This is a genomic window from Paenibacillus naphthalenovorans, assembly GCF_900099895.1.
GTDB lineage: Bacteria > Bacillota > Bacilli > Paenibacillales > NBRC-103111 > Paenibacillus_G > Paenibacillus_G naphthalenovorans.
The window spans coordinates 57672-115342 of record NZ_FNDY01000005.1 but is presented as its reverse complement, the minus strand read 5'-3'; the positions used below and the strand labels follow the sequence as shown (position 1 = coordinate 115342).

General features: G+C 50.2%; 55 protein-coding genes (2 of these 55 cut by a window edge). 47 read left to right on the top strand and 8 right to left on the bottom strand.

The annotated features are described in order from the left end of the window. The 7 genes from BLT35_RS07175 to BLT35_RS07145 all read left to right on the top strand — a co-directional run. A protein-coding gene (locus BLT35_RS07175) for a response regulator transcription factor (protein ID WP_074727396.1) crosses the window boundary here: on the top strand, positions 1 to 447 show its end. It extends 1206 nt beyond the left edge of the window; only the last 447 of its 1653 coding nucleotides appear in the window; its start codon lies off the left edge, out of view; it ends in the stop codon at positions 445 to 447. 193 nt (positions 448 to 640) lie between these two features. Then, on the top strand, positions 641 to 1960 hold the full coding sequence (locus tag BLT35_RS07170; RefSeq protein ID WP_062410617.1) for an ABC transporter substrate-binding protein: 1320 nt from the start codon (positions 641 to 643) through the stop codon (positions 1958 to 1960). 72 nt (positions 1961 to 2032) lie between these two features. Then, positions 2033 to 2905 (top strand): carbohydrate ABC transporter permease, encoded by an 873-nt coding sequence (locus BLT35_RS07165; protein WP_054817350.1) that lies wholly within the window; start codon positions 2033 to 2035, stop codon positions 2903 to 2905. Between the two features lie 10 nt (positions 2906 to 2915). Next, complete coding sequence (locus BLT35_RS07160) at positions 2916 to 3743, top strand: carbohydrate ABC transporter permease (RefSeq protein ID WP_062410618.1); 828 nt, start codon at positions 2916 to 2918, stop codon at positions 3741 to 3743. Beyond that, positions 3743 to 4705 carry a phosphoglycerate dehydrogenase gene (locus BLT35_RS07155; protein ID WP_074727395.1) on the top strand — a complete coding sequence of 321 codons (963 nt, stop codon included), beginning with the start codon at positions 3743 to 3745 and terminating at the stop codon, positions 4703 to 4705. The genes BLT35_RS07160 and BLT35_RS07155 overlap by 1 nt, the downstream gene beginning before the upstream one ends. Before the next feature lie 23 nt (positions 4706 to 4728). Further along, a complete protein-coding gene (gene rbsK, locus BLT35_RS07150; protein ID WP_074727394.1) occupies positions 4729 to 5643 on the top strand; it encodes a ribokinase in 915 nt (304 codons plus the stop codon). An 18-nt stretch (positions 5644 to 5661) separates the two neighbouring features. Then, entirely contained in the window at positions 5662 to 6570 is a 909-nt protein-coding gene (locus tag BLT35_RS07145) for a dihydrodipicolinate synthase family protein (RefSeq protein ID WP_074727393.1), read from the top strand. Between the two features lie 156 nt (positions 6571 to 6726). Here BLT35_RS07145 and BLT35_RS26805 read toward each other — a convergent pair whose 3' ends face one another. Then, positions 6727 to 6996 carry a hypothetical protein gene (locus BLT35_RS26805; RefSeq protein WP_175471943.1) on the bottom strand — a complete coding sequence of 90 codons (270 nt, stop codon included), beginning with the start codon at positions 6994 to 6996 and terminating at the stop codon, positions 6727 to 6729. Between the two features lie 172 nt (positions 6997 to 7168). Between BLT35_RS26805 and BLT35_RS07135 the strand changes: the two genes are divergently transcribed. The 14 genes from BLT35_RS07135 (at position 7169) to rpoN (ending at position 22362) form a co-directional block, all read left to right on the top strand. Next, entirely contained in the window at positions 7169 to 7900 is a 732-nt protein-coding gene (locus BLT35_RS07135) for an IclR family transcriptional regulator (protein ID WP_062410623.1), read from the top strand. Between the two features lie 57 nt (positions 7901 to 7957). Further along, complete coding sequence (locus tag BLT35_RS07130) at positions 7958 to 9349, top strand: hydantoin-5-propionate amidohydrolase (RefSeq protein WP_074727391.1); 1392 nt, start codon at positions 7958 to 7960, stop codon at positions 9347 to 9349. A 12-nt stretch (positions 9350 to 9361) separates the two neighbouring features. Further along, positions 9362 to 10486 carry a betaine/proline/choline family ABC transporter ATP-binding protein gene (locus BLT35_RS07125; protein ID WP_054817356.1) on the top strand — a complete coding sequence of 375 codons (1125 nt, stop codon included), beginning with the start codon at positions 9362 to 9364 and terminating at the stop codon, positions 10484 to 10486. A gap of 15 nt (positions 10487 to 10501) precedes the next feature. Then, a complete protein-coding gene (locus tag BLT35_RS07120) occupies positions 10502 to 11173 on the top strand; it encodes an ABC transporter permease (RefSeq protein ID WP_437438529.1) in 672 nt (223 codons plus the stop codon). A 42-nt stretch (positions 11174 to 11215) separates the two neighbouring features. Further along, entirely contained in the window at positions 11216 to 12148 is a 933-nt protein-coding gene (locus BLT35_RS07115; protein ID WP_062410627.1) for an ABC transporter substrate-binding protein, read from the top strand. 29 nt (positions 12149 to 12177) lie between these two features. Beyond that, complete coding sequence (locus BLT35_RS07110; RefSeq protein WP_062410628.1) at positions 12178 to 12918, top strand: cyclase family protein; 741 nt, start codon at positions 12178 to 12180, stop codon at positions 12916 to 12918. 7 nt (positions 12919 to 12925) lie between these two features. After that, the gene (locus tag BLT35_RS07105) at positions 12926 to 14290 is read left to right on the top strand and encodes a UbiD family decarboxylase (RefSeq protein ID WP_062410629.1); all 1365 of its coding nucleotides are present in this window, start codon (positions 12926 to 12928) and stop codon (positions 14288 to 14290) included. Positions 14291 to 14294: 4 nt separating this feature from the next. Continuing rightward, positions 14295 to 15848, top strand: a complete 1554-nt coding sequence (locus BLT35_RS07100) for an HAL/PAL/TAL family ammonia-lyase (protein WP_074727389.1) — start codon at positions 14295 to 14297, stop codon at positions 15846 to 15848. Positions 15849 to 15850: 2 nt separating this feature from the next. After that, positions 15851 to 16591, top strand: coding sequence for an SDR family NAD(P)-dependent oxidoreductase (locus tag BLT35_RS07095; RefSeq protein ID WP_054817365.1), 741 nt, complete (start codon positions 15851 to 15853; stop codon positions 16589 to 16591). Between the two features lie 28 nt (positions 16592 to 16619). Then, complete coding sequence (locus BLT35_RS07090) at positions 16620 to 17333, top strand: cyclase family protein (protein WP_062410632.1); 714 nt, start codon at positions 16620 to 16622, stop codon at positions 17331 to 17333. A gap of 108 nt (positions 17334 to 17441) precedes the next feature. Beyond that, on the top strand, positions 17442 to 18704 hold the full coding sequence (gene ertE / locus BLT35_RS07085) for an N-carbamyl-l-glutamate amidohydrolase ErtE (RefSeq protein ID WP_074727388.1): 1263 nt from the start codon (positions 17442 to 17444) through the stop codon (positions 18702 to 18704). A gap of 449 nt (positions 18705 to 19153) precedes the next feature. Continuing rightward, positions 19154 to 20014: a DUF421 domain-containing protein gene (locus BLT35_RS07080; RefSeq protein ID WP_074727387.1), complete on the top strand. Its 861-nt coding sequence runs from the start codon at positions 19154 to 19156 to the stop codon at positions 20012 to 20014. 83 nt (positions 20015 to 20097) lie between these two features. Beyond that, the gene (locus BLT35_RS07075) at positions 20098 to 20871 is read left to right on the top strand and encodes a transporter substrate-binding domain-containing protein (protein WP_235594215.1); all 774 of its coding nucleotides are present in this window, start codon (positions 20098 to 20100) and stop codon (positions 20869 to 20871) included. Positions 20872 to 21045: 174 nt separating this feature from the next. Further along, a complete protein-coding gene (gene rpoN, locus BLT35_RS07070) occupies positions 21046 to 22362 on the top strand; it encodes an RNA polymerase factor sigma-54 (RefSeq protein WP_074727386.1) in 1317 nt (438 codons plus the stop codon). On the opposite strand, the gene BLT35_RS07065 is transcribed toward rpoN, so the two are convergent. Continuing rightward, positions 22355 to 24043, bottom strand: coding sequence for a sigma 54-interacting transcriptional regulator (locus tag BLT35_RS07065; RefSeq protein WP_074727385.1), 1689 nt, complete (start codon positions 24041 to 24043; stop codon positions 22355 to 22357). The genes rpoN and BLT35_RS07065 overlap by 8 nt on opposite strands. 211 nt (positions 24044 to 24254) lie before the next feature. On the opposite strand from BLT35_RS07065, the gene BLT35_RS07060 reads away from it, so the two are divergent. The 11 genes from BLT35_RS07060 (at position 24255) to BLT35_RS07010 (ending at position 38662) form a co-directional block, all read left to right on the top strand. Beyond that, the gene (locus BLT35_RS07060; RefSeq protein ID WP_054817373.1) at positions 24255 to 25688 is read left to right on the top strand and encodes an aldehyde dehydrogenase family protein; all 1434 of its coding nucleotides are present in this window, start codon (positions 24255 to 24257) and stop codon (positions 25686 to 25688) included. 13 nt (positions 25689 to 25701) lie between these two features. Next, entirely contained in the window at positions 25702 to 26550 is an 849-nt protein-coding gene (ahlS, locus tag BLT35_RS07055; protein WP_054817374.1) for an AhlS family quorum-quenching N-acyl homoserine lactonase, read from the top strand. Between the two features lie 29 nt (positions 26551 to 26579). After that, positions 26580 to 27764, top strand: coding sequence for an iron-containing alcohol dehydrogenase (locus tag BLT35_RS07050; protein WP_054817375.1), 1185 nt, complete (start codon positions 26580 to 26582; stop codon positions 27762 to 27764). A 349-nt stretch (positions 27765 to 28113) separates the two neighbouring features. Then, positions 28114 to 28980, top strand: a complete 867-nt coding sequence (locus BLT35_RS07045; protein WP_062410637.1) for an AraC family transcriptional regulator — start codon at positions 28114 to 28116, stop codon at positions 28978 to 28980. Between the two features lie 64 nt (positions 28981 to 29044). Further along, positions 29045 to 30343: an ABC transporter substrate-binding protein gene (locus BLT35_RS07040; RefSeq protein WP_062410638.1), complete on the top strand. Its 1299-nt coding sequence runs from the start codon at positions 29045 to 29047 to the stop codon at positions 30341 to 30343. Between the two features lie 69 nt (positions 30344 to 30412). After that, a complete protein-coding gene (locus BLT35_RS07035) occupies positions 30413 to 31312 on the top strand; it encodes a carbohydrate ABC transporter permease (protein ID WP_062410639.1) in 900 nt (299 codons plus the stop codon). A gap of 1 nt (position 31313) precedes the next feature. Continuing rightward, positions 31314 to 32138, top strand: coding sequence for a carbohydrate ABC transporter permease (locus BLT35_RS07030; RefSeq protein ID WP_074727384.1), 825 nt, complete (start codon positions 31314 to 31316; stop codon positions 32136 to 32138). Positions 32139 to 32256: 118 nt separating this feature from the next. Further along, positions 32257 to 33753, top strand: coding sequence for a glycerol kinase GlpK (gene glpK, locus BLT35_RS07025; RefSeq protein ID WP_074727383.1), 1497 nt, complete (start codon positions 32257 to 32259; stop codon positions 33751 to 33753). A 220-nt stretch (positions 33754 to 33973) separates the two neighbouring features. Next, positions 33974 to 36460 (top strand): glycoside hydrolase family 31 protein, encoded by a 2487-nt coding sequence (locus tag BLT35_RS07020; RefSeq protein WP_054817377.1) that lies wholly within the window; start codon positions 33974 to 33976, stop codon positions 36458 to 36460. 35 nt (positions 36461 to 36495) lie between these two features. Continuing rightward, complete coding sequence (locus BLT35_RS07015; RefSeq protein ID WP_074727382.1) at positions 36496 to 38181, top strand: glycerol-3-phosphate dehydrogenase/oxidase; 1686 nt, start codon at positions 36496 to 36498, stop codon at positions 38179 to 38181. A 169-nt stretch (positions 38182 to 38350) separates the two neighbouring features. Continuing rightward, positions 38351 to 38662 (top strand): YnfA family protein, encoded by a 312-nt coding sequence (locus BLT35_RS07010; RefSeq protein WP_373864985.1) that lies wholly within the window; start codon positions 38351 to 38353, stop codon positions 38660 to 38662. On the opposite strand, the gene BLT35_RS07005 is transcribed toward BLT35_RS07010, so the two are convergent. From BLT35_RS07005 to BLT35_RS06995, 3 genes are read right to left on the bottom strand one after another with little or no spacing between them, the layout of a single operon-like run. Beyond that, positions 38637 to 39758 carry a GerAB/ArcD/ProY family transporter gene (locus BLT35_RS07005; protein ID WP_062410643.1) on the bottom strand — a complete coding sequence of 374 codons (1122 nt, stop codon included), beginning with the start codon at positions 39756 to 39758 and terminating at the stop codon, positions 38637 to 38639. The two genes, BLT35_RS07010 and BLT35_RS07005, sit on opposite strands and share 26 nt — an antisense overlap. A 1-nt stretch (position 39759) precedes the next feature. After that, positions 39760 to 40839 carry a Ger(x)C family spore germination protein gene (locus BLT35_RS07000; RefSeq protein ID WP_054817379.1) on the bottom strand — a complete coding sequence of 360 codons (1080 nt, stop codon included), beginning with the start codon at positions 40837 to 40839 and terminating at the stop codon, positions 39760 to 39762. 15 nt (positions 40840 to 40854) lie between these two features. Further along, complete coding sequence (locus BLT35_RS06995; RefSeq protein WP_074727381.1) at positions 40855 to 42384, bottom strand: spore germination protein; 1530 nt, start codon at positions 42382 to 42384, stop codon at positions 40855 to 40857. Between the two features lie 207 nt (positions 42385 to 42591). Here BLT35_RS06995 and BLT35_RS06990 point away from each other — a divergent pair, with 207 nt between their 5' ends. Further along, positions 42592 to 42852 carry a metal-sensitive transcriptional regulator gene (locus tag BLT35_RS06990; protein ID WP_054817380.1) on the top strand — a complete coding sequence of 87 codons (261 nt, stop codon included), beginning with the start codon at positions 42592 to 42594 and terminating at the stop codon, positions 42850 to 42852. Positions 42853 to 42995: 143 nt separating this feature from the next. Here BLT35_RS06990 and BLT35_RS06985 read toward each other — a convergent pair whose 3' ends face one another. Next, positions 42996 to 43547 (bottom strand): DJ-1/PfpI family protein, encoded by a 552-nt coding sequence (locus tag BLT35_RS06985; RefSeq protein ID WP_062410644.1) that lies wholly within the window; start codon positions 43545 to 43547, stop codon positions 42996 to 42998. Positions 43548 to 43723: 176 nt separating this feature from the next. On the opposite strand from BLT35_RS06985, the gene cdaS reads away from it, so the two are divergent. Beyond that, positions 43724 to 44338 (top strand): sporulation-specific diadenylate cyclase CdaS, encoded by a 615-nt coding sequence (gene cdaS, locus BLT35_RS06980; RefSeq protein ID WP_074727380.1) that lies wholly within the window; start codon positions 43724 to 43726, stop codon positions 44336 to 44338. 141 nt (positions 44339 to 44479) lie between these two features. On the opposite strand, the gene BLT35_RS06975 is transcribed toward cdaS, so the two are convergent. Beyond that, complete coding sequence (locus BLT35_RS06975) at positions 44480 to 46093, bottom strand: catalase (protein WP_254777525.1); 1614 nt, start codon at positions 46091 to 46093, stop codon at positions 44480 to 44482. 150 nt (positions 46094 to 46243) lie between these two features. Here BLT35_RS06975 and BLT35_RS06970 point away from each other — a divergent pair, with 150 nt between their 5' ends. The 5 genes from BLT35_RS06970 (at position 46244) to BLT35_RS06950 (ending at position 50624) form a co-directional block, all read left to right on the top strand. Beyond that, complete coding sequence (locus BLT35_RS06970) at positions 46244 to 47170, top strand: MBL fold metallo-hydrolase (protein ID WP_074727378.1); 927 nt, start codon at positions 46244 to 46246, stop codon at positions 47168 to 47170. Positions 47171 to 47308: 138 nt separating this feature from the next. Continuing rightward, positions 47309 to 48076: a DODA-type extradiol aromatic ring-opening family dioxygenase gene (locus BLT35_RS06965; protein WP_074727377.1), complete on the top strand. Its 768-nt coding sequence runs from the start codon at positions 47309 to 47311 to the stop codon at positions 48074 to 48076. 33 nt (positions 48077 to 48109) lie between these two features. Then, a complete protein-coding gene (locus BLT35_RS06960) occupies positions 48110 to 48523 on the top strand; it encodes a DoxX family protein (RefSeq protein WP_054817382.1) in 414 nt (137 codons plus the stop codon). A gap of 224 nt (positions 48524 to 48747) precedes the next feature. Continuing rightward, the gene (locus BLT35_RS06955; RefSeq protein ID WP_074727376.1) at positions 48748 to 49398 is read left to right on the top strand and encodes a DsbA family oxidoreductase; all 651 of its coding nucleotides are present in this window, start codon (positions 48748 to 48750) and stop codon (positions 49396 to 49398) included. A gap of 92 nt (positions 49399 to 49490) precedes the next feature. Further along, the gene (locus BLT35_RS06950) at positions 49491 to 50624 is read left to right on the top strand and encodes an NADH-dependent flavin oxidoreductase (RefSeq protein ID WP_074727375.1); all 1134 of its coding nucleotides are present in this window, start codon (positions 49491 to 49493) and stop codon (positions 50622 to 50624) included. A gap of 59 nt (positions 50625 to 50683) precedes the next feature. Here BLT35_RS06950 and BLT35_RS06945 read toward each other — a convergent pair whose 3' ends face one another. After that, positions 50684 to 51352 carry an SOS response-associated peptidase gene (locus BLT35_RS06945; RefSeq protein WP_074727374.1) on the bottom strand — a complete coding sequence of 223 codons (669 nt, stop codon included), beginning with the start codon at positions 51350 to 51352 and terminating at the stop codon, positions 50684 to 50686. A gap of 134 nt (positions 51353 to 51486) precedes the next feature. On the opposite strand from BLT35_RS06945, the gene fdhF reads away from it, so the two are divergent. The 8 genes from fdhF to BLT35_RS06910 all read left to right on the top strand — a co-directional run. After that, the gene (fdhF, locus tag BLT35_RS06940; protein WP_074727373.1) at positions 51487 to 54465 is read left to right on the top strand and encodes a formate dehydrogenase subunit alpha; all 2979 of its coding nucleotides are present in this window, start codon (positions 51487 to 51489) and stop codon (positions 54463 to 54465) included. After that, positions 54440 to 54922, top strand: coding sequence for a helical membrane plugin domain-containing protein (locus BLT35_RS06935; protein ID WP_074727372.1), 483 nt, complete (start codon positions 54440 to 54442; stop codon positions 54920 to 54922). Before fdhF ends, BLT35_RS06935 begins: the two co-directional genes overlap by 26 nt. A gap of 25 nt (positions 54923 to 54947) precedes the next feature. Then, positions 54948 to 55175: a heavy-metal-associated domain-containing protein gene (locus BLT35_RS06930; protein WP_054817386.1), complete on the top strand. Its 228-nt coding sequence runs from the start codon at positions 54948 to 54950 to the stop codon at positions 55173 to 55175. A gap of 47 nt (positions 55176 to 55222) precedes the next feature. Beyond that, a complete protein-coding gene (locus tag BLT35_RS26800) occupies positions 55223 to 55366 on the top strand; it encodes a hypothetical protein (protein ID WP_160327408.1) in 144 nt (47 codons plus the stop codon). 121 nt (positions 55367 to 55487) lie between these two features. Continuing rightward, positions 55488 to 56189 carry an MBL fold metallo-hydrolase gene (locus BLT35_RS06925; protein ID WP_062410654.1) on the top strand — a complete coding sequence of 234 codons (702 nt, stop codon included), beginning with the start codon at positions 55488 to 55490 and terminating at the stop codon, positions 56187 to 56189. A 36-nt stretch (positions 56190 to 56225) separates the two neighbouring features. After that, entirely contained in the window at positions 56226 to 56813 is a 588-nt protein-coding gene (locus BLT35_RS06920) for a TetR-like C-terminal domain-containing protein (protein WP_074727371.1), read from the top strand. An 85-nt stretch (positions 56814 to 56898) separates the two neighbouring features. After that, positions 56899 to 57201 carry a hypothetical protein gene (locus BLT35_RS06915; RefSeq protein ID WP_054817387.1) on the top strand — a complete coding sequence of 101 codons (303 nt, stop codon included), beginning with the start codon at positions 56899 to 56901 and terminating at the stop codon, positions 57199 to 57201. Between the two features lie 241 nt (positions 57202 to 57442). Further along, positions 57443 to 57671 carry the 5' portion of a hypothetical protein gene (locus tag BLT35_RS06910; RefSeq protein ID WP_054817388.1) on the top strand. The gene runs 182 nt beyond the window's last position, so 229 of the gene's 411 nt are visible here — the first part of the coding sequence; it begins with the start codon at positions 57443 to 57445; the stop codon falls past the right edge of the window.

Genomic DNA, 57671 nt, shown 5'->3' with positions numbered 1-57671 from the left:
GTGTTGTCCGATGCAGCGGGCTTGACGGCATGCCGTTCGATCGCGGCTTTGGAGAACTGGATGTTTCAATCGTTTCGGCGGCTGCAGCAGTGTATGGAGAATGAAACGAGGAACAACCGAGAGAATGCCGTCCGCAAAATCCAGCAGTTTGTCCAAAAGCATCTGGTGGAGGATGTTTCTTTACAGGCCATCGCCGATCATATGTATATGCATCCTGTGCATGTCTCCCGGATTTATAAGCTGGAGACCGGAGAAAATATAAGCGATTATGTCCTGCGCCTCAAGATGGAAATGGCCGCTTCTTTGCTTGCGGATAACACATTGAAAAACTATGAAATTGCTCTCAAGCTGGGCTATCAGAACCCCAACTATTTTATCAAAGTGTTTAAAAAGTACTATTCCTTAACTCCGCAGGAATTTCGTTTAAAGATTGAAGAAGGAAAATAACAGCCCTATGGATGCAGCCGCCTCGGAACGAGGTTTGGCTGCATTTTTGTGTCGGTGGCCATCGGCCCAAAACACGTTAATTTTGTATCACGAAAGTTAAATAGTTGTCATTTTATCGTAAGCGTGTACACATTACAATGAACATGAAAGCAAGCTGAAACGATTTTGCACCCTATTGAAGGAGGTCTTTTTCATGAAACCATGGGTAACCAAAGCAATGGCCGTCACTTTGATGGCATCGGTTGCCGCAGGCTGCAGTGGCGGGCCGTCGGCAGGCGAAGCGCCAAAACAGGAGAAGCCGACACAAACGTTAACGTTCTGGATGAAAAAACAATTGTTCGAGGATCAAAATAAATTGATCCTCGAACGGGCTAAACAATTTGGAGCCGAAAATCAGGTCAATGTCAATGTCGAACTCATCGCCTATGAAGATTTTTATCCCAAATGGTCCGCGGCCATCGAATCCAAAACGACTCCGGATGTATCCTTCTTCGGATATCAGGAAGTAGGGCAGTTTTATGCCAAGGGTGTTCTGGAGGATGTAAGCGATTTGGTGAAAAAGGTAGAAAGCGATAATGGCGAAATTCATGAAAGCATGAAGAAAGCGATCAGCTTCCAAGGCAAGCAGTACGCCGTTCCGTTTTGGACGGAATCGCAGGTGCTTTATTACCGCAAAGATCTGCTGAAAAATGCCGGCTTCGATGCGCCTCCGAAAACCTGGGATGAGTTTAGGGCAATGGCGAAGAAGCTTACGGATCCTGGTAAAGGCGTATACGGCGCGGGGCTGGGCTACGGAAAAGGGAACTCCGACGCTGAATTTTTGACAAGAGCGATTATCTGGTCCTATGGCGGCTCGCTGGATACGAAGGACGGCAAGACCGTCATCGTGAACAGTCCTGAAACGATTGCAGCCGCGAAGTTTATCAAAGAGATGTTCACCGTGGATAAGAGTACGCCTCCAAGCTCCATCGGTTGGGATGACAGCGGGAACAACAAGGCGTATTTAAGCGGTCAGGCCGCGATGATTTTCAACGTCGGAAGCGTACTCGGCACGATCAAGAAAGACAACCCTGAGCTTTACGAGAATACCGGCATTGCTCCTATTCCGGCCGGACCTAAGGGAAGCGTCATTCCGGGCATCAGCAACAACCTGGGCATTTTTAAAGATTCCAAAAATAAAGACCTGGCGAAGAAGTTTGTCGAGTACATGGTGAAAGAGGATTGGTACAAAACCTGGGTGGAAAAAGGCGCTCCGCTGACAGGACCGATCTATCCGGAATTGGCCAATGAGCCGGTGTGGCAGGAAGAGAAAAACAAAGGGTTTGTGGAATCCATCAAAAGCTTTGCGTTCCTGGGATTCCCCAGCGAGTACAATCCGAAGGCGGGAGAAGTATTCAACCTGCGTTACGTGAACGATACATTCCAGAAGCTGTTGCTCGATGCCAACTATACTCCGGAAACGGCAATCCAAGATTTGCATGCCAAAATTGAAGAAGTGTACAACAAACAATAATGTCCAAAGGCGGTTAAGGTATCAGAGGCATTCTCCTGATACCTTAACCTAACAAGTAAGGCGGGGTGCGGCTTGAAAACCAATATAGATCATAAACTTGCCTATGTGTTAGTGAGTCCGGTAGTGATTTACTTGCTTGCCATCATGGTTCTTCCGTTCGGATGGGCGGTCTATTTAAGCTTTACCAACAAAGTCGTGGGTGTACCTGCCACGTTTATCGGTTTGAATAACTACATTGAATTAGTCAAAGACTCGTTGTTTTGGAAAGCCGTATGGAACACCATCCTGTTTACTGCGGCAGCCGTCATCGCCAAAACGGTGTTCGGCATGATTATGGCCTTGGTATTGAATGAAAAAATCGTGTTTCGCAATCTATTTAGAGTTCTGTTATTTCTCCCTTGGACAATTCCGACCATCGTCTCGGTCTTTACATGGCAGTGGATATACTCCGACGTTGGAGGCGTACTGAATTTCTTATTACTAAAAACCGGCATCATCAGTCAACCGGTAGGCTGGCTGTCCACTCCGGATTTAGCGATGTTCTCCGTTATTCTGGTCAATGTCTGGCGGGGCATTCCGTTCATGGGCATTGCCATCCTTGCAGGTCTGCAGACCATATCCAAGGAAATGTACGAAGCGGCTATGCTGGACGGAGCTGGGGCGGTCAAACGCTTTTTCTATATGACCCTGCCTTCCATCAAAGAAGTCACGATACTGGCAGCCGTGATGACCACGATCTGGACGCTGAACGATTTTGAAATCATTTGGTTATTGACCCGCGGAGGTCCGGACAACGGCACTCAAGTATTGTCTACACTCAGCTATACGATAGGTTTTTTGAACATGAGCCTGGGTAAGGCGATTGCCATTGCGATCATGACCATGCCTCCGCTGATTATGCTCATCAACTATGTAACGAAGCGTTCGCTTTCATCGAAAGAGTAGGTGGTCCGCTATGGAAAGAAATTCATTAAGCAAGCAAATCATAGTTTACGCAACGTTGGCCGTTTTGTTGATTTTCGCCCTGTTTCCGCTGTATTGGATGATCAATACCTCCTTTAAATCACAAAGCGAGATCTACAATATGACCCCGACATTCTGGCCTCATCACTTCGGCTGGTCGGCCTATGTCAAATTAATGGAAAAAGAATTTCTCGTCAATATCAAGAACAGCCTGATCGTTTCCCTGGTTGTATCTTTTGCGTCTATTATCGTCAGCATGCTTGCGGCTTACGCCATAGCCAAGCTGAAATTCCGGGGCAGAAGCATGATGTCCAAAGGAATCTTGTATGCCTATTTGATGCCGAGAGCGGTATTGTTTATTCCGCTGTATATGCTGGTGTCCTCTATCGGATGGAACGATTCCATTTACGGCCTGATGCTCATCTACCCGACCATTACCGTGCCGTATGCGACATGGATGCTGATTTCGTATTTTAAATCCATTCCCGTGGAAATTGAAGAGGCGGCGATGATCGACGGCTGCACGAGGCTTCGAACCATGCTTAATATTATCTTTCCGCTGTCGGCTCCCGGTATTGCGGCTACGTTCATTTTCGCTTTCACCTTGTGCTGGAGCGAATACCTGTACGCACTGGTCGTGGTGACCAAGAGCGTCGACAAAACGATTACGTTGGGCTTGTCCGATATGATCGTGGGTGACGTATTTGCTTGGGGTCCTCTGATGGGCGGCTCCATCATTGCTTCCATTCCGGTCATTATCATGTATCTCTTTACATCCAAATATATGGTTAGCGGCATGACGGTAGGAGGAGTTAAATAATGACACAGGCGAAAAAAGTATTAGTGACGGCGACAAATTATTCGACGCTTTGTGCAGAAGCCAAGCAGCTGTTGGAAAGTCACGGCTGTGAAGTGATCGAAAACAAGCTGGGCCGGCCGCATACGTTCGAGGAGCTTAAGCCTCTTGTGGGCGATATCGATGCCGTGGTTGCCGGAGTCGATACATGGGACGAAGCGGTGTTCCAACTGGCCCCCAAGCTGAAGATCATCGCAAGATTCGGTGTCGGTGTAGATAATATTGATTTGGAGAAGGCCAAGCAATACGGAATCCGGGTCACCAATGTACCGGGAGGTAACGCCAACGCAGTGGCGGAGCTGGCCGTCGGTCTGATCCTGGGCGCGATGCGCAACATTCCGGGCCTGCATCAGTCGGCAAGAAGAGGATACTGGGACCGGTTTGTAGGGGCGGAATTGATAGGCCGCAAAATCGGACTGCTTGGCTTCGGAAATATCGCCCAGATGGTAGCCAAGAAGCTGCAGGGCTTTGATGTACAGCTGTATGCCTACGATAAGTATCCAAATGTGGAAAAAGCCAGGGCGCTCCATGTCACCTTAACCTCCTATGAAGAAATATTGCGCGAATCCGATGTGGTCAGCATGCATCTGCCCAGCCTGAAGGAAACGCATCATTTTATGAACCGCGAAACCTTCGGCATGATGAAGGACGGGTCCTATTTCGTCAACACGGCAAGAGGAGCCGTCGTCAGTGAAGAAGCGCTCGCCGAGGCGCTGAAATCCGGGAAGCTGGCCGGAGCGGCTATCGATGTATACGAGCAGGAGCCGGTATCCGCTGACAATCCGTTGTTTCAGCTGCCGAATCTCATCACGACGCCTCATACGGCAGCGGAAACCTATGAAACCTATCATAAAGTCAGCCTGACAACAGCACAGGCGATTCTTGATGTATTTCAAAATAAGGTACCGGAGAACATCGTCGTTTAAACAGAAACAAGCGGGGTGAGAAGATGAAGCCGAGTGTAGTCGTTGTGGGCAGCTTGAATCAGGATATTGTGGTTCAGGTAGAGGAACTGCCCCGGGAGGGCGAAACGCTGATGGGCATCGGCATGTCGGAGAGCCCCGGCGGGAAGGGAGCTAACCAGGGGGTTGCAATCGGAAAGCTGCAAGCCTGCGTGAGCATGATCGGCAAAGTGGGCTCCGATCCGCACGCCGCCAGCCTGATGAAATCGCTGCAGCAGGCAGGAGTAGATACCCGATATATCATGACGTCCAATCGTCCGACAGGGTTGGCCTTCGTCACGGTCGACCGGGCGGGAAGCAACCATATTGTGGTTATTCCCGGAGCCAATCATGAGCTGACGCCGGAGGATATCGACAGCCAACGTCAAGCCATCGAGAAATGCGAAATCGTCGTCTTGCAGCTGGAGATTCCCTTGAAAACGGTGGAATATACGCTTCGGTTAGCGAAGGAGCTGGGGAAAACGACGGTATTGAATCCGGCGCCGGCCCAAATGCTCCGTGACGAGATCCTGCGTTTTGTGGATTTTTTGATCCCCAATGAGCATGAACTGCAGAGCATGTCGGGTATGACGATAACGGACGCGTCTACTCTTCAAGCGGCGGCCCGGGTTTATTTAAGCAAGGGCGTTCGTGCGTTAATTGTTACGTTGGGCGGCAAGGGCTGCTGCTATATCGATCATGAAAGAGTACAGACCTATCCGGCCCGCAAAGTGAAGGCGCAGGATACCACCGCGGCCGGTGACAGCTTTATCGGAGGCTTTGTCGCGGGATATCTCAAGTATCATGATGTGGACCTAGCCATTGAACTGGCTCAAAAAGCAGCGGCGATAACGGTAACCAGGCATGGAGCGCAAAGCTCTCTTCCCACCTGGGAAGAAGTAGCCGCCTTTGACTTATCATAAAGAGGAGATGCAGGAATCATGAAACATTTATACGGTGTGACAACAGCTATGGTAACCCCATTTGACCGCAATGGGCAGGTAGACCTGGAAAAAGCGGCGGGCTTGACGGAGTTCCTGATCTCCAAAGGCGTGCATTGTTTATACCCTTTGGGTACAACGGGCGAAATGGTCAGACTGTCCGTATCCGAACGAAAAGCCGTGGCGGAAACCGTAGTCAAAACCGCTGCGGGCAGAGTGACCGTGTTTATCCACGTGGGAGCAGTAACCCTGGAAGATACGATAGAGCTTGCGCAGCACGCCCATTCCATCGGCGCTGACGGCATCGGCGTCGTAACCCCGATTTTCCTGGGCGCCAACGACAGGGAAATGGAACAATACTTTGCAAGCGTAGCTTCAAGCATTCCCGGGGATTTTCCAATGTATCTTTACAATATCCCTCAATGCGCCGCTAACGACTTGAAGACGGAAGTGGCCCAAAGAATAGCAGAACGATTCAAGAATGTGATCGGCATCAAATACAGCTATCCTGACTTTTTGAGAACGGCGGAATACCTTGGTATTAACGATGGGCATTTCTCGGTGATGCACGGCACGGACCGCTTGTTCCTGGCGTCTTTGGCTATGGGCTGCGACGGCACCGTATCCGGCGTATCATGCGTATATCCCGAGCCTTTCGTCGCCTTGTATCAGGCCTTCCAGGAGAAGGATCTGGAAAAGGCGAGACAGCTGCAAAAAGTAGCCGTAAAATATTGCGAGACGTTGAGAAACGGAAGCAATATGTCCTACTTTAAAGAAGCGCTCAAAATGAGAGGCGTGGACGTTGGTTATATGAGAGCGCCTCAATTGGACCTGACTCCGGAAGAAAAGATGCAATTGCAAAACCGGTTAAATGAATTAAATAACGAAACGCGTTATATCCAGGCGTGATTTTCGATTAGGTCCTCCGTTTTCGGAGGGCTTTTTTTTATATGCAGGGACGCCATAAGGCTGATTTCGGTTTTCCTTGGATCCGTGGTAATCGGTTTCAGTGCTTCTGGAATATATATCCATCATATGTAAAATCATCTTACCCGGGATGTAATATCATAGCCTGCATCGAACATAATCGTAAACGAAAATGACATAAGAATACAAATGCAATAATATCATTTTTTTCTCCAAATCGCGGGGACGACGCATCATGCGAAGGAAGCCGTCCTCGAATTGTCCTTGTGCGGCAATGCATTGATGCATTGCCGTTATCGATCGGGCCGGCACCGCAATGTTCGTGCAAACAACGTTTGGGACGTCGGGCCGCCGCATGGCGAGCATGGTCGAACCATCGATTCCGCCTGCCTTTTTCCTGATATGCAAGTAATTATATCGGAATTTAAGAAAAAATGTCAAGAAAATCTCGAAATGCTATTGACAACCTTCTGCTGCGTCAAATAATATAACGTCAACAGCAGTTTGAAAATGATAATCGAATATCACTATTTGATAATTATTCTATGAGGAAGTATGGCTCTACGTAAGGAGGATCGGTGTGAGCGCAGAGAAAACGTTGGACATTCTTGATTTGTTCAGTTTGGAAACTCGCGAGCTAAGCGTGGCCCGCATCGCGGAATTGCTGGATCAGCCCCAAAGCTCTGTGTACAGGCATCTAAGGACATTGAAGGAGAAGGGGTACATCGTTGAATCGAACACAGGGACCTACAGGCTCGGATACCGTTTTTTGGCGCTGGCCAAAATTGTAAGAGCCGATAATACCCTCTCATCCATTGTCCTGCCAGTTATGAGACATCTCACGAAAGAAACGGGAGAAACGTCAATCCTGACGATTGTATCCGAGTTGAATGTCGTTTGTTTGGAGACGATCGCTTCTCCGCAGCCGATTAAAGTATCCGCAGAACAGGGGCAGCTTTTGCCTTTGCATGCAGGCGCTTCATCCAAGCCGTTTCTGGCATTCATGCCGGAAAAAACGGTGGACGAGCTAGCCAAACGGGGAGACCTGCGCCAATTTACGGAACATACGATTACGGATGTGCAGCTGTTGAAAGCGGAGCTGGCGCAAATCCGCAAGCAGGGCTATGCGGTGTCCGATTCCGAGGTGGATGAAGGCGTTTATGCGATTGGGGCGCCCATCCGGGATTCGGAAGACCGGATCGCCGGGGTGCTAAGTATTGCGGGGCCAAGAGAGCGCTTCTTAAACAAAGAGGTGGGCAGCTTGGTGCAGCATGTGCTGACGGCCGTGGAGGAAGCGCAAAAATATTTATAGCCTCGGAGACCGCCGTCTAAATGGACGTTTGGAATAAGACACACAACAAGGGATTGTATGCCAATGCAACTATTCGATTTGGTTATAAGCGGACAGCTGGTCTTGGAGGATAAGGTGGTTGTCGGGGAAATCGGCGTGAAGAACGGAAAAATCGCTTGTATCGCAGAGGAAGGAGGCACGCTGGAAGGCAAGGAACACAAGCCGTTCGGCAAAGCCTATATTTTTCCCGGCTTTATCGATACCCACGTGCACTGCTTCAGCAATCCGGACGAAGGGTTTATCCGGACAAGCGCCTCCGCTGCGGCGGGTGGCGTAACGACGTTCCTCGATATGCCCTATGATCTCCCGCATCCGATCAATCATGTGGAGCGGTTCAAGCGCAAGACGGAGCAAGTGGAGAAGGAAGCGATCGTGGACATTTGCTTATGGGCGACGATATCCAAATTCGACGGAACGGATCAAATCGGTCGGCTTGCCGAAGCAGGCGCGGTCGCCTTTAAATTGTCCACGTTCGAGACGGACGCCTACCGATTCCCGAGGATTCCCGATCACGAAATGCTGAAGGCGATGAAGCTGATCGGAGAGACCGGGCTGCGTGCGGCTTTTCATTCCGAAAACAACGAAATCATCAGCGATCTTATGGAACGGTATCGGCAGGCGGGCAGCGTTTATCCGCGCGCTCATATGGAGACGCGTCCGCCTGTCACCGAATCGAGCGAAGTTTTGAAGCTGATGGAATTCGCATATTGGACGGGTGCGAAAATTCACATCGTGCATGTCAGTCATCCGCGCACCGTTGATTTGATTGAAAACTTTAGACAGAGCGGCCTGGACGTGACATGCGAAACGTGTTATCCGTATCTGCTGCTCGACGTAAACGATCTGGATCGGCTTGGGCCCAAGGCAAAGATGAATCCGCCGCTTCGCCATCCGGAGGATGTACAGGGGATGTGGAAGCATCTGCAGTCAGGACGAATTGATCTGCTGAGCTCGGATCATGCGCCATGGGGGAAGGAGAAGAAGGAAGCGGGCAACAACAACATCTTTATGGCTTCTTCAGGCCTGTCGGGCGTCGAGCTCCTTGTGCCGCTCATGTATGACGGCGCCGTGGCCAGCGGCAAGCTGACTCCGGTCGAATTCGCCAAGGTCATGGCGCAGCATCCGGCGGAGGTGTACCAAATCGCGGGGAAAGGAAAATTGGCTCAAGGCTATGATGCCGATTTTACGGTTATCGATCCGGACGCTTCATTCACGATCGACGAAACCAGGCTGCGTTCGATATCCAAGATGACGCCTTTTCACGGCAGAAGATTGCGGGGCAAAATCGTCTGCACTTTTGTCCGGGGCCGTGTTGTGTATGACGGCAGCGAAGTCGTCGCGGAGCCGGGATATGGAACCTTTGTCGCCGGTCATGTCCGGCAAAAGGCCCGAACCGGGACAACGATGTAAAGGAGGGCGTATATGATTCGTTTCGACAACGTGAACAAACGATACGGAGATATCCACGCGCTTAAAGATATCAGCTTTCAGGTCGAGAAAGCGGAATTGGTATCCTTGATCGGTCCGAGCGGCTGCGGCAAAACAACGATGCTGCGCATGATCAACCGGTTGATCGAGGCAAGCTCCGGCACCATTTATGTCCAGGGCCGGGATATTTCCAAGGTCGATCCCGTCGAACTGCGGCGGAGCATCGGCTATGTCATTCAGCAGATTGGCCTGCTTCCCCACCTGACCATCGGCAAAAACATCGGTCTGGTGCCGAAGCTGAAAGGCATGAAAGAGTCGCAATATGCTGCGCGCATCGATGAACTGCTCGATATAGTCGGCCTGGATTCGAAAGTGTTCCGAAACCGGTATCCTTCCGAGCTCAGCGGGGGGCAGCAGCAAAGAATCGGCGTGATTCGCGCATTGGCCGCCGAGCCTCCGATCGTATTAATGGACGAACCGTTCAGCGCATTGGACCCGATCAGCCGAGAACAGCTTCAGGACGAACTGGTCCGTTTGCAGAAATCGATCCATAAAACGATCGTATTCGTCACGCATGATATGGACGAAGCGCTTAAAATTTCCGACCGGATTGCGATCATGAATCAAGGCGAAATCGTGCAGTTTGACACGCCCGAAGCCATTCTGAGGCAGCCTGCCAACGATTTTGTCAGAGGGTTTATCGGGGAGAAACGGCTGGCCGCCGCCAAGAAAAGCGCAGAAACCGTACTGGACGTGATGGTTTCACAATCGTCCACGCTGACACCGGAACATCGGATCAAAGACGCTTTGGCGGTCGCGGAGGCATCCTCGCTGGATGCGGTTCTTGTCACTGACAAGGACGACCGTTTAGTCGGCTATGTTCCGGCGGCGGACTTGAGAAGCCATACAGGTGTCGGCGAGAGGCCGTTGGGTGAGATGACGAAACGCGGCATGCCGCAAATCGAATATTCATCGCACTGGAATGAGGCGGCGAAGCTGATCGTCGATTCGGACGGGCGTGCGGTGGCCGTGATGAGGAATGGCAAGCCCCTGGGGATTGTAACCGAGAGGTCAATTCTGAGACAAATGCTGCGTGAGCGGGCTTCCGCAGATGCGTAAGTGGAGGTGATGAGTGTGGACGATTTCTGGGTCAAGTTCGTTGACGTTATTGTAAATCGGCGGGATATGATCTTAACTTCGTTATGGCAGCATGTATACATATCGCTATCCGCCATGGCCATTGCGCTCCTCGTCGCGGTTCCGCTGGGCGTCTGCTTGACGAGGAAGAGAAAAATCGCCGATTCGGTCATTGCCTTCACGGGCATATTCCAAACGATTCCAAGCATCGCGCTGTTCGGTTTTCTGCTGCCGTTTGTCGGAATCGGGGTGAAGCCGACGATTATCGCGCTGGTACTTTACGCGCTGCTGCCGATCGTACGAAACGTATATACGGGCATTGTCGAGGTGGATCAGTCGGTAGTCGATGCCGGCCGGGGAATGGGAATGACCGATTGGCAAATTCTGCGGATCATCGAACTGCCGCTTGCGCTTCCCGTCATTATGGCCGGCATCCGCACCGCTACCATATCGACGATCGGCGTAACGACGATTGCCGCTTTTGTGGGAGCGGGCGGTCTGGGAGATATTATTTTCCGGGGCGTGTCCATGCTCCGGACGGAACTGATTTTAGCCGGCGCGATACCGGCTGCGCTGCTTGCGGTATTGGCCGATTTCCTGCTGAAGAGGCTGGAGATTAGAGTGATTCCCCGCGGGATGTCCAAGAGAAAGGGCCTGAACCGGCAATAATGCTATACCCGATAGAGACCAATCATATGGAGGAGAGTAACGATGAAAAAAATTGTATTGGCCGTTCTGATTTTTGCCGGTACCCTGTTGTCCGCCTGCGGATCTTCCGGGAACCAGCCTTCAAATGAGGCGGCGCCCGGAGAAAATGTGCAGCCGGCCCGCATTACCGTCGGCGGAAAGCCGTTCACCGAGCAGCTCATATTGGTTCAACTGATGGCTCAGCTGCTGGATGCGAAAACCGGGCATACGATCTCGACAGCAGAAGGCCTGGGGTCCTCGAATGTGCTGATGCAAGCGCTGAAGGACGACGATATCCAGGTTTACGCGGATTATACCGGAACAGGTTATATTAACATTTTGAAAAACGAGCTGAAGCCCGACGATACCCCGGAAACGGTCTATGAGAAGGCGAAGCAAGGATATGAGGAACAATTCGGATTCACCTGGCTTAATCCGATCAAATACTCCAATACCTTCACCCTGATTATGAAGCGGGAAAAAGCGGACGCACTCGGCGTGAAAACGTTCTCCGATCTGGTCCGGCATGCGCCGAATCTGGTGCTCGGCTCCGATGCCCAATTTTTCGAACGCGGTGACGGTTATAAAGGCATGGCGGAAAAGTACGGATTTGAATTTAAAGGCCGCAAGGAGATGGATATCGGCATCGCCTATCAGGCGCTCACCGAAGGCCAGATCGACGTGCTGGTCGGTTATTCCACGGATGGCCGGATTCCCGCACTCGAGCTTCAAATTCTCGAAGACGATAAAGGCTACTTTCCGCCGTATTACCCGGCTCCCATTCTGAAAATGGAGTTCCTGAAGAAGTACCCTGAGGTAGGCGAAACGCTTAATCTGCTGGCGGACAAGCTGGACGAGACGACGATGGCCGAGCTAAACGCCAAGGTAGATGTAAAGAAGGAAGAGCCGAAGGATGTGGCTGCAAACTTTTTGAAGCAGGCCGGACTTATCGAATAGCCATATACGAAAGCGAGGGACGAGTCGCCATGAAAATCATTGATCTTTCGTTAGTCATTGACGAGGAGACGAAATTTGCCGGTTTCCCAAGAAGTCTTGTCTACGGTGAAGAGGAATCGAGTACCAAAATTACAGAAGTGGCTTCGATCGCCAAAAATAAGGTTCAATCGCATAATTTTACGATGTGCACGCAGCATTTCACCCATTATGACGCACCTGCCCATTTCCTGGAGGGCGGCTTGCAAAATCACGAGGTGCCGCTGGATTCATTCATCGGCGAAGCGGTTCTCGTGGACATGCTGCACAAAGAACCCGGCTCCTATGTGACGAAAGAAGATTTGCTGCAGTCTGGCGCCGATATCCGAGAAGGCGACATCGTCGTGATCCGCACCGGCTGGACGGATCAGGCGTGGGGCACGTTCCGGTTCTGGGATGAGATGATCGGCTTGTCCACTTGTGCCGCAGAGTGGCTGAGGGACCAACGTATCAAATCGGTCGCGGGCGATTTTATGCTTTGCGATTCTCCGCTCCATCCCCCGGAAGGGCGTACGTGGAGCAGCGATGAATGGAGCCCGAATCACTTTACGTTTTTGAAAGAGAACATTGTGATGCTGGAATGGCTGACGAACTTGAAGGCCATTACAGAGAAACGGTTTCTGTTCGGCTGTGTACCGATCAAGCTGAAAGGTACGGACGGGGCTCCGTGCCGCGCCTTTGCCATTGAAGGCCTGCTGTCCCGGGAAAGCGTTCCTGATACCGAAAGGGCGTGAAAGAGGAATGGGATGGAAAGAGCAAGATATGCGCTCCGCTCTCCGCAAGCTGGAGAAATCGGGGCGTCTGACCACCGTACAAGGCGCCGTGCATCCAAAGTTTGAGCTTGCAGCGGTGCTTGCGCAGGCACCGGGAAGAAATGCGGTGATGTTCAACCGTGTAGAAGGCTATGAAACCCGTGTTGTCGGAAATCTCGTCGACCGGACTAATTTTTCCGTCAGCTGCGGAATTGAACCGACACTGGAGGCATCCCTGCAGCACATTTCCCGAGGCATCGAGCATCCGGTACCAGCCGCTCTGATCCATGACGCGCCGTGCCGGGAGGTCGTAATCACCGATAAGATCGATATCATGAGCATCATGCCCGTCGCCACTTTTTTTGAACGGGAGGCCGGTCCATATATTACGGCAGGCGTCATCGCAGCGAAAGATCCGGAAACCGGAAAGCGCAATGTGTCGATGAACCGGCTGCTTGTTCTCGGCCCGGATAAGCTGATGATCGGCATGTCTCCAAGCCATCACTTATATCAGCTGATGATCAAAGCCGAGAAGCTCGGCAAGCCGCTCGAAATTTCCGCAGCGATAGGCAATCACCCGGCCGTGCTGGTCGCAGCCAACGCTTATGTCGATCTTGGATTTGACGAATTCGAAATCGCCGGCGGCATGTTCGGTGAACCTTTCGAGCTGTCTCCCGGTGTTACGGTTAACGTTGAGGCGCCTGCAGGCGCGGAATTTGTGATCGAGGCGGAATTCGTTCCGGGCGAGCTGTACGAGGAAGGGCCGGTATCGGAATTTCACGGCATGTACGTAGACTATGGCAAAAGCCCGGTCCTGTGTGTGAAGGCGGTCACGCACCGCAAAGATGCGATCTATCAGACGATTCTTCCCGGTAAATACCATGAACATTTTCTGATCGGCGCGATGGCGATCGAGACGACGGTTCTGCATCACGTCCGCCGTGCTGTACCGAGGGCCAAAGCCGCCTACATTACAGAAGGCGGAATGGGGCGCTGTCATGCCGTCATTTCGATTGCCGAACCGAGACCCGGCGAAGGGCAAAAGGCGATGTTCGCCGCCTTCGCGCACTGCAATTTGGTTAAACAGGTCATTGTGGTTGACGACGACATTCCTATCGACGATCCGATTGCGGTCGAGTGGGCGATCGCGGCAAGAATGCGCGCGGAGCGGGATATGATCGTCATTCCGGGCGTACGCACGGACCGCGCGGAGGCGCTTGTTCATCATGGCACGGTAGCGAAGGTAGGGATCTTCGCGCTGCGTGAAGCGGAGTCGCCCCCTCTCGCCGAAATTCCACGGTCGGTGATGGAGCACGTACGTCAGAAATGGGATAGCTACCAGGTGCGGGGATAACGATATGCTGACCAACTCATTCAACAAGCAGACCAATGAAATTGTATTAAACGGCGAGCAGTTGACCGTGCAGGATGTCGTCCGGGCAGCCTGTCAAAACGTACGGGTAAGGTTTGGCGGCGAAGTGATGGAGCGCGCCGCAGCCGACCGCGAGGCTCTTCTGCGCATTGCCGGCCGAAATACGCCGATCTATGGCGTAACGACCGGGGTTGGCGCGAACCGGAACGTCGTCATTTCCCCGGAGGATATGGCGGCATATCAAAGAAGAATTCTTGTCAGCCACTGCGTCGGTATCGGCCCTTACTACCCGGAATCCGTCGTCCGGGCCATTTTGACCGTCCGGGCGAATGCGCTGGCTAAAGGCGGAAGCGGCGTCAATCCCGAGATACTGCACATGCATGCGGCGTTCTTAAATAAAGGCATCCATCCGTTGACCCCGTCGGGCGGCTCGATCGGCGCCGCCGATCTGGGCCCTCTCGCCGAAATGGGGCTGGCGTTTATTGGCGAAGGGGAGGTCATGTACAAAGGCGAGATCGTCCCTGCTGCGCAGGCGCTTCATGCCGCCGGGCTCGACCCCGTCGTACTGGGGCCGAAAGACGGGCTCATTCTGTGCAGCCATAACTCGGCTTCACTGGGTCATGCCGCGCTTCTGCTTCACCGATGCGCTTGTGTGCTCGATCTGGCCGATCTGTCGTCTTCTCTCTCGCTGGAGGGGTTTGGCGGCAACGTATCGCCGCTTGACGCCCGGATCGGGCGTTTCCGCCCGCACCCGGGCCAGCTATCCTGCGCGAACGACATCAGAGCCTATCTCGAAGGAAGCTATCTGTGGGAGGGCAAGGTGCAGCGGACCGTTCAGGATCCGATCAGCTTCCGCAGCGTAACGCAGGTTCACGGGGCTTGCCGCGACGTGTATGAGTTCGCGCTGCAGGGAATGAACATCGAGTTGAACAGCCTCGGCGACAACCCGTTCGTATTGACCGATGATGAGGAGGTCGTCTCTCACGGCAATTTTCACATCGCGACCATCGCGATGCGGTTTGATTTTCTGGGTATACAGCTTTCATCGCTCGCCGGCATGATTCAGAATCGCCTGCAGCGGCTGATGACGTCGGAATTCAGCGGACTGCCCAAATTTCTGGCGAGGCGCGAAGGCACAACGAACGGATTCAGCACGCTGCAAAAAACATACACAGCATTGGCCGCCGAAATACGGCATTTCGCCGATCCCGGCTCGCTGGATGCCCTGCCGGTGGCCAACGGCGTCGAGGATCATGCTACGATGGCTCCCTGGGTGATGCAGAAGACGGAGCGTATACTCGACAAGCTGGAATACATGATCGGCATCGAACTGATGGCAGCCGCCCAAGCGATCGACCTGCGCGGACATCCGCGCCTCGGCCGGGGAACGGAAGCCGCTTATGCGTGCATTCGCCGGTTCATTCCCCCGCTGGATGATGACCGGGTGCTCCGCCAGGACATCGAAAGCGCCAGACGTCTGGCAGCGGACGGCACCTTGCTGGAGGCGGTGATGAACGCGATTCAAAACAAGGAGGAGTAAAGATGCGGCTTCAGGGAAAAGTGGCTATCGTTACAGGCGGCCTGCAAGGTATCGGCAAAGCGACAGTTGAACTGTTTCTACAGGAAGGGGCCAGCGTGGTCGTGGCCGACTTGCCGAAGTCAGGGGGAGAATGGAATCCGGCGGCGGACAGCGAGCCGTCAAAATACGTTTACATCCAAACGGACGTTACGCAAGAAGAGAGCGTAAAGCGACTTGTTGCGCAAACGGTCGATCGGTTTGGCCGTCTGGACATTCTGTTCGCCAATGCTGGCATAGGCGAATCCGCCATGATCCATACGATGACTTATGCGGATTGGCAGCGGGTTATTGACGTCAACCTTAACTCGGTCTTTTTATCCAACAAGTACGGGATCGAAGCGATGCTTGCGGGGGGCGGCGGCTCCATTATCAATAATGCGTCGTTCCTCGGCTTTGTGGGACAGCAAGGCGTCATAGCGAACGCGGCCGCCAAAGGCGGTGTCATCAATTTGACGAGGACGCTCGGGGTCAATTATGCGAAGCAAGGCATTCGCGTCAATTCCATCTGCGCCGGTTACACGTTGACGCCGGTCATCACGGCCAAGCCGCAAGAGGTCATCGACGAATTTGTAAGCAAACATCCGATCGGCCGGCTAGCGGAACCGATCGAGATCGCCAAAGCGGTGTTATTCCTCGCCAGCGACGATTCATCTTTTGTCGTCGGCTCCAATCTAATGGTCGACGGGGGCTATACCGCTCAATAATTACATAAATTTAAGGAGCGTGCTGACAATGAAAGTGATCGACCTGACTCTGACGATCGATCCCGAAACGAAATATCCCGGATTCCCGCGCAGCAAAGTTTACGGAAAGCCCGAATCTGTCAACACCATTACACAAGTCGCGTCGGTGGAAGAAAACAAGGTTTCTTCCCATGATGTGCAGCTGTCGACTCAGCATTTCACGCATTACGATGCGCCCTCCCATTATATTATCGGCGGGTTGAACAACGATGAGGTGCCGCTCGATTGGCTCGTCGGCGAAGCCGTCGTGTTCGATATGATGCACAAACAGGCCGGCGAATGCGTAAGTGCAGCCGATTTGGAGGCGACGGGCGTTCAAATGAAGCGGGGCGATATCGTCGTTATCCGAACCGGATGGACGGATAAAATGTTCGGGACCTTCGAATTTTGGGATCAAATGATCTATTTGACGACCGATGCGGCAGAATGGCTGATGGAACGCGGGATCAAGACGCTCGTTCAGGATTTCATGACGTGCGATTCTCCGCTCCATCCTCCAGCCGGCCGCGAATGGGGACAGCCGAATTGGAGTCCGAATCACCTGACATTCCTGGGCAATAATGTTTGTCTTGTCGAATGGTGCACCAATTTGGGGGCGATTACCGAAGAACGGGTGCTGCTCGTATGCGCACCGATCAAGTTGAAAGGTACTGAAGGAGCGCCGTGCCGTGTGATGGCGATTGAGGGCATACTTCCCCAATAATTTGCGAACAGCCGAATGACAGGCCATGTTCTCGATCATTCGGACATCATGGATGTCCGTTTCGAACGATGAAAAGGGATCTGATGAAAAGGCGAAGGGGAGAGACGGATGAACGATGCTCTTTTAAAAGCGGATGCGGAGACGATTGAACGGGATATCGAGTCGCTTGCCGCGATGGTGGATTCTTCGAAGCCGGGGTGGACAAGAAGGCCTTTTACACCCTGGTATGAACAGGGGCGGCAGTGGTTGCGGGAACGGATGGTGGAGATCGGCATGCATGTCGAAATCGACGCTGCCTCCAACCTGATCGGCCGCTTGCCGGGCAGCGACCCGTCTCTGAAGCCGATCATGGTGGGATCGCATACCGATACGGTAACGGGCGGAGGTAGATTTGACGGCATCATCGGCGTACTGGCCGGTCTTGAAATCGTGCGCACCTTGAAGCGGGCCGGGATTGTCCTGCGCCATCCGCTGATGGTCGTCGATTTCACGGCGGAGGAGCCGAGTGAATTCGGCATCTCCACGATCGGCAGCAGGGGGATGGTCGGCAATCTGCCGGAAGAGATGCTGGAAAGAACCGATCCCTCCGGCCTGGTGCTGCGGGATGCGATCCGGCTGGCTGGCGGCGATCCGGATGCGCTGCCTTCCGCCGCCCTTGGACCGGGCGACATCGCGTTGTATTTGGAGCTCCATATCGAGCAGGGTCCCGTATTGGAGCAAACGGGCACCAAGCTTGGCGTGGTTACGGGGATTGTTGGCATCCATCGTTACCGGGTCACTGTCGAGGGCCGGCCCAATCATGCGGGTACGACGCCTATGACGATGAGAAGCGATGCGCTTACGGGCGCCGCCAGAATGATACTGGAATTGGAGGCAATATGCCGGGAACATGATGCGGAACCCGTTGTGGGCACGGTAGGCAAGCTCACGGTCGAGCCCAACGCCTCCAATGTCATTCCGGGACGCGTCGTGTTCGATTTAGAGGTCCGCTCGCTCAGCGTGGACATCATGGAAGAGCTGATTTGCGCTTTCAAGAGGAGAACGGAAGAGATCGCCTTGAATGGCGGCATCGCCATTTCCATGGACTGCTTATCCAAATCGGAGCCGATTCGCGTAGACGAAGACGTCCAGGCAATTATACGCAGCGGCTGCACAGCGACCGCATCATCGATTTCCCTGCCAAGCGGAGCTGGACACGATGCCAATCAAATCGCCAGAATCGCGCCGATCGGAATGGTATTCGTTCCAAGCAAGGATGGCAGAAGCCATTGTCCCGAGGAGTGGACCGATTATGCGGACGTGGCGCTCGGTGTCGAAGCGCTGACGCGAACGATTGTGCTGTACGACAACCTGCGAATGAAAAACGAATAAACCGAACTGAATAACCAAAAGCGTGATATCCAGGCATGATTTCCGATAAGGTCCTCCGTAATCCGGAGGGCTTTTTTACTATGCAGGGACGCCATAAGGCCGACAAAAAACTGCATTCTTACTTGAAGTAAGCTTGTTATATATGATAGAGCATGCGGGCCATGCTGCAGGGTCACAAAATGCCCCCCCCAAAGCTTCCCGTCATTTCTTGGGCAAAGGAGAATGGCACATGAATCGTTTGACTATTCCTAGAGTTATATAAAACCCGAAAACGGCTTTCAAGCTGCTTTCGGGTTTTTCTTTGGACTGTGAGCTATTATTGCCCGGCGTGCTGCCAAGCTTTCTTGCTTCCAATATTTATGACCGTTAAAAACAAACCTCATAGCAAATAATTTATTTGTTGATATATGAAGGATGATGAAAGATGAAATCCATGGAGGTTATGCAAAATGCCCGATTGGTTGGAAGTCGCTCTTCGAACCTTGTTCGCTGTTGTGATTCTCTTCTTAATGACCCGACTCTTGGGGAAAAGGCAAATTTCCCAGCTATCTTTTTTTGAATATATTACCGGCATTACGATCGGCAGCCTTGCCGCTTATATCTCAATGGATTTGGAATCCCATTGGTTATTGGGTTTTGTTTCGTTAATTGTCTGGGTACTGGTTTCCCTGGGCATTGAATTTCTGCAAATGAAAAGCAAAAAGGTACGCGACTTCATCGACAGCAAAGCGACTATACTTATAAAGGACGGTAAAATTCTCGAAGACAACGTAAAGAAAGAACGTCTTTCTTCCGATGAACTGCTCCAGCAGCTTCGAAAAAAGAATGTGTTCAAAACAGCCGACGTCGAATTTGCGGTCATTGAACCAAGCGGAGAAATCAACGTTCTTCTCAAAAAAGAGCACCAGCCCCTAACCCCCTCTCATTTAGGCATTACCGTCGGGCCGGAGCCGGAACCTCAGACGGTGATCATGGACGGCAAAATGATGGATGAACCGCTGGCTACCATCGGATTAAGCCGGGAATGGCTTTATACCGAGCTGGAGAAGATCGGCGTAACGATTGAGAATGTGTTTTTGGGTCAAGTCGATGCTTACGGGCAGTTGTATGTCGATTTATACGACGATAAGCTTCAGGTTCCGGAACCGCAGCAAAAGGCTTCGCTACTGGCTCAATTAAAGAAATGCGAAGCGGACCTCGAAATGTTCGGGCTCTCTACGGATAATGAAACGGTAAAGCAAATGTATGAGCAATGTTCCAATCAGCTTAAACAAATTATTACGGATGTAAGGCCGCTGCTTATTCGATAACGATTTGAAAAAGGCGAATACGCGGGGGTATAGGAATCCCTGAGGCGAGATAAAATATCCCTGAACAGTTAGGAGGGAGCAGCTTGAGTTACAGATGGCCGAAAATGTGGATGATTTTCAAACTTTTGATCTTGGTATTGCTTTTAACATCATGCGGAACAAATAAAACGCTGCAGGTAGGGATAGAAAATAACCTCAAACCGCTGAGTTATGTGGAGAATGAAGAAAAAAAGGGCTTTGAAGTTGAATTGTGGGATGCGATTGCCGAAGAAGCCGGATTTGAGTATAAGCTCCAACCGATGGGAATGGGGGAAATGCTGCAGGCGGTCGAATCCGGAAAACTCGATGTGGCGATTGCCGGGATCACCGTCAAAGGTGACAGGGTGAGAAAGCTGGACTTTGCTATCCCTTATTATGATACCGGTCTTGTCCTGGTTACTGCGGCGGATAATCAGGATATTCAGAGCACCAAGGATTTGGACAAAAAAGTGGTCGCTACGCGAATCGGAACAACCGGATATGAGTATATCGGCAGACAAAAGGGAATTAAAGAGGTTAAAGCTTACCCCGATATTGCCCAAGCCTATCAGGCATTAATCAATAAACAGGTAGATGCGGTCGTATTCGATGAGCCGAATGTGAAATATTTTATCCGGAACGGCGGTCAAGGGAAAGTAAAAACGGTGGGTAAAGTCCTTACTAATGAACAATATGGCATTGCGTTGACCAAAAAGAGCAACTATACCGGCCGAATCAGCAGAGCTTTAGAAACGCTGGCCAAAAACGGAACGTACGAGCGGATTTATATGAAATGGTTCAATGAAAAGCCGACATCTTTACCCGGCGATAAAGAATAAGTGACACCGCTCAAGGCTTTTGCCTCCCATTACCGCGAGCTTACAATCAAAAGCAGTTCGCCTCTGACAAGGCCAACTGCTTATTATATATTCATCAAGCATGTTGTCATCCTCCCTTATAAGGTAATACAATAGAAGAAACATCACAGAAAGCTTTGTAAAGGGGGGGACGTGATGCAGCTTCAGCCAGCCTTAACCCAACAACAGCAAATCCAGCTTCATATGACGCCGCAAATGCTTCAGTCGATGAATGTACTGCAAATGTCGTCGGCGGATTTGTTGAATTACCTGGAAGAACAAGCGGCGGAGAATCCTTTTCTTGAGGTTGCCTATGGTTTCGACTCCTATAAACAGAGAAAGGCCGGATCCAAAGGCCAAAATCAGCAAAGAGAAAAAACGCTTCTGGAACTAGTCGATCCGCGGCAGGAAACACTGGAAGCGGTGCTGCTCAGTCAGCTCCGCGTCAACGGGATTCCACCGGAGGATTATCCGCTGGCGGCTTTCCTGGTTGGCAATCTAAATGAGGACGGGTGGTTAAGCATCACGCTGGAGGAAGCCGGCCGTCAGCTTCGTGAGCCCATGGAAAAAATGCAAAGGGCGCTTGTCTGGGTACAGTCTCTGGAGCCTGCAGGGGTAGGCGCACGAACGCTGCAGGAGTGTTTGGCCATTCAAATCGGGAGGGATCCCAATGCCGACCCTTGGGCTGCGGTGATCGTCGGCGATTATTTGCAAGAGTTGGCGGAAGGCAAGCTTCGGCGGATTGCGGAGAACCTGGGTATTTCCGTAGAACAGGTAGAAGCCTCGCTGGCTTATATTCGTTCGCTTCAGCCACGGCCCGGCTCCGCTTACCATCACGAATCACAGAGTTATATCGAACCGGACGCTACGATTCTCAAAAGAAACGGCATCTATGTGACCATCATGAATGAAGCGAATTTTCCCCAGGTTTCGCTTCATCCGTTGTACGGGCAGCCCCATTTTGACAGCGGTTACAATCAGGAGGCCAAGGCGTTTTTGAAGCAGTATATCCAACCCGCCCAATGGCTGATTCGCAGCTTGGAGCAGCGGCGCCTGACGCTGCAGCGAGTCATTGAAGCGATCGTGGAAGAACAGGTTGATTTTTTGGAGGAAGGCATTGATGCCTTGAAGCCCATGGTCTTAAGGACGGTGGCCCAAAAAGTGGAGCTCCACGAGTCGACCGTCAGCAGAGCGGTTTCGCACAAATATATACACACGCCCCGCGGCACCTTTGCGTTAAAATATTTTTTTACGAACGGCTTGATGAACAGCGATGGCACGCTCACATCGGCTGCAGCCATTAAAGTAAAGATCGCTCGTTTAATTGAGCAGGAAAGCAAAGACAGTCCGCTGTCCGACCAGAACATCGCCGATAAGCTGGCTGAGCAGGGCGTACAGGTTTCCCGTAGAACGGTCATGAAATACAGGGAGGAAATGAATATTGTATCCTCCAGGTATCGCAGGGTTAATTGAGCTGCCATCGTTTAAGCTTCTTCACCAGCGTGGAGTGATCCACACCAAGAATCGCCGCGGCTTTTCTTAGCGATTTATGCTTTTCGAGGGCCTCCTGGATCATGCGTTTCTCAAATTCCTCCACCCGCTGCTTCAGGGTGCCGTGGGACCAGGGAAGGGTGGAATCATAGATATGCTGCGGCAAATGATGCGGCTCAATCAAGGTCGAGGGAACCGAAACGATCATATTTTCGATCAAATTGCGCATCTCCCGAACGTTCCCCGGCCAATGATAGGCATTTAAAATATGTTTGGTCTTTTCGGACAGCTGTTTTTCAATGCGAAACAACCGGCAGTAATAAGAAAAGTAGTGCTCAACCAGCACTTCGATATCTTCCGGCCGTTCGGCAAGGGAAGGAATGCGGATTTCCACCACCTGCAGCCGGTAATAGAGATCCTCCCGGAACTTTCCTTCTCTGATCCGTTCCCGGAGGTCGCGGTTGGTGGCGGAAATAATACGGATATCGAGATTTCTTGGCTTCGTGCCGCCAACTCTCTGCACTTGTTTTTCCTGCAGGACCCGCAGCAGCTTGACTTGAAGGGACAAGGGCATCTCGCCAATTTCATCGAACATGATGGTTCCCTGATCAGCCAGCTCCAGCAAACCGATTCTCCCGTCGCGGTTCGCCCCGGTGAATGCGCCCGCTTCGTACCCGAAAAGCTCCGCTTCCAACAGCTGTTCGGGGATGGCCGCGCAGTTTACTTTAATAAAAGGCTTATCTTTACGGTTGCTCAAATGATGAATAAGGTTGGCGACGACTTCCTTGCCCGCACCGGATGGGCCGGACAACAGAATGCTCGTGGGAAAAGGCGCCACATGGTGGATTTGCTCATAAATCTGCTCCATTTTGGCGCTGCGGAAAACGATCGCCTGTTCTTTCCCTTCAAATTCCAATGCGTATCGGTGCTGATGAATTTGCGAGATGCTCCTGGCCTTGTTCAGCTCATGCTTCAATTCGTTAAGCTGGGTAATATCCCTGACGCTGGTCACAACCATTTCAATTACCCCCGATTCATTGAACACGGGAGTTCCGGTAGCGATCACATCTTTTTTTCCCCCGATTTTCTGAATGACGGAAATACGCTTTTTCTGCTCAAGCACGAGCAGGGAGACCGACTGATCGAAATAACCTTCATGGGTCAGCTCCGCCATATGGCGACCAACGAGCTCCTCCCGGCGAAAGCCGGTAATTTCTTCATAGGCCGAATTGACTAATAAAGTAATTCCCTCTGTATTTACGACATAGATGCCATCCGTGGAGAATTCAATGACCATTTCCATTTGTTTTAATAAATTGCGGGAATGCTCCATTTCGGAAATATCCTGAATGACACCGATCGCACCGATCATCTCGCCTTCACGGTACAAAGGGGTGCGGTTTACCATACATACGCGGCCTGCAATGTTCATCTTCTCGCCGATGGAGCTGACACCGTTTTCAAGCACATGATGCATTTTGGAGTTGGGCAGCAATGATTTGATCGGCATCCCCTTCCACGCGATTCCTTCAATCTGCAGCATCTTTTCGGCGGAGGGGTTGATCATCATCACTTTGTTGTCCCGGTCAACGACGATCAATCCATTATGCATAGAGTTGAAAATATATTCTGCCAAATCGGCTGAAATCAGACGATGGTCCATGGAAAAAGCCTCCTGGTGAATATTTTCATACCTGGTGAAATTCTTCACCAATCTAATTTCGACACTTTCGGGCAAATTCCTGCTGATTTGGTGAAAAATTTCACCGATGATTTAAAATCAGGATCGGCAAAGTTGATTTTACAGGGATTTTTATAGTTGGCATGATTTTTGCTTATTAATCTATCGAACAATCGGAAAGGAGAAGAAGAAAATGGCAGCGGTAACAAAAGACCTCTGGATCAACGGCAAATTTGTTGCCACAGAAAGAACTTATCCCCTATATGCTCCTTATGACGGCCAACAGCTGGCCGCCATCGCGAAAGCTGATCCCGGCCATGTTCAGGAAGCCATAGCGGGCGCCCACAGGGCATTTCAGACGATGCGGGAGCTGCCGGCGCACCGCCGCGCGGAAATTTTATTTGAGGTGGTGCGGCAGTTAAAGGAAAGAAAAGAAGAGCTGGCCCGCATTTGTTCGTTGGAAGCCGGCAAACCGATTCGCACGGCAAGAGGGGAAATCGAACGCACCATTGCGACCTATCAATTCGCCGGAGAAGAGGCCAAGCGCATCTCGGGAGAAACGATCCCTATGGATGCGGCACCCGGAGGCGAGGATCGGGTAGGGTTTACCTGGAGAGAGCCGCTCGGTGTGGTCGTGGCGATCTCGCCGTTCAACTTTCCTTTCAATTTAGTGGCCCATAAGTTAGGTCCGGCTATTGCCGCAGGGAATACGGTGGTCTTAAAACCGGCCGAGCAAACTCCGCTGAGCGCATTGATCATGGGAGAGCTGTTCCACAATGCCGGATTGCCGGAAGGGGCGCTGCAAATCGTGACCGGCAGCGGAAGAGAGCTAAGCGAAGCGTTGATCAGCGATGAGCGGGTGAAGAAAATTACTTTCACCGGAAGCTCGGAGGTCGGCAGGCTGATTAAATCCAAAGCGGGCTTGAGAAAGACCACGATGGAGCTCGGGTCCAACTCGGCGCTCATTGTGGAACCGGACGTTCCGCTGGACAAAATCATTCCGAGATGTGTCGAGGGGGCTTTCGCGTATGCCGGCCAAGTCTGCATTTCACTGCAGCGCATCTTTGTTCATGAGAGCATTTACTCTGAATTTAGCGAGCGCTTTATTGAAAGAACCCAACAGCTCAACGTAGGGGACCCGTTGGACGAGAATACGGATCTTAGCGCCATGATCAACAGCAGGGAAGCGGACCGAATTGAGTCCTGGATTCGGGAAGCGGTGGATGCAGGCGCAAAAATCGGTTGTGGAGGTCGGAGGGACGGCTCGACGTTTTCTCCTACCGTACTGCTCGATGTAACGAGAGATATGTCGGTTTCGTGCAAGGAAGTTTTCGCCCCGATCGTTTCCATTGTGCCGTACCGCAGCCTGGATGAAGCTATTGAGCTGGTCAATGATTCCATGTACGGGCTCAATGTCGGCATCTATACGCAAAACATCGGCCATGCGTTTTATGCTTCGCGTAAAATCGAATCCGGCGGAGTGATCGTTAACGATATACCGACTTTTCGGGTGGATCATATGCCCTACGGCGGGGTCAAGGAAAGCGGCTATGGACGCGAAGGGATCAAATATGCGGTGCAGGAAATGACGGAACTGAAATTTGTTACCATCAAAACACAACTATAAGGGAGGAAGTATCATGGCGAACCTTATTAAAGCACAACCTAAGCTGTATGTGATGGACAACGGCCGTATGAGAATGGACAAAAACTGGATGATTGCCATGCATAACCCGGCAACCATCGACAATCCCAATGCGCCTGCGGAATTTATAGAATTTCCGATTTATACCGTTTTGATCGATCACCCGGAAGGGAAAATTTTGTTTGATACGGCTTGCAACCCGAATTCCATGGGACCTTCGGGGCGTTGGGCGGAGTCTACCCAAAAGGCGTTTCCTTGGACGGCCAGCGAAGAGTGTTATCTTCACAACCGCCTGGAGCAGTTGAAGGTGCGTCCGGAGGATATCAAATTCGTGGTTGCGTCCCATCTGCATCTCGATCATGCGGGATGTCTGGAAATGTTCACGAATGCTACGATTGTCGTTCATGAAGACGAGTTCAACGGCACGCTTCAAACGTATGCGCGCAATCAAAAAGGCGGCGCCTACGTCTGGGCAGATATTGACGCATGGATCAAAAGTAATTTGCAGTGGCGCACCGTGAAGCGCAATGAAGATAACTTGCCTCTCGCGGAAGGGATTCGCGTCATTAATCTGGGAAGCGGTCATGCCTGGGGCATGCTGGGCCTACATGTTCAAATGCCGGAGACGGGCGGCATCATCCTTGCCTCCGATGCGATTTATACGGCCGAAAGCTACGGGCCTCCGATCAAACCGCCGGGCATTATTTATGACTCTCTGGGTTACAGCCAATCGGTGGAGAAAATTCGGCGCCTCGCCCAAGAAACCGGATCACAGGTTTGGTTCGGACATGATGCCGCGCAGTTTGCCAAATTCCGCAAATCGACAGAAGGCTATTACGAATGATGCAAAAGAAGCAAAGGAGGCCGTAACCCATGGAACATTCCAGATTGGTATTTACACCGCTTATTTATACAGGATGGGGAGCTGCTGCCGAGCTTCTCCCGGAGGTGGAGAAATACAGTCCTGCTCGTATTCTCCTTGTCACCGACTCCGTTCTGGTGCAGATCGGGTTGGCGGAGCGAGTGATTGCCCCTTTGAAATCCAAGGGATATGAAGTCGAGGTGTATGCCGAAACCGTGCCCGAGCCGCCGTTGGAGGTCGGGGAAAAGCTGGTGGCCTACACGAAGAACGGCAAATTCGACATGGTGATCGGTATGGGCGGAGGCAGCGCTTTGGATTTGGCCAAGCTGGCTGCCGTGTTATCCGTGCATGAAGGACCGGTGGCCGATTACTTGAATTTGACCGGTACAAGGAAGGTGGAGAAGAAAGGGTTGCCCAAGATTCTGATTCCGACCACGTCCGGAACCGGCTCCGAGGTAACCAACATCTCCGTACTTTCCCTGGAAAGCACCAAAGATGTGGTGACTCACGATCATCTGCTGGCTGATGCGGCCATCGTCGATCCGGAGCTTACGGTTACGGTTCCTCCAAGGGTTACTGCGGCCACAGGCATAGATGCGCTTACGCATGCTGTCGAGGCCTATGTGTCGGTGAATGCCAATCCGGCCACGGACGGCTTGGCCCTGAAGGCGATTCGGCTCATCAGCCGCTCGCTAAGGAAAGCGGTTGCCAACGGCAGGGATAAGCAGGCCCGTATCGATATGAGCAGCGGAAGTTATCTGGCGGGGCTTGCTTTCTTCAATGCCGGGGTTGCGGGAGTACATGCGCTGGCGTATCCGATAGGCGGCCAATTTCATATCGCCCACGGGGAATCGAACGCCGTCCTGCTGCCGTACGTCATGGGATATATCCGCAAAAGCTGCACCAAACGAATGTCCGATATCCTCAACGCGCTGGGAGGAAACTCCGCTTATTTGTCGGAGGAAGAAGCGTCTTACCGCTGCGTGGAGGAGCTGGAGCGACTGGTCAAAGATGTGGGTATCCCGAACACATTAGGCGGGTTTAATATCCCGGAAAGCGCACTCGACAGCTTGACAGAGGACGGCGCAAAGCAAAAACGCCTGCTGGCCCGCAGTCCCCTGCCTTTGGAGAAGGAAGATATCCGGAAAATCTACCGGGCTGCTTTCGACGGAGTTATCGTCGAACCGGGAGCATAGCGCTATTGCGGATCATTCCGGAGGAGCAGCTTCCGGAAATCTTCCGATGGATGAGCGGGTTTGGAACGACATTCTACAGATTCTATAGATTAACGTCGGAAACCACTTTTATAATGGAGCGGCTTATAGCTTAAGCTGCTCCATTTTTTGTTATTTCATCCACGAGGGCATCGAAGTGGAAATGAAAACACTTCATTATATTTTCAGCAATTCTGATTAAATTAACAGCAATTTTTGTTATATGTTGTTGTCAAATATGTGATAATATTCAATTGTAAGCGTTCGAAATTTGTCGAAAGAAATTACGGTCTTGCACAATCTTGCTATCGAGAAAGGGGGAATGATTGGGTTGATGATTCATACTCCCACCAATCTTGCGCTCAAACGAAACGGGATTTATGTTCGCGCGGATGCAGACGATTGGCAGTATAACTGGCCTGTGCATACTCACGAAGGGTTTGAGATCTACTACTTTATTCGCGGGAATGCAAATTACGTGGTAGGGGAAGATATATATGAGCTTTTACCTGGAGATATGCTGCTTTTTAACGGGAGCACGATACACCGGGTCAATCCTCAAAAGGATGTTCCCTATCTGCGCAGCTATGTGAACTTTACCGAATCGTTCCTGCAAGGGCAAGTGCCGGAGCCGATGTTCAGGAAGCTGATGTCGTTATTCGATGCTCCTAGCGGTTTATTGATCCGGTGGAATGTGGAGGAGCGGGCGGAAATTGAAAACGTTTATCGCTCGATTTACCAGGAAAATGAAAGGGAAGCTTTCGGTTACGAGATCGTTTTGAGGACGTTGTTAATTCAATTATTGATCAAAATTTACCGCAAGTCCAAGCACCTGATTGAAATGCTGCCGTCACAGCAGCCATCGCATAGTCAGGCCAACGTGCGGCGGATTTTGCAATATATTAATCAAAATTTCACGGAAAACATCAATCTTGATGATCTTTCCGCAGCGCTTCACTTGAACAAATACTACATGTGTCACTGCTTCAAGGAAGTCACAGGGTACACCATCAATAATTACCTGATGAGCAAACGGATCGAAGAGGCCAAGAAATTATTGCGGACCACCGATGAACCGATCGGAGAAATATCGGAGAAACTGGGCTTTAATACCTCCGTCCATTTTAGCCGAGCGTTCAAACAATATGCGGGTGTGTCGCCTCAAAATTTCCGGAAGCTGAGCTCGACAACGACGTAGGTTTCACTACATTCCATGCTGTTTATAAAATGATAAGTTTAAAAAAGATAGGGAGAGGTCACACATGAAGAAACACTTTAAAGTCATATCGATTTTGATGGTTTTTGTTCTTCTGGCTTTAACGTCGATGGCTTGCGCCAAAAAAGATGATGCCGGTTCCGCGGGAGGAGCGGCAGGCGGGAAAAATGTAACGCTGGATTTCGTCTGGTTTTCCGATGGTAAAGAAGGCGAAGTCATGAAAAACATTATTAAAGATTATGAGACTAAAAATCCGAATGTTAAAATTAACTTGATTGAAATTGCTTACAAGGATTTGTCGACCAAGCTGAAGACGATGATTACCGGCGGCCAACCACCGGCACTGGCCCGGATCAGCACAACGGAAATCGGGGCATTCTCTAATCAGGCTTTGGATCTCGCCACTTATGTGGGCGGCGTTGACAAATTTACAGAGCAGTTCATTGATTCCATCAAGCCTTACTATGTAGTAAACAATAAGGTTATAGCCGCTCCGATGGATGTGACGGCTAACGGTTTGTTCTATAACAAAACCTTGTTTGATAAAGCTGGAGTAAAAGTACCGACTTCTCCGGATAATATCTGGACTTGGGATGAATTTCAAGCGGCGCTGAAGCAGGTTATGGAAAAAGGCGGAGCCAAATACGGCATGGTATGGGATTTCACGCCTCACCGCTGGTCTACGCTTCTGTACCAATTTGGCGGCAGCATGATCAGCCCCGACGGAACAAAGGCGACGATCAACGATGAAGCAGGTGTCCAAGCAGCTGAATATTTCAAGAAGCTTCATACCGACGGTACGATGCCGACATCCGTTTGGTTCGGCGGCGAAAATCCGAATAACCTGTTCCGTTCCGGTACGGTTGCAGCACATTTGGCCGGCAACTGGATGATCAGCAACTACAAAGATATTACCAATTTTGAGTGGGGCGTAACGTACATGCCTAAAGCGAAACAGCGTTCTTCCGTGCCGGGCGGTAAATTCGTAATGGCCTTCAATGGTTCGAAAGTTGAAAAGGAAGCCGCTGATTTCATCCAATACTTGTCTACAAAAGAAGTGAATTCGAAGTTTAACCAAGAGTCCTTGTTCATGAGTCCGCGTAAGGACAGCGCAAAGCTTGACTACGAATTTGGCAAGGAAATGTTTGAAATCTTCTCCGATGAATTGAACAACACCAGTGCGGCAGCAGCGGAAGATTGGTCCAAACAAACGATTGTGCCTAAATTCAGCAACGATTTGAAGAACAGTCTGGTGGAAGTCATTGCCGGTAAAACGACGGCGAAAGAGGCAATGGATAAAACGGCAAAAGCCATTGATAAAGCCATTGCCGAAGACAAGAAATAAGTGAATCATATGGCTGCCGCTGAAAGTTGGCGGCAGTCCTTTATTTTCTGATGAGAAGGGGGAAGGGTGATGGCTGCAGATGCGGCAATTTCGAAGCCGGGTAAACGACGGAAAAAAGGATTTCCATTAGCGCCCTATTTGTTCGTGCTTCCGAATTTTTTGATTTTCAGTGTGTTTATCATTATCCCAACCATCATGGGTTTTATTTATTCGTTTAATGAGTATGATGGCTTAAATCCGATGGAATTTATAGGATTTGAGAATTATGTGAACGTATTTACGAACGAGGAGTTCTGGTCGGCGCTCGGTAAAACGGCATTGTACGCCGTCATTGTGGTGCCGTTGATTTATTGCTTGTCTCTGGCCGTAGCCGTGCTGCTGGTTCAGGAGATTCGATTCAAGGGGTTATTCCGCGCTGTGTTCTATTGGCCGACCATGATCTCGTTTATTATTGTCGGATTAACGTGGAAATGGATTTTTGGTGATCTGGGTGTTCTCAACTACATTTTGACTCTGTTCGGGGCGGATACGATTCCGTTTTTGTCCTCTCCGTTTTACGCTAATTTGTCAGTTATTGTGGCTACCGTGTGGTCGCGTCTCGGTTTCTTCATGGTCATCTTCGTGGCCGGCTTACAAGCGATTCCCGGCGATTACTATGAGGCCGCACATCTGGATGGAGCCTCCAAGCTGCGTTCCTTTTGGAGCATTACACTCCCGCTGCTCAAGCCGACAAGCCTGCTGGTGATTATGATTTCCCTGATCGATGCATTTAAGTCCTATCCGCTGATGTTTGCTTTGACAGGTGGCGGTCCGGGAAGAGAGACGACCTTTATCGTGCAGTATATTTATGAAGTCGGCTTTATGAAACAAGAATTGGGAGTGGCAAGTGCGATGTCCGTTGTCCTGTTTGTCATTATTTCGCTGTTTACGGTTCTGCAATTCCGCCTTGCGAAGGGGGGCGCCGTATAACATGGAAATCAAGTCTTCGGCCAAATGGATCGTGTATGTGCTGCTGCTCGTACTCAGCCTGCTGTGGATATTCCCGGTCATCTGGATCTTGCTCTCGTCTTTAAAAACAACGACCGATTTGTACAGCTTTCCGCCAAAGTTTTTGCCCGAGCCGGTAACTTTTGAGCATTTTATCAACGCTTTTGAGAAAGGCAATTTCGGTGTCTATTTCTTAAACAGTGCGATCGTTACGGTCAGCTCCACGCTGCTGCTGTTGTTGATTAACTCGATGGCCGGCTTCGCTCTGGCAAAGTACCGGTTTAAAGGGGACACCTTGCTGTTAGTCGGATTTATTTCGACGCTGATGATCCCGCTGGAGGTCATCATGATTCCGATTTTCAAGGTGATCAGCTATTTGGGGCTTTACAACAATCTGCTTAGTATTATTATCCCTCCCGCAGCTACTCCGACAGGTGTATTTCTGATGCGGCAGTATTTGCTGACGGTACCTGACGAGCTGCTCGAAGCGGCGCGGATGGACGGAGCCAGTGAGTGGAAAATTTATTGGAGCATTATTCTTCCTATTGCCAAGCCTATATTGGCTGTACTGGCTATTTTCTCCTTCATGTGGCGTTGGGATGACTTCTTGTGGCCGTTGATCGGAATCAGCGATCCGTCCCTGTATACGATTCAATTGGCTCTTTCCAACTTTATTGGTGAGTTCAACGTGGATTGGGGCAGCCTGCTGGCCATGTCCGTAATCACAATGATTCCTGTATTAGTGGTGTTCATCATGTTCCAGCGCTACTTCGTCAAAGGAATGGTCACTTCGGGTATGAAAGGGTAAAGCTTGTTAGAAACCATCCGATTCCCTATAAGTAACAGTGACGCAAGCGGATGCTGTTACTTGAGGGAATTTTTTGTCCATATCGTTTGTTACAGGTCAGACCAATGGGGGAATCCTTATGGAAACATATATTCTATCTTTGGATCAAGGTACTACGAGTTCAAGAGCGATATTATTCAACGGCAAAAGTGAAATCATTCATTCAGCCCAGCAGGAAATTACACAGTTTTATCCCCAACCGGGGTGGGTGGAGCAGGATGCGGAGGAAATCTGGGAATCGGTCCGATCGGTGATAGCGACATGTTTAGCCCAATCCGGAATCCGGCCGAGTCAGATTTCAGCCATCGGCATCACGAATCAACGCGAAACAACGGTGGTATGGGACAAGCATACGGGCAAGCCGGTTTATCGCGCCATTGTTTGGCAGTCCCGGCAAACGGCGGATATTTGCGAGCAGCTGCATGCTGAGGGACTGGAAGAAATGGTCCGGAGTAAAACGGGGCTGCTGATCGATCCGTATTTCTCGGGCACGAAGCTGGCATGGATCTTGAATCGGACGCAAGACGCAAGACAAAGAGCGGAAAAAGGAGAGCTTCTGTTTGGCACGGTGGATTCCTGGCTGATTTGGAAGCTCACGGGGGGAAGTGTGCATGTCACGGATTATTCAAACGCTTCCCGAACGATGCTTTACAATATCCATAAGTTAGCCTGGGATGACGAACTGCTCAGCCTGCTTCGGATTCCTCGCGCCATGCTGCCGGAAGTCAGACCGTCCTCTTGCATCTACGGTTATACTGCGGATGATCTGTTTAAGGGACAGTCCATCCCGATTGCCGGGGCTGCAGGGGATCAGCAGGCGGCGCTTTTCGGGCAGGCCTGCTTTGAAGAGGGAATGGCGAAAAACACCTACGGTACGGGCTGCTTTATGCTGATGAATACCGGTGAAAAAGCGGTGACCTCCAGGCATGGCCTGCTGACAACAATCGCTTGGGGGATTGGCGGAAAAGTTCAATACGCTTTGGAAGGCAGTATCTTCGTAGCGGGGTCGGCCATTCAGTGGCTAAGGGACGGACTTCGTATGATCGCTGACGCAAAGGAGAGCGAAGAGTTCGCCGTGGCTGCTGGGTCGACCGATGGGGTGTACGTGGTACCGGCTTTTGTCGGATTAGGCACGCCCTACTGGGATAGCGACGTACGAGGGGCCGTCTTTGGGCTGACCCGGGGAACAACCAAGGAACATTTCATTCGTGCCACTTTGGAATCCCTCGCGTATCAAACCAAGGATGTGCTAACAGCCATGGAGGGCGACTCGGGCCTTTCGTTAAAAGCATTGCGCGTCGACGGCGGGGCGGTCAAAAATAATTTTCTGATGCAGTTTCAAAGCGACATGCTGGGTGTGCCGGTAGAACGTCCGGTCGTCAGCGAGACGACAGCCTTAGGCGCTGCTTATTTAGCGGGCCTTGCAATCGGGTACTGGAAAGACCAGTCAGAGATTAACGCGCAATGGAGTGTGGACCGTACGTTCCGCTCGACGATGGAGGAAGCTGAAAGAGAGAAGCTGTACGGCGGATGGAAGAAAGCGGTTCATGCTGCCAGGGCTTTTAAATTGTCATAAGCCGTCTGAAATCAGACAAGATCGGTAAAATATACAGCAATAATGGTAAAGCAATGTAAATTATAAATGATATCATAGAAGTAAGAATCCTGCTGCAAAGGGATTTTAACTTACTGAATACATTCAAGGTCTTGCTTATGATTGATGAATATTGTTTTCAAATGGGGAGCTATGATCGGGTTTATGTTTATTATCATCAGGAAGAAAGGCAGATGTTGTCATGAAAATAAGCCATAAAATTGTAAATATCGCCTCCGGCGCCAATGTGTTGGAGCTGGAGACCAATGCGGCCAAGTACAGAATCATGCTTATAAACGATGAGATCGTGAGAATCCGCTGTACGTTTGACGAGCAGTTTGCGGAGGAAGCTTCGTATGCGCTGGCCATGACCGCGTGGGAAGATAAAATGGATGACCTGCTGGAAGAAAGAACCCGGGTAGCGGCCCTTCCTATCCCTTATGAAGACTTAGGCACGCATTTGCTTTTGTCGACGTCCAATTTAAAGGTTCGTGTGTACAAAGAACCATTCGCCATTGAGATCACTGATCCGAACGGTCAGGTACTGCATTCCGATTTGAAAGAAAAATCCTATGTCAAGGACAGCCTGGGCAGACTTTATCATTATTCGTGCATGGATGATGACGATTATTTCTATGGCTTTGGGGAAAAATCGGGATATCTAAACAAAACGAAACGCAGAATGCGGATGCACAATGTGGATACGCTCGGTTACGATTCAGAACTGACGGACCCTTTATACAAGCATATTCCGTTTTACATTAAATTAAACGGGAAAAGCAAAATCGCTTCAGGCTTGTTCTATCACAACTCCCATGATTCAGTGTTTGATATGGGATGTGAACGCAGCGGCTATTGGAACAAGTACTCCTATTTCTGTGCGGACGGGGGAGAACTGGATGTCTTCTTCATCCTGGGTCCTCAAATCAAGGATGTCATCCGGAATTATACCGACTTGACGGGAAAGACGATGCTGCCTGCCAAATATTCTCTCGGGTATATGGGCTCCACGATGTATTATACGGAGCTGGAAAAGGATTCGGATAAGGCCATTCTGAAATTTTTGGAAAAATGCGAGCAGGAGGGCATTCCCTGCGACGGTTTCTTCTTGTCTTCCGGATATACAACCGGACAAGACGGGAAGCGGTATGTATTCAACTGGAACCGCGACAGGTTCCAAGATCCGAAGGGCTTTGTGGAGCAAATGGAGCGCAAAGGCGCTTCCCTAGCGCCTAACATCAAGCCGGGCATGCTGAAAACCCATCCTCTGTATGCCGAATTTGCCGAAGCCGGGGCCTATATCAAAGACGAGCAGGGGGAGCGGCCCGAGATCGACCGATACTGGGGAGGAGCGGCCTCATTCGTTGACTTTACGAATCCGAAAGGCAGGGAGCTTTGGAAGAAGCATCTGAAGGACGCTTATATTTCCTTGGGAATCACTTCGATCTGGAACGATAATAACGAATACGAAATAAATAATTTGGATGCGCAATGTCATTTTGAGGGCTCCGGTAAAGAAATCGGCGCATTACGGCCGATTATGCCAAACCTGATGGCATTGATGGCCAAGCAGGCCATAGCCGAGGTCGATCCCGACGTAAGGCCTTATATCGTGAATAGAGCCGGCTTTGCGGGGATACAGCGTTATGCCCAAACCTGGGCTGGAGACAACCATACGAGCTGGAAAAGCCTGAAGTTCAATATCCCGGTCATTCTTGGAATGGGCCTTTCCGGTGTCGCGAACCAAGGCTGCGATATCGGCGGCTTTTACGGACCCGCCCCGGAGCCGGAATTGTTCGTCAGATGGGTGCAGAACGGAATATTCCAGCCGCGGTTCTCCATCCACTCCTGTAACACGGATAATACCGTAACGGAGCCTTGGATGTATCCGGGCTACACCCAGTATATCCGGGATGCGATTCAGCTTAGATATCAACTGGTGCCTTACTTTTATTCGCTGTTGTTTGAAGCTTCTACAGTGGGATCTCCGGTGATGCGTCCTTTGGTCTATGAATTTCAGCAGGATGCGAAGGTGCTGGAGGAAAGCTTCGACTTCATGCTCGGCAGCTTCCTCCTGGTGGCCAATGTGCTGGAAAAGGGGGCGGAAACCAGAAGCGTTTACTTGCCGGAAGGAACGGATTGGTTTGACTGGTACACCAAAGAATGGTACCGCGGAGGACAGACGATTGAACAGAAGGTTACTTTGGGCTCGATTCCGATGTTCATCCGCAGCGGAGCGATTATCCCGATGGCGCCCGGACTCCGTAATATTCATAAGGACGTGATCGAAGAGCTTCGGCTGCTGATCGAACCGTCCGAGGAATCCAGCTTTGTGTATTATGAGGATGACGGAAAGACGAACAACTATCAAAAAGGCGATTATCTGAAAACAACCATCAGCATCCGGAACGGCAAAGAAACGAAAATCTCCTTTGTGAAAGAAGGGCGTTATGAGACGCCGCTCAAAACGGTCGTCGTCGACGTCATCTGTAAAGAAGTCGCTCCGGTTCAAGTGAAGCTCGCGGATACCAAACTCCCCATGTTTTTGGAACCGGCGGAATGGGAAGCGAGCGCGGCGGGCTGGTATTATGACATGGAACAAAAAACGGCAAGAATTAAGCATGAGTATGTGAAAGACGATTACGATTTGATCATTAATTTTGATGTGAAAGATCTGATTTCGATTTAACCATACGGATCGATTCAATAGAGGAGATAACGGCCATGGAAAATTCGTTTTCTGGCGTGCAAAGAGAAGCGCTGTTTCAAAAATTAGCTCATCAGACCTTTGACCTGCTGGTTATCGGCGGAGGCATTACGGGGTCTGGCATTGCTTTGGATGCGGTCGCCCGCGGGATGAAGACCGTGCTTGTCGAAATGCAGGATTATGCCGCCGGCACTTCGAGCCGGTCGACGAAGCTTGTTCACGGGGGACTGCGCTACCTCAAACAGCTGGAAGTCAAGATGGTGGCGGAAGTCGGTAAAGAGCGGGCTGTCGTATATGAGAACGGGCCTCATGTGACAACCCCGGAATGGATGATGCTGCCGCTGCATCAAGGGGGCACCTTCGGTAAATTCAGCACTTCACTCGGGTTAAGAGTATATGATTACCTGGCCGGCGTAAAAAGAAGCGAGCGCCGCACCATGTTAAACGCCGAAGAAACCGCGCAAAGAGAGCCCTTGGTGAAGCGGGAGGGGCTAAAAGGCAGCGGGGTTTACGTGGAGTATCGGACGGATGATGCAAGACTGACGATAGAGGTGCTGAAAGAAGCGGTTCACCGGGGGGCCTCGGCAGTCAATTATGCGGAGGTCGTAGGCTTCCTCTATACCGAGGGCAAAGTATCCGGTGTTCAAGTGAAGGATCGCATCGGGGGCGGAATCATCGAGATCTACGCCAAAAAGATCGTCAATGCCGCCGGACCATGGGTGGATACCCTCCGGGAGAAGGATAGATCCAAAGATAAGAAGCGTCTCCAGTTAACCAAAGGGATCCACCTGGTCATAGACCAGCGCCGCTTCCCGCTCCGGCAGGCCATATATTTCGACACCCCGGACGGCCGAATGATCTTTGCGATCCCCCGTGACGGCAAAACCTACGTTGGAACGACGGATACGGTATATCAAGGGGATATGGAGCACCCGCGGATGACTTCGGCAGATCGCCAATATGTCATAGACGCGATCAATTATATGTTTCCTTCCGTGAATATCACGGCCAAGGATATTGAATCCAGCTGGACCGGCCTTCGCCCCTTGATCTATGAGGAAGGGAAAAGCGCATCGGAAATATCCCGGAAAGACGAAGTGTGGCAATCCCCATCCGGTTTAATTACCATCGCGGGCGGTAAATTAACGGGATACCGGAAAATGGCGGAGATGGTTGTCGATCTGGTCGTTGATTTGTTCAAACAAGAGCACGGCGCATCTTTCCCCTCCAGCAGTACCAAAAACATGCCGATTTCGGGAGGGCAAGTCGGAGGGTCGGACCGTTTTGCGGCGTATTGCCAAAGGAAGGTCAGAGAGGGATTGGTTGTCGGCTTTACGCTGGAGCAATCGGAGCGGCTGGTCCGCAGATACGGCTCGAATATCGACCGGTTGTATACACTGGCTGCACAGCATGCTAAACAAGCTGCGGCATATCGGCTGCCGTTGGATGTGTTCACGATGCTGGAGTACGCGATTGAAGAGGAAATGGCGGTCAAGCCTGTAGACTTCTTTATCAGACGTACCGGCGCATTATTGTTTGATATCGCCTGGGTAAAGCGGCATAAAGCTTCGGTTATAGCCTATATGGCTGAAAAGCTGGGCTGGAGCGAGGAGCTGCAAAAGCAATATACGGAAGAGCTGGAGAAGCATTTGCATGATGCTGTCGTTCCGGTAGATGAAGAGGCAGGCTTGCGGCAGGCATGAAACCAATCCCGTTCCACGTTGAAGTGGAGCGGGATTTTTTCATGTATTTGTATTCCTTCCATCTTGTCCGTTATATTGTTAGTATAATTTGATCAAAGATCAACCCGCTCAGGCTGCCTCTCTAAAGAGTTCCTTAGGATAGGAGTGTTATCTGTTGATTAGCGCGATCATGCTGTTCGTTCTTGCCGGATTGGCCGAAATTGGCGGAGGCTATCTGGTATGGCTGTGGCTGAGGGAGTCCAAGCCGCTTTGGTATGGCATCGTGGGGAGCATCGTGCTTATTGCGTATGGCATCATTCCCACGCTGCAGAGCTTTCCGAGCTTCGGCCGGGTTTATGCCGCTTATGGCGGGGTGTTTGTCGTGCTTGCCGTTGTCTGGGGATGGTGGATAGACAAGAAGACCCCTGACCTCTACGACTGGATCGGAGCCATCGTTTGCATCGCGGGTGTCTCTATTATGCTTTGGGCGCCTCGTCAGTGACCGTCCCCGGCTTTATCCATTTTTGTCTAATGTGGACGGCAACAAAGAGCAGCGGGATATATACATAGATAAAATAAAACCCGATTTCGCTGTACACGGCGGTAAATCGTCTAATGAGATTGCGGTCCTCTATTATATTGGTTAACAAGCCGAAACCCACTAAAAAAATCAACAGCAGGATACGCTGCTTGCACTGCACCATTTTTCTCACACCGCGGCAGGCCGACCATAAATGGAGGGTAATGGTGGGCAATACGACCAGAAGCCATAAGGAGACTACAATATATTCAAATCTTTCGATGATGGGCACTTGCGCAATCTTGAGCAGGGTTAATGTCGGCCATAAGGTATGCTTCAGCTGTCCCTCACTAAAGTAAACAAAGGTAACAATGGTCACCAAAAGGTACAGCAATATGCTGAATAAAGTTCCGTAATGGGCCCATTTTTGCGATTTTTCGGCATTTTTTATAAAGGGGTAGAACATAAATAAGGTTTCAAAGCCCTGAAACTGAAACAGCATGGACTTGGAAGATTCGAATATTTCTTTCGCCGAGTGATGGAATAAGGGGAGCAGGTTGTTAAAATGCGCAAATTCCAAAGGAGAAAATATGAGTGGAAACAGAAAAAGGAAAGGCAGTACGGCACCCCAAAAACATAACCCGGTAATCACGCGGAATCCGCTTGAAACGATGTAATAGATGAGCAGCAGAATAATAATGCTGATTTGCCATGTACTCATCAGGGGAAACATCCAAACCTGGATCACTTCAATGTACGAGCGGAATACAACAAATGCCGCAAAAAGATAGTACAGCATGATACAGAGATTAAACATTCCCCCGATCCATTGGCCAAAGCAAAATGAGTTGATATGAATGACATCGCGATTACCGGTTCCGAGAATGCGATACATCATCCAAATGACGGCTTGAATGCTTAATCCGCAGATGATGACGGACATCCAGGCATCGTAACCGGCACTCTTCGCTATGGTTCGTTGAAACGTAAGCATCCCTACATCAACCTGGCTCGAATAAATCAGAAAAAAGACGAAAAAAGGAGATACTACAAACCGTTTGTCAATGAATGGTTTCACCTTATTCCCCCGCACCCGTTTGAATAATATTCACCTTCGTATTCACTTCCGTTTTCAGTTGAGGATAAATCTCATCCTGAAATCTTTTGTAATCCCAATTTCGCGATTTTGTCCGGACTAAATCTCCAAGCCCGAGCGGATCCGTCCTATGCTTTTGGAACAGTGAAATTAAATTCCGGATGTCATCGTTAAAATGTTTGCCTATGAGCTTTTCCAGATCCCGAAGATTTTTGGTTCCGGTTAGAAGCGTTCCCGGGGGAACATCCTTGATTTCGGTGTCCATGGTTAAATCAATGGCTATTTTCGGTATGGGATCGGTCTGCACAATCGTAAAATGAACTTTTGCACTCAAATTTTTCAACTGCATCACCCCTTTATTCTTAATGTCGATTTGATAGCTCGCGTTTTTGGCACCATCCAATAACGTTTTTAAGATAAAGGACTGCCTTAAACTGATAGGCCGGATAAATTTTCCTTTCCTGAATAGAGCCAGCCCGTCGATTTTGATTTGATTCTTCTCCATGATGAAATAGGGTAAATAAGGATCCATTCCTTCCGCATATAATCTGGCCAAAAAGACGTGAAGGTTGGTTGCGGGCAAATTTCCTTTTTGTATATTGTGGACTATTTTATTGCTTAGATGGAAAGGAACATTCTCTTCTTTACTCCTTAATAAAAAGTCATCGGCAAGGTGTTCTGCAACGCCGATTTGTATCCGGCTGCCTGCTACGGGATCCCGGCTGTAGCTATATAGCACTTTATCGATTCCTCGCTTCGCAAACGTGCTTCCAAACAAAATCATGCGTAATTGGCCTATTTCGATCGGAAACGCAGATTTTGAATTTAGCCTGGGGAGGATATCATGATACGAATTCGATTCGGTCTCATATATCTTGAGCCGGCTCTTGCCCTTTTCCTCGAAAATAGGATAGATCACGGTCCCTTTAATTTTGTCATCAACTACATCGTATCCGATCCCTTGTATAACCTGAATTTTATCGACGATCCTTTGACTGGTGCACCCGGTTAGAAAAATCATGCAGCTCATCATCAAGAGAAAATAAGGGTTTATTTTTATCATAGGGAACCACTCCGGTTATTCATCAAACTCATTTTTATTTTGTTGTTCGCGGCTTGGATGATATCTCCAAATGGACCGCGTTCGTAAATGGGCCGGTCTTTTGGCAATCACCATTAAAGAAGAGCGGATGATGCTGTCTTTGAAATCGGTTGGCCGGAAGGGATATAAAGGAACAGTATAGGGTGAGCCTAATGATTCCAACCGTGAGAGATGGACGAGCAAAAAACTGATTCCTATCGCGATCCCTAATCCGCCCCATATCGAAGCAAATATAATTAAGGGAAAACGCAGAAAGCGTATGGTGTTCGACATTTTAAAAATAGGCGTAGTAAAGGAAGCCAGGGCGGATAAAGCCACGATAATCAGCAGTACATTGCTTGTCAGGGCAGCCTCGACGGAGGCCTGCCCTATAACGATACCGCCTACGATACCGAGTGTTTGTCCTACTTTTGCAGGTAACCGGGCTCCGGCTTCACGTAAAAGCTCAATCGTAATTTCCAAAAAGAAGACCTCTAACACAGGCGGAAAAGGAACGTTATGACGCGAAAAGTTAAGGGGACCCAGCAAAACCCTTGGAATCATTTCATAATGGTAGGTTAGAACGGCGATATAGATGGAGCTGGCAAAGATGGAGAACAAAGCCCCGAAAATACGTATTACGCGAAAAAAAGAAGCAAGTAACCAAGGTAAATAGTAATCTTCAGGTGAGATAAAAAAATCCAGCAGTGTGGCAGGGGCCGTGATGGCATATGGCGATCCGTTGCTGAGCACAGCCACCTGTCCGGTAATGAGTGACCAGACCGCTCTGTCGACACGTTCCGTGGTCAAAGCCAGCGGAAAGGGCGTCAAGCTATTGTCGGATATAATTTGATGAAGCTGGGAGGAATCAAAAACAACATCATAATCAATATTTTGCAGTCGTTCGGTCATCGTTTGCACATGGTGTTCATTCGTCACGCCTTCAATATAAATGATGATCACTTTCGTATGGGACATCGATCCGATATTCATTTCTTTGATGATGAGTTGGGATGAATTGATGTGCTGTCTTAATAAATGAATATTAATCTCAATATTTTCGACAAAGCCGATCTTGGGCCCTACGACACTGAATTCATTTTCAGCTTCGTTCTGATCACGAAGCCCGGTATTTTCATGAAATAATTGGATCATGGCGCATCTGCGGTCAGATGCTTTGAGCTGCAGCATCCCGTATCCCTGAAGAAGCTTGGACTCGATCATCTCTGTATCCTCTGTAATCACAATATCTTCAATAGGAATGATATTCGTGATATCGTCAATCCGGTGAATATCGCTTTGCTGCAAAGCCAGCTCCCGGAACACTTTCAACACACGTTCCTGCAGTTTTTGATGATCAACAAGAGTTCGGTAATAAGAGATAATCAAATATCCTTTTTCGTTCGTCAGAGAAAATTGTCTGAAATCGCTTGATCGTTTAAGCAGGGTTAATAAGTCGTCCATACTTTGGGGGGTTGCCGGTTGCTGCTTATGCTTATTGTTTTGAAGCCATTTTTTGAAAAACATTTCACCACTCCCAAGGTAAAAAATCAATGATTATCTATAGGATGATGAACTTGGAATTTAATTATGTATGCTCAGCCTTATAATTAAGCTTCTGCTTCATATGCTCCTCCAGGGTACAGGTATGTTGAGAGTCCAAGTATTTATCGGGAGACGAGTTCCGCCAATTCGGGTATAATGAACCTATATGGGTATGGGAGGATGACGGTCATGAATTACGATGATGACATTAAAAGACGCCTGCGCCGGGTGGAAGGACAGGTTCGCGGTGTGTTGAAGATGATAGAAGAAGAGAAAAATTGCAAGGATGTCGTCAGTCAATTGTCGGCGGTGCGCAGTGCGGTGGATAAAGCGATGGCTTATATCGTAGCAGTCAATCTGGAACAATGCATTCTTGAAGAAAAGGAATCCGGCAGAGACACCGGCAAGCTGGTTCAAGAGGCCGTGGAACTGCTGATCAAGAGCAGGTAACGTCTTACGCCGCAGTCCAAACCAAAATTCTGCCGGTCAAACGGAAAAACCTTTGTTTGAATCCCCCATCATACGAATCCATTACGGCAGGCCACCCTGTCTGCAAAGCAAGCTTTACTCGAAGGATGGCCCGCTTTCGTTTTTTATCTCAGCAGCTTAATAAACTCCCGCATGAAGCCGGGCAGGTCGGGCCAAGCGCGGCCTGAAACCAGATTTCGGTGCGTATGTAATCCTTCATCAATATAAGTCGCCCCGCATACCGTCACATCAGGCTTGCAATTTGTAAACGCAGTGTATTCCCGGCCTTTCATTACATCCGGAATGACCGTAAGAATCTGCGCCGCATGGCAGATCGCGCCCACAGGTTTATCCTGCTCAAAAAAGTGGCGGACAATCTTCGGCAGCGCTTCATTCATACGGATATATTCCGGAGCGCGTCCTCCCGGAATGATCAAGCCGTCATATTGCGCGGGATTCACATCTGCAAAAGCCGTATCGGATTGAATGCCGTAAGCGGGTTTTTCCACGAACGTTTCCATATCGTCAATAAAATCGTGGCTTACGGTATGCAGCTTTTTGACAGAAGGGGAAGCGATCGTGACATCAAATCCTTCTTCGAGGCAGCGGTAATACGGATAAAATATTTCGAGAGCTTCTACCGCATCTCCGGAAACAATCAGCACTTTTTTGCTCAAAACATAACCTCCATTCGTTATACACCCAGAAATAGAAGCAAATGTACCTGCTTCAATACCTCTTATCATGCTTGTAAATGTAAAAACCTATGCGCGTTTTTTGTGTATAGCAGCGGTGAACCTGGGGATTATAGGTTTATAACAACTCCGCAGAAAACAAAGGATAAGTGACAATAATGGAAAAAGACTGTGATTTTTCTTCTCTGAAATTGGAGCTCAAAGAAAAAATTCAAACCCTTATAGGCAAAATGCAGCAAACGTTAAATGGATTGGACGAAGAAGAGACCTGCATTTTAAACGAGTTCGGACAAATAGGCGGAGAAATCAACAGGATTGAATCGCTTGCCGCATCCTTTTATTTGAAATGTTATATATCTTCTTATACCGACAAGTACTCCGAAATATCGTATTCCGTCCGGAATCTCTCTCAACGGCGGCATGGTGCCCTTATTGTAATCCAACGGGAGGATGCGCTTGAACGGCTGATTACACCGGGTGTTTCCATTGATGCAAACTTAACCTGCTCTTTATTGGAATCTGTCTTTGTGCCGGGAGGGCCTTTGCATGACGGAGCCGTTCTGGTGCAGGGGAATAAAATTGCCTCCGCGGCAAATGTGCTCCCATTAACGAATCTGGTGACAGACCGGAAGCTTGGCACCAGGCATCGGGCCGCACTGGGGCTGACGGAACGAAGTGATGCGTTTGTCATCGTCGTTTCTGAAGAGACCGGGAAGGCGTCTTTCAGCATTGAAGGAAATATGTATGCTTTTGCCACGGAATCATTGGATTAAGAAATTCGCATAGGTATTATTTTTTATCATAAAAGATTCAGGCGATCGATACTTCGGTGCTTCACTGGAGGCGGTCGCCTGTTTGTTTACATCGCAATCCAAATGTAAAAGAACACCTTTCGGTGTCCTTTGTCCTGACAGTCAATATCCATCCGTACGTTGTCCCAATTCTTCCGCCAGTTCCATGGACGTTCTGGCGGTGTCGGAGCCCATATGAGACGGGTCGGCTTTTGCCTTCGCAAGCCCTTCCGCAACCCGGCTGCCATATTCGGGATCGGCAAGGGTGAAATGCTCGATCATCTTTTGTTGGATCTGAGGATTACACACCTTCAAGGCGTCGACCAGGTTGCTGATTAATTCATCGCGTTCCCATGGCTCGAATTTACGATACGTTTCTCCCGCTTGTTTAAAGTCATTGGCCCGTTCGATTCTTTGCCGGACCAGCTTCGCGTTATAGGCAGGCTGATGTTCTTTGCCCCGTCTGGTTACCTCCTGCAAGCCGCCCAGGGAGGAAGGCTCATAATTGACGTGGGGAGACTGTCCGGGTGCCCGATCGACGAAATACGTCATTTGACCGTCGCGCTGATTGGTGGCTACCCGCTTTTTGGGCGCATTGATAGGAAGCTGCAAATAATTGGTGCCCACCCGATAGCGCTGCGTATCGGAATAGGAGAAGGTGCGTCCTTGAAGCAGCTTGTCATCGGAGAAATCAAGTCCGTCGACCAATACGCCCGTGCCGAAAGCCGCCTGCTCCACTTCGGCAAAATAATTTTCCGGATTTTTATTGAGCATCATTTTACCGACCGGCAGAAAAGGAAATTGTTCACGGTCCCATAGTTTGGTCGGATCCAGAGGATCATAATCGAGCTCGGGATGCTCGTCATCGCTCATCATTTGAACGTACAGCTCCCATTCCGGATAATCGCCGCGCTCGATCGCTTCATAAAGGTCTTGCGTAGCATGACTGTAATTTTTCGCTTGGATGGCCTCGGCTTCCTTTTGGGTCAGATTGCGGATGCCAAGCTTGGGTTCCCAGTGATATTTAATTAAAACCGCTTGCCCTTCCGCATTGACCCATTTGTAGGTGTTGACGCCGGAGCCCTGCATCTCTCTGTAATTCGCAGGTATCCCCCACGGAGAGAAGACGAAAGTAATCATATGGGTCGCCTCCGGCGAATTCGAGACAAAGTCAAACATCCTTTCCGGATTTGAAATTTCGCTGACGGGGTCAGGACGGAAGGCATGTATCATATCCGGAAACTTCAACGGATCGCGGATGAAAAATATTTTCAGGTTATTGCCGACCAAATCCCAGTTTCCATCCTCCGTATAGAACTTTACGGCAAAACCGCGCGGGTCGCGGAGCGTTTCGGGCGAATGCCTTCCATGTATGACCGTGGAGAACCTGACGAATACGGGCGTCCGCTTCCCGGCTTCCTGAAAAAGCTTCGCGCGGGTGTATTTGGCGATCGGCTCATCTCCTACCTTGCCGTAGGCTTCAAAATAGCCATGGGCGCCTGCTCCGCGCGCATGAACGACTCTTTCCGGAACCTTTTCGCGGTCAAAATGGGATATTTTTTCAAGCAGGTGGTAGTTCTCCAGAGTTACGGGACCACGGCTGCCTACGGTTCGTACGTTTTGATTATCGGCTATGGGATGGCCTTGGCGGTTTGTTAAAGTCATCTCATTCTCATTCGTACCCAACCTTTGATCGGCAGGCCCGCCCGTGCCCTCTATATTTGTTCCGCTGGTCATATTTCCATCCATCAAATCCAACCTCCATTGTGATCGTTGTACAGAACCATGTTTTGCCTTTGAAGCTGTTTTTATGCATTTAAGTTTTTCGTTCCGAACCGATATAATGAGAATAGTCACACATCCTTTACAGACGGAGACAGGGGAAATATGAAAAAAACCAGATATCAAAATTATGACGGCGTACAAAATACACATACATTTTCTGATATGGTCCGATGGTACAAAGAGAGAAAAGCCAAAATAAAAGATTTATCCACACTCATTCCTCAGGCGGAACATAAGGACATAAAGAGAATACAAGAAAACCGGACTTCATTTTCTATTACCTGGATAGGGCACTCCACCTTTTTGATTCAAATGCAGGGACTGAATATTTTAACGGATCCGGTATGGGCCAAGCGGATGGGCTTTGGCAGCAGATTGACAGAGCCGGGCATTCCGATCGGACAGCTTCCGGAAATCGACATCGTTTTAATATCCCACGGCCACTACGACCATCTGGATTTTGGCTCGATCAGGAAGCTCAAAGGATCGCCTGCATTTTATGTTCCGATAGGATTGAAACGGGCCTTTACCCGCAGAGGGTACCGTAACGTCATTGAAGCGAATTGGTGGGACCGGTTTACGCATAACGGGGTAAGCCTCTCTTTTGTACCTGCACAGCATTGGACAAGAAGAACGCTGTCCGACATCAATACGTCTCATTGGGGAGGATGGATTGTAGAGCATCCGAAGACGAACCAATCGGTTTACTTCGTAGGGGATACCGGCTACTTCAGAGGGTTTAAGGATATAGCCGACCGTTATGAGCTGGATATTGTCTTAATGCCTATCGGAGCCTACGAACCGGAGTGGTTTATGTCTATTTCCCATATCAATCCGGAGGATGCGGTCAAAGCCTTCCTGGAACTGAAGGGCAAGACGTGTATTCCGATGCATTACGGGGCGTACCGGCTTGCGGACGATACAGGACCGGAAGCTTTGGAACGGCTGTTTAAAGAATGGGACCGGCTGCGGTTAAATAAGGATAGGTTAAAAGTGATGGCATTGGGCGAGTCATATTGGATCACTTAGCATCATGCAGATAACCCCGCTTCTTTGGAGGCGGGGTTACGCTTTAAAAATTAATTACTTGACACAAATTTATTATTAATATATATTAGCTTACATAAAGTAACTATATAAATTATACGTAAGGAGGGAGGTTGAGTTATGGTTCCGGCTTTATTTTTAGCGCACGGGTCGCCGATGCTCGCCATAGAAGATACGGTCTACAGCGGCTTTCTGAATACCTTGTCCCGGCAGGTGCAGCCCAAGGCGATCGTGATTTTTACCGCGCATTGGGAAAGCGAGGTTCTCACCATTTCGTCCCTGGACGGCACATACGACACCATTTACGATTTCGGCGGATTTCCCGATGCGCTGTATCAGATTAAATACCCGGCCAAAGGTTCTACAACCATCGCCTCAAAGGTCGAAGAGCGGTTCCAACAACAGGGAATCCCGGTGAAAAAGGATACGTCAAGAGGGCTGGATCACGGTTCATGGACTTTATTATATCGCATGTATCCAAAAGCCGATATTCCGGTGGTGCAAATTTCCGTTCATCCCTATCTGTCGCCGGACAAACAATTCCGGATTGGCGAATGCCTCCGGGAGCTGGGAGAAGAAGACATTCTGGTGATCGGCAGCGGGGTAACCGTTCATAATTTAAGGATGATTCATTGGGGTCAATCGGCTCCTGAGCCCTGGGCTATTGCGTTTGATGACTGGCTGATAGATAAGGTTGAAAAAAGAGACCTGGAGTCGCTTTTCAACTATGAAAAGCTTGCTCCGTATGCCCGTCAGGCTGTGCCCAGACCGGAGCATTTCGTTCCGTTTTTTATTGCGATGGGCAGTGGAAATCCGCAAAACACACCGAAGGTCATTCATCGAAGCTATGACCATGGAACATTAAGTTATTTAAGCTATCAATTTTGATGAAACGTCTATTTCTTGGGGGAGTATGAATCAATGAGTACAAAACATGAAGCGGGTTCGCTTATTTTGAGATTGGTACTGGGGATTTCTTTTCTGGTTCACGGATGGATCAAGTTTCAGAGCGGTATCGATAACATCGCCGGATGGTTCCAAAGTATCGGCCTGCCCGGATTTGCCGCTTATGCCGTGGCCGTCATTGAACTGGTTGGCGGTATAGCGCTTATTGTTGGAATCGGGACCCGTATCGTATCGGTATTGTTTGCTCTGATTATGGTAGGGGCCATCCTATTGGTGAAATTGGCGGCAGGCTTTGCCGGGAATGGCCAAATGCCCGGCTATGAATTGGATTTGGCTTTTCTGGCCATGGCGATTTATCTCGCATTGAACGGAAGCCGTTTATACTCGTTGGGAAGCCTGTTCGGCTCAAATCCAAAGAATGCTGCTTAAAAATCGTAATCATACAGATGGAGGTTCTTGCCCATGGGCGGGGCCTTTTCTTTTTTAGTGAGATCGCGGTCTCCCGTCCATCTGTTTGACATTGGCTTCAATAAGGTATATGATTTACCATGAACTAATTAAAAATTAGTAACCTATTTTTAATATGAATATGGGGAGGATATGGCTTTTTGGTGCTCTAGTGCTCTAATGCGGATGTGAAGGGGGGGAATCCTATGACTCTTAAAATCAAAGTCTATTCCGATTACGTATGTCCGTTTTGTTATATAGCGGAGGTTCCGTTGGAAGAGGCCGTCAAAGGCAAGGATGTAGAGATCGAATGGATGCCTTTTGAGCTCCGTCCCTATCCAAACCCTACGCTTCGGCCGGAAGACGAATATTTACCCAGCGTTTGGAACCAGTCTGTGTATCCCATGGCGGCCCAATACAGTTTGCAAATGGTATTACCCAAGGTTTCGCCGCAGCCGTATACCCATTTGGCGTTTGAAGGGTATCAATATGCCAAGGAGCATGGGAAGGGCAATGCCTACACGCATCGGATGTTCAAGGCCTTTTTCCAAGAGGAGCGGGATATCGGTAAAATCGATGTGCTGACCTCATTGGCCGGTGAGCTGGGGCTGAATGAGCAGGAATTCCGCCAGGCTTTAGAAACCCGCAAATATCGGGAAATTCACCGGAAGGCCTTGGAGCATGCGGTTCAAGAGGCGCAAATTACAGCCGTTCCTACGATGGTGATTGGAGAAACGATCCTTCAAGGGGTCCGTTCCAAAGCATCGCTCGAAAAGGTTATTGAAGAAGAGCTTGCGAAGAAGCCGAAGCTGCTGGATTTTGCCGAAGGCATGGCCTGCGGAATCGATGGCTGTTAATCCGCGCCCGATGGCAGGCCGGAATAGCATTCAAACCGGCAGCAAAGAATAGCAATGCATTTTGTCTTAAGACGAAAAAGGAGGCCCTATAGATGAAAGAACAGTTTAAGCCGTTATTCGAATCCTTTACTCTCAGAAGCGGAGTTCAATTGAAAAATCGCGTGGTTCTTGCTCCGATGACCAATTTCTCCTCCAATCCTGACGGTACGGTCACGGACGATGAAATAAAGTATTACATCCGCAGATCCTCGGGAGTTGGTATGGTCATTACGGCATGTACGTATGTAACGGCCAACGGCAAAGGGTTTCCGGGAGAATTCGGTGCGGACACCGACGAGATGATCCCCAGCTTACGCCGCCTGGCCACTGCAATCAAAGAGCAAGGCGCCAAAGCCGTACTGCAAATCTTCCACGGCGGCCGGGCATGTCCGCCGGAATTAGTGCCTAACGGCGATATCGTCAGCGCAAGCGACGTAGCCATGAACCAGGAAGGCGCCAAAGCCCCCAGACCGCTTACGGATTCGGAAGTGGAGTCGATTGTCAAGGCCTTTGGAGAAACCACGAGAAGAGCGATTGAAGCCGGATTTGACGGCGTAGAGATCCATGGAGCGAACGGTTATTTGATTCAGCAATTTTTCTCACCGCATACGAACCGCCGGACCGACCGCTGGGGCGGCAGCGTTGAGCAGCGCTTGAGCTTCCCTCTGGCCGTTGTGAAGGAAGTCAAGAAAGCCGTGGCTTTGCATGCCAAGGAGCCGTTCATTGTAGGCTACCGTTTTTCACCGGAAGAAGAGGAGACGCCTGGTATTACGATGGCGGAAACCTTGGTATTAGTGGATGCTCTGGCGGATCAGGAGCTTGACTATCTCCACGTTTCTCTGATGGATTTCTGGTCAAAGCCAAGACGTGGAGTAGAGGATACAAGATCCCGTATCGAAATCATCAAAGAACGCGCAGGAGATCGGGTGCCTGTGATTGGGGTAGGCTCGATCCATACCGCGGCTGATGCGGCGAAGGCTTTGAGCGTCGTTCCTCTGGTCGCACTCGGACGTGAATTAATCGTAGAACCGGATTGGGTAGAAAAAGTGGAGCAGGGCCGCGAAAGCGAAATCGCGACGACCCTGACAAAGGACGATCAGCAGCGTTTGGTCATTCCCGACCCGCTTTGGCAAGCGATTATAAACACACCGGGATGGTTCCCTGTCGTTGAATCTTCCTCTAAATAAAAATAGACCCGCAAGCTGCCGGCTTGCGGGTCTATTTTTTTACCTGATATGAGGTTCTCTTAAGGAGCAAGCTGCTGTATGCATTCGGGAACATCGTTCTTGGCATTTCCTACCAAAGAAGGAACAGGATAGGCCTTCATTTCCTCTGCAGGAAAAGGTTTGAGAAGAGGCATAAGCGCCTCCGGGTCGTGTATATTCCTGTTTAACCAAACGGCCTCATCCTGCGGGCTTAAAATCACCGGCATCCGGTGATGAATGCCGGCAACCAGCGAATTCGCCGTTGTCGTAATAATGGTACAGCTATTGATCTTCTGCCCGTCGGGCGCAATCCATGTTTCGTACAGGCCGGCCATGCTAAAGAGCTTTCCCGATTTCAGCATGATTCTCATCGGCTGCTTGCCCGCCTCCGTCTTTTTCCACTCAAAAAAGCTGTCTGCAGGAATCAGGCATCTTTTTCTTGCAAACGGAACTTTAAATGCCGGCTTGTCCTTCAAGGTTTCGGTGCGGGCATTGGCGAGCGCCGTTTTATCGTCTTTGGACCAAGAGGGAATGAGCCCCCACTTCAACGGTCCTATCCGGTTATGGACCCCGTCGTTGATGACGGCTAAAACCGTCTGGGAAGGACTGATGTTGAACCGGGGTTGATGCCGGACCGAACCGGATAAGCTGGAGTAAAAATGGACCATCAATTCATCCAACGTAACGGTAAGCGTATATCTGCCGCACATAAAGCCTCCGTCATACCACAGTGGTTTTCTGTCTATTATACTACAGCCCCCTGTTCTTTTTGAAATGGAGTTTAGATTTTCTATAATTCGGAAACCATATGGGCAATAGGAGAGCTATAAGAGGTGGTGTGTATATGAAGGACCCGACATTTGCTATTCGGATTAATGACCAGGAATATACCTGTACCCCGAATCAAACGATTTTGGAGGTAGCCAAAGCGAACGAGGATTACATCCCGCACGTCTGTTATCATCCCAACTTGGGTGCGATTCAATCGTGCGATACGTGTATGGTGGAAGTAGACGGTGAATTAAAACGGGCCTGTGCCACTCCGGCTGTACCCGGGTTAAAGGTCTACAGCAAGTCCAAGCGGGCCAAGGACGCCCAAATGGAGGCCATGCAGCGGATTTTGGAAAATCATGAGCTGTACTGTACCGTTTGTGACAATAACAACGGGAACTGCACCGTACATAATACGGCGGAATATTTGCAGGTCGAGCATCAAAAATACGAATTTTCGCCGAAACCTTACCCTCCGGACAACTCGCACCCTTTTTATCGCTATGAGCCGGATCAATGCATCCTTTGCGGCCGGTGCGTTGAAGCGTGCCAGGATCTGCAAGTGAATGAAACGTTAACGATTGACTGGAGTCTGGAAAAACCGCGGGTCCTGTGGGATAACGGGGTTCCTATCGATCAGTCCTCCTGTGTGTCGTGCGGACACTGCGTAACCGTATGCCCGTGCAATGCGTTAATGGAAAAATCCATGCTGGGTGAAGCGGGGTATTTGACGGGGCTCCCGAATACTCTCCTTTTGCCGATGATTGATTTGACCAAAAATGTGGAACCGGGGTATCAGGAGATCTTTGCCATCTCGGAAGTCGAAGCGGCGATGAGGACATCCCGCATCAAGCGGACCAAGACCGTTTGTACCTATTGCGGGGTCGGGTGCAGCTTTGAAGTGTGGACCAAAGACCGGAAAATTCTCAAAATCGAGCCGCAGGCGGAAGCCCCGGTCAACGGAATTTCGACATGCATCAAAGGCAAGTTCGGCTGGGATTTTGTCAACAGCGAAGAGAGATTAACGAAGCCGTTAATTCGCAAAGGGGATACGTTTGTCGAGGCGACATGGGATGAGGCTCTGACCTTGATTGCCGGCAAAATGAAAGAAATGAAGGAAACGTATGGCCCCGATTCGATCGGCTATATTGCTTCCTCGAAATGCAGCAATGAGGAGAATTTCATCTTTCAAAAGTTTGCCCGGGCTGTGATGGGAACGAACAACGTAGATAACTGCTCGCGTTATTGTCAGTCTCCGGCTACGGCGGGGCTGATGCGTACAGTGGGAATCGGCGGCGATTCCGGAACCATTGTGGATATTGCCAGTGCGGAATTGGTGTTGGTGGTCGGAGCGAACCCGGCGGAATCTCATCCTGTACTGGCTACGCGGGTCAAACGGGCTCATAAGCTCCACGGCCAGAAATTGGTGGTCGTCGATCTTAGAAAGCATGAATTGGGGGAGAGAGCGGACCTTTTTCTTCGCCCCAAACCGGGCAGCGATTTAATTTGGCTGTCTGCTGTGACCAGGTACATTCTGGAGCAAGGATGGGAAGATAAAGAATTCCTCAACCAACGGGTGAACGGTTTCGAGGAATACATAAAATCCCTGGACCTATACACGCTGGATTATGCAGAAGAGCAAACCGGACTAACCAAAGACGAGATCGTTCGAATCGCAACCATGATTCATGAGTCCAAAGCGACGTGTATTTTATGGGCCATGGGGATTACCCAGCATATGGGGGCGACGGATACCAGCACGGCGATATCCAACCTGCTGCTAATTACAGGAAATTATGGGCGCCCAGGTACAGGGGCCTATCCTCTGCGGGGACATAACAATGTTCAGGGGGCTTGTGATTTCGGGACGATGCCGGCATGGTTTCCGGGCTATGAGGCTGTACAAAACGACACCGTCCGGGCCCGGTATGAGCGGGCATGGGGCGTGAAGCTTCCGGAAAAACCGGGTATGAACAACCACCAGATGGTCGAAGGGATTCATGACGGCAAGCTGAAGGCCTTGTATTTGTTCGGGGAAGATATGGCGCTTGTCGATTCCAACTCGAATCACGTGCAGGCCGCATTCGAAAAGCTGGAATTTTTCGTGGTTCAGGATATTTTCTTTTCCAAAACCGCCCAGTTTGCCGATGTGGTGCTTCCCGCGGCGCCAAGTCTTGAAAAGGACGGGACATTCACCAACACGGAAAGAAGGATTCAGCGCTTTTACAAGGTGTTCGAGCCTCTTGGCGATTCCAAGCCCGATTGGGAAATCATTCAAGAGATGGCTAACCGTCTTGGGGCTAATTGGAACTACAAGCATCCGTCCGAGCTGATGGATGAGGCGGCAAGCCTCGCGCCTGTTTTTGCAGGGGTCAGTTATGAACGGCTGGAAGACTGGAAGAGCCTGGTATGGCCCGTCGCGGCCGACGGAACGGATACACCTCTGTTATACACGGAGAAGTTCGCGTTTCCCGACGGAAAGGCCAGATTGTTCCCGGTGGAATGGACACCGCCGTATGAAGCTGGAGAGGAATTCGATTTGCATTTGAACAACGGCCGATTGCTCGAGCATTTCCATGAAGGAAACATGACCTACAAATCCAAAGGGATATCGCATAAGGTGCCTAGCGAATGGGTGGAGGTATCGCCTGAACTGGCTAAAGAACGCGGCATTGATCATGGCGCATTGGTTCGTCTTACCTCGCCCTATGGCAAAGTGGAGGTGCGGGTGGAGGTGACGGACCGGGTGAAAGGCAATGAATTGTATATGACGATGAATTCGGCGGAAGACCTGTCTGCGGTGAATCGTTTGACGAGCAGCTATCACGACCGGATTACGCACACGCCGAATTTCAAAGAAATGGGAGTGAAGATGGAAGTATTGGAACCGAAGGGGAAGCGGCCGCTTCCGCCCGTGAACCATCGTTTTGGGCATCGTGTACCGCAGCTCGGCGTAAAGATAGAGGAAAAGTGGAAGCGTTCCGACTATACGCCGATTCCGGAGATCATTGACGGGGGGGACAGCCGTGGCGAAGGCGATTACCAACATTGAAAAGCACATACCCGATCAGGCGGAGAAAGAGGCACAAGCGGTTCGGCACATCGTACAAGCTGCCGCGGGCTCTCCCGAGCCGCTGGTCAAATTGCTGGATATCCTCCAGGAACTGGACCGGCTGGGCGTGCTGGATGCGATTCAGGGAATATTGAAAAACAGCGAACAAATCGCTTCCATCGGGATCCATCAGTTGAATAAACCCGGTGCTCATCGAATCATAAAGAATGCGATAGGGGCCGTTCAATTTTTGAGCCGATTGGATCCGGACAAGCTTCAAACGATTTTTCACGGCTTGTCCGCCGGCGTAGAATATGCCGCCGACGATTCGCCAACCAAGAAGCAGGGATTATGGGAGATCATCAAAACATTGCGCGAACCCGAAGCCGGCGCATCGCTATCCATGATGACGAAATTTTTGCAGGGGATGGGCAAAGGGCTGAAGGAATCTCAGTAACGGTGATGAACGGGGTGCAGCAGACATGATTACAAAAACGGTAGTCATTCAAGGTATGGATGACCAGGAGGATGTCAATAAAGTCCGACGCGCCCTGCATGAGGTTTGGGGTGTCGACAGCGTGGAGGTCAGCTTAAGTAAAAAAAAGGCTACATTTACCTATGACGAGACGGCTGCCTCCTTTCGTGATTTCGAGCAGGCCGTTCATGAATTGGGGTATGAAATCAAGACGGAGGATGGCGTTGCGGAATAACATTTGCATGATTGACGTACCCGAAATATGGCAGGAGGAAATGACGTATGCCCATCATCTGTGAAGTTTGCGGAAGTATCGAAGATTCCGGGGAGTGGATTGCTCCAAACGATCATCTCCACGTTTGTGCAAATTGTGTGACGGATCGGCAGCCGCCTGACCTATCCGGGCTGCAGGATGAGGAAAAATAGCGCAGTGATAAGGAAAAGGGCTGCTCAAGCGTGAGGCAGTCCTTTTTGCACTTGCATAAACTAATAATGTTAGTTATATTAAAACTAATATCATTAGTTTTTGTGACAAGGAGATGGTTCCATGAGAATCATTCGGGAAAATAGCTTATACCAATTGACGTTTTTGTCCCGCATTTTCCCCGTGAACTGTTATTTGGTGGAGGAAGATGACGGTTTGACGCTGGTGGATGCCGCACTGCCTTACAGCTCAAAGGGAATTATGCAGGCGGCCGCTCAGATCGGCAAGCCGATCACCCGGATCGTATTGACCCATGCGCATGATGATCACGTAGGCGCTCTCGACGCGCTCAAACAAGTGCTTCCCGATGTTCCCGTGCATATTTCCGCAAGGGATGCGCGGCTGCTTGCCGGAGACCGCACGTTGGAGCCCGGCGAGCCGGATACCCCAATTCGCGGCGGCATCTCGGGTAAAGTTCGGACGAGGGAGGACGTTCGTCTTCAGGAAGGAGACCGGATCGGTTCACTGCTTGCTGTAGCGGCGCCGGGGCATACGCCGGGCTCGATGGCTTTTCTCGATACGCGCACGCATGCGCTCATCGCCGGCGATGCCTTGCAGACCAGGGGCGGTATTGCGGCAGCCGGACAGCTTCGGCCATGGTTCCCTTTTCCTGCCTGGGCTACATGGAATAAGCAGGCGGCGCTAGAGAGCGTACTCAAGCTGAGGGACTACCGTCCTTCGCTGCTTGCGGTGGGTCACGGACGCATGCTGAGGGAGCCCGAAGCCGCTATGGATCGCGTTATTGCTGAAGCAGGCGGAATCTGAAGCATCATCAATCGTTCTAGTAAAGGAGCAAATGGTATGTCCCCAAGAATCGGCCTCGACTTGCCAACCATTATACAAGCCGCTGCAGAAATGGCCGATACGCAAGGCGTCGATGAAGTGACTCTGGCCTCGCTTGCCGGCAAATTAAAGATTCGCCCCCCGTCGCTCTACAATCATGTGAACGGGCTTCACGACTTGCGCAAAAAGCTCGCGATCCATGGCCTCGAGCAGCTCCGCATCGTATTGACGCGCGCTGCGGTAGGACGCGCAGGAGATGAGGCGGTGCGAGCGCTCGGTGAAGCTTATGTAGCTTTTGCCAAAACCCATCCCGGATTGTATGAAGCGACCCTTCGCGCGCCCGAGCCGCAGGACCCTGACGTCCAAAAGGCGGGAGCGGAAATCGTGGATCTGGTCGTACGCGTGCTGAGGGCTTACGATCTGGAGGGGGAAGCGGCGCTTCACGCTGTACGAGGCTTGCGCAGTATTCTCCACGGCTTCGCCTCGCTTGAGCAGCGTGGAGGCTTCGGACTCCCGCTCGACCTCCATGTGAGCCTTCGTTTTTTGCTCGATACCTTTTTGGCCGGAATCCATAAAATGAAACCGGGCGGGAAAACATTCGGATGAGTTTTCGTTTCCTTTGTAGCGGGCTAGGTGCAGAAATTGTATAATATGGATGTATCTGCAGGGTAAAATAGGAAGGGTGAGTTTAATGAATCCGCAAACGGCTAGATTGTTAAACCTTATACAGTTGATATCCGAGATCGGAATTGCTGCCGGTTATTTGATCGGTATGATTCCTTTGGCATACGCCTGGTCGGGTACTTGGGTCGTTCCGCTGGCGGTCGTTAACTTGATCATTGCGTTATTGACCTCTAATGGAACCCTCGTGATGACCATCATTAATGTCGTGCTTTCACTGGTCAGCTGGATTCCGATTGTCGGCTTCGTGACCCGGATCGGCGGGAGCATCGTATCCGTCATAAACATCATGAACCTCCGCCAGCGTGTCTAAAGGCTCCGGCCTTCAGACGCTGTCGGGTGGCCGATTACGTTTTTGCGGCCAAGCTTTCTGTGGACCGAATGGTTCTTGCCCGAAAGGCTTCTACAAGAAGCTTTTCTTTTTTTTTGCGCCTTTTTTTGCGGCGTATGGGGATAAGGCGGGCAAATCCGCCACCGGCAGAACACCGGAAACGGATAATACTTAATATTTTGGTTACGTTATAAACATCATCCAGTATGTTAGGAGTCAGACGATGATCAGTAACCGCGAACTGAAAGGCCAGATGGATCAATTAGCCGAACAAAACCAGTATTTGACGGAAGAACTGGAGCAAATCAAGGCATTATTGAAACAGCAGGCGAAAAAAAATCAAGGACAACAAGCTTCTAACCAAGATTCACAGGATAGCGGCGGAAGCTCCGCCAGTTCCGGGGGTTCCAATGGCAATAGCATCTCCGATCTGGCCAACGATTTCAGCAAGC

Excerpts from the sequence above, each read along its gene's own strand:
- rbsK (WP_074727394.1), top strand. The coding sequence starts at position 4,729 with ATGAAGCCGAGTGTAGTCGTTGTGGGCAGCTTGAATCAGGATATTGTG.
- BLT35_RS06995 (WP_074727381.1), bottom strand. The coding sequence starts at position 42,384 with ATGTTTTTCAAAAAATGGCTTCAAAACAATAAGCATAAGCAGCAACCG.
- BLT35_RS07115 (WP_062410627.1), top strand. The coding sequence starts at position 11,216 with ATGAAAAAAATTGTATTGGCCGTTCTGATTTTTGCCGGTACCCTGTTG.
- BLT35_RS07080 (WP_074727387.1), top strand. The coding sequence starts at position 19,154 with ATGCCCGATTGGTTGGAAGTCGCTCTTCGAACCTTGTTCGCTGTTGTG.
- BLT35_RS07105 (WP_062410629.1), top strand. The coding sequence starts at position 12,926 with ATGGGATGGAAAGAGCAAGATATGCGCTCCGCTCTCCGCAAGCTGGAG.
- BLT35_RS07020 (WP_054817377.1), top strand. The coding sequence starts at position 33,974 with ATGAAAATAAGCCATAAAATTGTAAATATCGCCTCCGGCGCCAATGTG.
- BLT35_RS07030 (WP_074727384.1), top strand. The coding sequence starts at position 31,314 with ATGGAAATCAAGTCTTCGGCCAAATGGATCGTGTATGTGCTGCTGCTC.
- BLT35_RS07050 (WP_054817375.1), top strand. The coding sequence starts at position 26,580 with ATGGAACATTCCAGATTGGTATTTACACCGCTTATTTATACAGGATGG.
- BLT35_RS07015 (WP_074727382.1), top strand. The coding sequence starts at position 36,496 with ATGGAAAATTCGTTTTCTGGCGTGCAAAGAGAAGCGCTGTTTCAAAAA.
- fdhF (WP_074727373.1), top strand. The coding sequence starts at position 51,487 with ATGAAGGACCCGACATTTGCTATTCGGATTAATGACCAGGAATATACC.
- BLT35_RS06915 (WP_054817387.1), top strand. The coding sequence starts at position 56,899 with ATGAATCCGCAAACGGCTAGATTGTTAAACCTTATACAGTTGATATCC.
- BLT35_RS07170 (WP_062410617.1), top strand. The coding sequence starts at position 641 with ATGAAACCATGGGTAACCAAAGCAATGGCCGTCACTTTGATGGCATCG.
- BLT35_RS07040 (WP_062410638.1), top strand. The coding sequence starts at position 29,045 with ATGAAGAAACACTTTAAAGTCATATCGATTTTGATGGTTTTTGTTCTT.
- BLT35_RS07125 (WP_054817356.1), top strand. The coding sequence starts at position 9,362 with ATGATTCGTTTCGACAACGTGAACAAACGATACGGAGATATCCACGCG.
- BLT35_RS07095 (WP_054817365.1), top strand. The coding sequence starts at position 15,851 with ATGCGGCTTCAGGGAAAAGTGGCTATCGTTACAGGCGGCCTGCAAGGT.
- BLT35_RS07100 (WP_074727389.1), top strand. The coding sequence starts at position 14,295 with ATGCTGACCAACTCATTCAACAAGCAGACCAATGAAATTGTATTAAAC.
- BLT35_RS07160 (WP_062410618.1), top strand. The coding sequence starts at position 2,916 with ATGGAAAGAAATTCATTAAGCAAGCAAATCATAGTTTACGCAACGTTG.
- BLT35_RS06950 (WP_074727375.1), top strand. The coding sequence starts at position 49,491 with ATGAAAGAACAGTTTAAGCCGTTATTCGAATCCTTTACTCTCAGAAGC.
- BLT35_RS06970 (WP_074727378.1), top strand. The coding sequence starts at position 46,244 with ATGAAAAAAACCAGATATCAAAATTATGACGGCGTACAAAATACACAT.
- BLT35_RS06975 (WP_254777525.1), bottom strand. The coding sequence starts at position 46,093 with ATGACCAGCGGAACAAATATAGAGGGCACGGGCGGGCCTGCCGATCAA.
- ertE (WP_074727388.1), top strand. The coding sequence starts at position 17,442 with ATGAACGATGCTCTTTTAAAAGCGGATGCGGAGACGATTGAACGGGAT.
- BLT35_RS06920 (WP_074727371.1), top strand. The coding sequence starts at position 56,226 with ATGTCCCCAAGAATCGGCCTCGACTTGCCAACCATTATACAAGCCGCT.
- BLT35_RS06930 (WP_054817386.1), top strand. The coding sequence starts at position 54,948 with ATGATTACAAAAACGGTAGTCATTCAAGGTATGGATGACCAGGAGGAT.
- BLT35_RS07065 (WP_074727385.1), bottom strand. The coding sequence starts at position 24,043 with ATGGACCATCGTCTGATTTCAGCCGATTTGGCAGAATATATTTTCAAC.
- BLT35_RS07090 (WP_062410632.1), top strand. The coding sequence starts at position 16,620 with ATGAAAGTGATCGACCTGACTCTGACGATCGATCCCGAAACGAAATAT.
- BLT35_RS06965 (WP_074727377.1), top strand. The coding sequence starts at position 47,309 with ATGGTTCCGGCTTTATTTTTAGCGCACGGGTCGCCGATGCTCGCCATA.
- rpoN (WP_074727386.1), top strand. The coding sequence starts at position 21,046 with ATGCAGCTTCAGCCAGCCTTAACCCAACAACAGCAAATCCAGCTTCAT.
- BLT35_RS06960 (WP_054817382.1), top strand. The coding sequence starts at position 48,110 with ATGAGTACAAAACATGAAGCGGGTTCGCTTATTTTGAGATTGGTACTG.
- BLT35_RS07000 (WP_054817379.1), bottom strand. The coding sequence starts at position 40,839 with ATGATAAAAATAAACCCTTATTTTCTCTTGATGATGAGCTGCATGATT.
- glpK (WP_074727383.1), top strand. The coding sequence starts at position 32,257 with ATGGAAACATATATTCTATCTTTGGATCAAGGTACTACGAGTTCAAGA.
- BLT35_RS06925 (WP_062410654.1), top strand. The coding sequence starts at position 55,488 with ATGAGAATCATTCGGGAAAATAGCTTATACCAATTGACGTTTTTGTCC.
- cdaS (WP_074727380.1), top strand. The coding sequence starts at position 43,724 with ATGGAAAAAGACTGTGATTTTTCTTCTCTGAAATTGGAGCTCAAAGAA.
- BLT35_RS26800 (WP_160327408.1), top strand. The coding sequence starts at position 55,223 with ATGCCCATCATCTGTGAAGTTTGCGGAAGTATCGAAGATTCCGGGGAG.
- BLT35_RS07110 (WP_062410628.1), top strand. The coding sequence starts at position 12,178 with ATGAAAATCATTGATCTTTCGTTAGTCATTGACGAGGAGACGAAATTT.
- BLT35_RS07060 (WP_054817373.1), top strand. The coding sequence starts at position 24,255 with ATGGCAGCGGTAACAAAAGACCTCTGGATCAACGGCAAATTTGTTGCC.
- BLT35_RS06945 (WP_074727374.1), bottom strand. The coding sequence starts at position 51,352 with ATGTGCGGCAGATATACGCTTACCGTTACGTTGGATGAATTGATGGTC.
- BLT35_RS07130 (WP_074727391.1), top strand. The coding sequence starts at position 7,958 with ATGCCAATGCAACTATTCGATTTGGTTATAAGCGGACAGCTGGTCTTG.
- ahlS (WP_054817374.1), top strand. The coding sequence starts at position 25,702 with ATGGCGAACCTTATTAAAGCACAACCTAAGCTGTATGTGATGGACAAC.
- BLT35_RS07145 (WP_074727393.1), top strand. The coding sequence starts at position 5,662 with ATGAAACATTTATACGGTGTGACAACAGCTATGGTAACCCCATTTGAC.
- BLT35_RS07010 (WP_373864985.1), top strand. The coding sequence starts at position 38,351 with ATGCTGTTCGTTCTTGCCGGATTGGCCGAAATTGGCGGAGGCTATCTG.
- BLT35_RS07035 (WP_062410639.1), top strand. The coding sequence starts at position 30,413 with ATGGCTGCAGATGCGGCAATTTCGAAGCCGGGTAAACGACGGAAAAAA.
- BLT35_RS07155 (WP_074727395.1), top strand. The coding sequence starts at position 3,743 with ATGACACAGGCGAAAAAAGTATTAGTGACGGCGACAAATTATTCGACG.
- BLT35_RS06955 (WP_074727376.1), top strand. The coding sequence starts at position 48,748 with ATGACTCTTAAAATCAAAGTCTATTCCGATTACGTATGTCCGTTTTGT.
- BLT35_RS06990 (WP_054817380.1), top strand. The coding sequence starts at position 42,592 with ATGAATTACGATGATGACATTAAAAGACGCCTGCGCCGGGTGGAAGGA.